This is a genomic window from Pseudomonas sp. Irchel s3h14, from assembly GCF_900187425.1.
Classification (GTDB): Bacteria; Pseudomonadota; Gammaproteobacteria; order Pseudomonadales; family Pseudomonadaceae; genus Aquipseudomonas.
In genome coordinates this window covers 115344-173014 of sequence record NZ_FYDJ01000011.1, presented here as the reverse complement: position 1 = coordinate 173014, position 57671 = coordinate 115344, and the positions used below count along the sequence as shown (strand labels likewise).

Sequence of the window (57671 nt, the reverse complement as noted above, 5' to 3'; positions counted from 1 at the left end):
CAGGAAGTGCAACGCTCTGCCGTCATGGAGAAATGCAGGCAGGCATCAGGAAATAACAATAAAGGCGGTCAAGCCATGTTCAAACAATCGAAAGTACGTCAAGCCGGGCTCATTCTTTTCGCCACTACGCTGTTGTTGATTTTGCCGAACCTGACCAAGGTGATCGGCTAGTCGGTCAATAAAAAATACGGCGCCAGGTTTTATATCGCCCTCTAAAAATGTGACTGGTTCGCTACCCGGGCCAGCGTGGGTGTGCCAACCTTTGCGGCACTTCCACGACATGGACGGCGATCATTTGAAAACGCTCATTCTGTTCGGGGCCTTGCTGCTCAGCACGCCTCTGTCTGCCGCACAGCTGAACCTTGAGCTCGGCGCGAGCAGTCGCACCTGGCAAACCGAGGAGTTGCTCAAGCATCCTCAGGTTCAGACCATCACCATTAGCAACGACGTTTCCTACAAACGGGACATGAGCTATCGCGCTGTTCCGGTGGCTGCGTTGTTGACGGGCATCAAGCCTGAAGACCATTTACAGGCAGTAGCCCTGGATGGTTTTGCCGCAGAACTGTCGGCTGCGCCATTGCTTAATACCCAGGGCGCGCGCGCGTGGCTGGCGATTGAAGAACCCGCCAAGTCGTGGCCACCGCTGTCGGAAGGCAAACCCGGCGCCGGGCCGTTCTATCTGGTCTGGACCGATCCGCAGGCGGGCGACATCAGCCCCGAGCAATGGCCCTTTCAAGTGGCGAGCATCAAGCGCATGGCACCGGTGGCCGAGCGCTTCCCTGCCCTGTTGCCCGATCCGGCGTTGAAGGCTGACGATCCGGTGAACAAGGGCTTTGCGCTGTTTCAGAAGAATTGCCTGGCGTGCCATCGATTGAACGGCGCCGGGGATGCGCAGTTTGGACCGGACCTGAATATTCCGTTTAACCCGACCGAGTATTTCGGTGCGGATTTCCTCAAGCGCTACATTCGTGATCCGCAGAGCTTGCGCCAGTGGCCTCAGGCGAAGATGCCCGGGTTCTCGGCGACGGTGCTGCCGGACGGGGATCTGGAGAGGTTGGTGGGGTATTTGAAGCACATGGCTGGGCGAAAAGTTAAACCGTAACCGATCGTTCCCACGCTCTGCGTGGGAATGCAGCCCGGGACGCTCTGCGTCCCAATCAAGAGCCGAACGCGGAGCGTCCGTTGAGGCATTCCCACGCAGAGCGTGGGAACGATCAGCGTGCAGGTTTATTGCTGTTGCACTGAGATCACTGGCATCGGCGTTGGCGAAACAAACACCTTCGCATGCATCTGCTCGCACCCACCACCACGCCGCATGCCACGCACCGGGCAGGCATCCAGGTAATCCAGGCCCACCGCCAGTTTCAGATGACGCTCAGGCCGCGCCAATTCATTGGTCACGTCAAAGCTGTACCAGGCGTCATCGAGCCAGGCTTCCGCCCAGGCGTGACTGGCCAGGTGTTCGCTGTTCTCGCTGTACAAATAGCCCGACACATAACGCGACGGAATGCCCAGGCTGCGAGCGCAGGCGAGAAACGCATGAGTGTGGTCCTGACAGACGCCCGAACGCCCGGCGAAAGCTTGAGCGGCGCTGGTGTCCACTTCGGTGGAGCCCGGCGTGTAGGTCATGTGCTGGTTCAGGCCATGCATCAAGTCGATCAGCGCCGTGCGATCCCGGCGTTGCTTGCATTCCTTCTCGGCGAACGCACGCAGGGCTTCGTCGGCTTCGGTCAGGCGCGTGAAACGCAAGAACGGCAGCGCCGACTGGCTTTCATGCTCCGCCTCGCGCAATTCGTCGATGTCCACCTGGCCCCGGGCGCCGATGATGATCGCCTCGTGAGGCTCGTCCATGGTCAGCACGTGCAGGATATTGCCGAACGGATCGAGTTGCGCACGCACCGGGCGCGGCAAGTCGAGCTGCCAGCTGAGCACATGCTGGCGCTCACTGTCGTGGGGGGTCAGTCGCAGGTACTGGATGCTCGCCCGCACCTGATCTTCGTAGTGATAGGTGGTCTCGTGGCTAATGGAAAGTCTCATGCAGCCTCCAGGTAGGAACTGTGTATGGCGTTACCCAACTGGCGCACCAGCGGGATGAACTCGGTCAGCCAGGCGTGCAGGCCTTCGTCGAGAATTTCGGTGATGCCGGTGTAGCGCAGGCGTGCGTCCATTTCCGCTGCAAGACGTTGCGCGGGACGGCCGTTGGCCCCCGGCAGCTGGGCAAGGATCTGGTCGATTTCTTCAGTGCAGGCGCGCAATGAACGCGGCACGTCAGCACGCAGCAACAGCAACTCCGCCACATGCCGGGCGCCGGGCGCATCGCGGTAGATCTCGGTGTAGGCCTCGAACGAGGACAACGCCCGCAGCAAAGCACTCCACTGGTAATACGCGTGGGCGGTGCCATCGCTGACCGCCTCTGCCTGATCGCCAGCCATTTCGTAGCGGGCGTCAAGCAGGCGCAACGTGTTGTCGGCCCTTTCGATAAACGTCCCCAGACGAATGAAGCGGAACGCGTCGTTACGCATGATCGTGCCGTAGGACGCGCCGCGGAACAGGTGGGAACGTTCCTTGATCCATTCGCAGAAACGGCTCATGCCGTAGCGACTCAAGCCCTGATCGGCAATCCCGCGGATTTCCAGCCAGGTGGCATTGATGTTTTCCCACATGTCGGCGGTGATTCGCCCACGCACCGCATGGGCACTGGCCCGCGCAGCGCCGAGGCAGCTGTAGATGCTCGCCGGATTGGCCGCGTCCAGGGCGAAGAAATGCAGCAGCCGTTCGGCGTGCAATTCGCCGTGGCGCTCCAGGTAATCGTCCAGGGTGCCGGTGATCAACAACGGCATGGCGAGTTCATGCAGGCCGTCACCACGGCCATCCTGTGGCATCAGCGACAGCGAATAACTGATGTCGAGCATCCGTGCGAGGTTTTCCGCCCGCTCCAGGTAACGCGACATCCAATACAAATCCGAGGCAGTTCTACTTAACATGGCAGGCTTCCTTCAATCCTCGACCACCCAGGTGTCCTTGGTTCCGCCACCCTGGGATGAATTCACCACCAGGGAGCCTTCGCGCAGGGCAACACGGGTCAAACCGCCGGGCACAACCCGGGTTTCGCGGCCAGACAATACAAACGGACGCAGGTCGATGTGGCGTGGAGCAATGCCGTTTTCGACAAAGGTCGGACAGGTCGACAGGGACAACGTCGGTTGTGCGATGTACGCATGGGGCTTGGCTTTGATCCGCGCGCGGAAAGACTCGATTTCCGCCGCCGTCGCCGCCGGCCCCACCAGCATTCCGTAACCGCCGGAGCCCTGGGTTTCCTTGACCACCAGTTCCGGAAGATTGGCCAGTACGTGGGACAGTTCGGAGGGATTACGACACTGCCACGTCGGCACATTCTTCAGAATCGGCTCTTCATCCAGGTAGAAACGGATCATGTCCGTGACGAATGGATACACCGACTTGTCGTCCGCGACCCCGGTACCGATGGCATTTGCCAGCACCACGTTGCCGGAGCGATAGGACGACAGCAGCCCTGGAACGCCGAGCATCGAGTCCGGGTTGAACGCCAGCGGATCAAGGAACGCATCGTCGAGGCGACGGTAGATCACGTCGACGGCTTTCGGCCCGTCCGTGGTGCGCATGAACACCTTGTCATCCCGCACGAACAAGTCCGCGCCTTCCACCAGTTCAACGCCCATTTCCCGCGCCAGAAACGCATGTTCAAAGAACGCGCTGTTGAAACGGCCCGGCGTCAGCACCACCACGCTCGGGTTATCAATCGGGCTGGAGCTTTTCAGGGTGTCGAGCAACAGGTTGGGATAGTGGTCGATAGGGGCAATGCGCTGGGCCGCGAACAACTCGGGGAACAACCGCATCATCATCTTGCGGTCTTCGAGCATGTAGCTGACGCCGCTCGGTGTACGAAGGTTGTCTTCAAGCACGTAGTACGTGCCGTCGCCATCGCGTACCAGATCGACACCGGAGATGTGGGAATAGATATCGCGGTGCAGATTCAGCCCTTGCATCGCCAACTGGTATTGCTCGTTGGCCAGCACTTGCTCGGCCGGGATGATGCCAGCCTTGATAATGCGTTGCTCGTGATAGAGGTCGGCGAGGAACATGTTCAACGCCTTGACCCGCTGAATGCAGCCGCGCTCGACGACTCGCCATTCACTGGCGGGGATGCTGCGGGGGATGGTGTCGAAGGGAATCAGGCGCTCTGTCCCTTGCTCATCACCATAGAGCGTGAATGTTATCCCGGCGCGATGAAATAACAGATCGGCCTCGCGTCGCCGTTGTGCCAAAAGCTCGTCAGGCGTTTCGGCCAGCCAACGGGCAAACTCCCGATAATGCGGGCGGACCTGGCCGCCGGCATCGTACATCTCATCAAAATAGGTGCGGATCATGCCGTACTCCTTGTCACCCGGACATCAGGGCTTCGCAAAGCCCGTGCCATCGGCATAAACGCTTTGATATCAATCAGTTGGATAATCGCACTGCACGCACCGCACCAATCCTGTGCGGTAAATGCCCCCACCTGATCGCCCCCGCTTCATTGCGAAGCAATGTTGTCGCCTATCACCAGCATAGCCAGAGTTGATTTCACTGCCCGGGAGTCGATGCGGATAATCCGCGCATTCGCTGAAAATCTTGATGAACTTCCCTTTAGCCGCCTGTTTAGGCGGCTTTTTTTTGCGTTTTTGAAACGTTATGAATCAAAAACACGAATTCCAAACCCCACAAACGAAAACGGCCAACCCTGAGGTCAGCCGTTACTGAGTGTTGTCACTGTTCATAAGTTATGCGAGTCGCCCTCGTACCTCCTGCTTAACGCCCCATCCTTCGATGATGCCGCCCAAAGGCTCGACCACTGCCTCGAAATCTTGCTCAAAATCGCCGATGCCGTCATAAGTGGCGTACATCACCTTGCTCAGCTCCAGGTACCACGCGCCGTCATCGCGCACGCTGATTTGTGCATTCAAGGATTCACCACAGTAATGCCTTGCCGCCCTGCGCGCCCGCTCCTCGTCCGGGAAAATGGCGTAGAACTCGATGGGATGGAATCGTGAAAAGTCGAAACCGCCTTCTTTCATGCGGCGCAACACGCTGGTGCTGATGTCTTCTTGATAGGCTGTGCTCATGAAACGTCCCCCTCAGACTGATGGATAGACTTTCCGTATTCCCGGCACTCGCAACCGAATGGGGCGAGCGATGCGGCAACAACGTTGCCGGTGGGAAGCAAGCATGTAGCTGACAAGACCAGACCTTAGCGATCCGTTCGCTGATCTCGATTGCAGAGTAGCCTCAAGATTGAGCCGCTGCCAAGGCCTGGTTAGGAATGTGACAGGAGATGTTCAGATTGGCGTGATGCTGAGGATTTCAATGCTGTTCTGGGTTTTCAGACTTTTGACAGTCGGATCATCGGCGCGCCCTTCCAGATCGTTGAGGTCCAGTTCGGCAGCCACAGGCAGACACCGGGCGCGAATGAGCTTCGCAGCTTGCTCGTTGTTCGGGCATTCATCGCTCTCGAACACCTCGTCAACTTGTTCACCGTGATCATCAACGAAAGTGACTTTCCACTTTTGCATCAGGTGCCTCCTCGATAAAACCCATGGATGGGCTTACATGTATCTCGACATTCTTCCCCGGCCAATCGTTCAACCGGACCTTCTACATCTATAAGTGAAGCATAAGTGAAGCATGAAAAAAGGGCCGTCTCCGGTGTGTTTTCACACAACCTGAGAGGGCCCTTTCTGGCTTGCTCGATATCAGTCGTTGCTAGGCTTGTTCACAGCCTGCAGGACGTATTGCGGCAAGGCGAACGCGCCGATGTGGATTTCCGGGTTGTAGTAGCGGGTGATGATGCCGCTGCCGGCGAAGCGCTGCTGCAGGGTTTCGCGGGACAATTTGCGATAGGCGGTATTGGTCGCGCCCCAGGCGAAGGTCATGGCGCCGCCGATGTAGGTCGGCACGGCCGCCTGATAGAAGTGCCAGTCCGGGAACAGGCTGCGCAGACGCCCGGCGGTGGTTTTGACTTCTTCGATTTGCATGAACGGCGTGCCGTTCTGGGTCACCAGGATGCCGCCTTCGTTCAGGCAGCGACGGCAGGCCTGGTAGAAGTTTTCCGAGAACAGCACTTCGCCCGGGCCGATCGGGTCGGTGGAATCGGAAATGATCACGTCGAATTTTTCGGTGGTGGTGGCGACGAAACGCATGCCGTCGTCGATCACCAGGTTCAGGCGTGGATCATTGAACGCACCCTTGGAGTGGTTCGGCAGGAATTCCTTGCACATGTCGACCACAGTGCCGTCGATCTCGACCATGGTGATGTGCTCGATGCTGCGGTGCTTGGCCACTTCACGCAGCATGCCGCCGTCGCCGCCACCGATGATCAGCACGCGCTGGGCGGTGCCATGCGCCAGGATCGGCACGTGGGTCAACATCTCGTGGTAGATGAATTCGTCGGCTTCGGTGGTCTGGATCACGCCGTCCAGCGCCATGACGCGGCCCATGCGCGGGTTCTCGAAAATCACCAGGTGTTGATGTTCGGTACGCACTTCGTGCAGCAGTTTTTCCATGCGAAAACGCTGGCCGTAGCCTTCGTAGAGGGTTTCCAGGTACTCGCTGGTCGGGGTGTTGCTCATGGGAAGTGCTCCGATGGATGCGGGTGGCAACGGACGGTTACCCGCCCATGATGGCCAATCGATCAGCTCGATTGCCCCGGGAAAGGCGAGAATTCTACGTTGCGGAACATGACAGGTCGAACGTCACTTGATGACTAGACACAATCCCCTTGTGGGAGCGGGCTTGCTCGCGAAAGCGTCGTGTCAGTTGACATTAACTTTGACTGACACACCGCTTTCGCGAGCAAGTCGGATCGCCGCACCGCCGCTCCCACAGGGGAAATGTGTCGTTCTTGAGTGCGTATCAGATTCGCACGTTGCCCCGTGGCCCGGCGATGGCCCAGATGATCAGGCCCAGCACCGGCAGCAGCAGGATCAGCAGCACCCAGATGATTTTCATCCCTGTGTCGGCACCACTTTTGAGCACGTTGATGATTGCCCAGATATCCAGGGCAAGAATAATCAGGCCAATCAGACCGTTGAACGTGGAACCCATGGTGTTGCTCCCTAAGAGTGGTATGCACTCTTAGGATAGCCGGGCCTTGGGAGGGTTCCGCTTTTTAAACGTGGACGGCAATTTTGAGGGCTTCCAGCGAGGGTGCGGCAGCGATGCCGACTTTGGCGCACAACTCGAGTACGCGCGGCACGTCGTTGCCGTAGACCAGCACCACTTGCAGTTCGTCGTCGAGCAACTGACTGAAGTTCATCAGCGTGTAACCGCCGTTTTCCTTGTTCATGCTGCCCATCTGCACCTGAATGCGATTGAGCGCGGTCAGGGCTTCAGTCTTGGCCAATTGCTTGGGTTTGATATTGAAATCAACGCCGGGACCGAACGAGGAAACGATCTGGGCGAACAGGTCCACATAGGTGTCGGCCTGGAACAGCACGGTCTCCGGAAGACTGCCGACGACGACCCACTCGCCCAGCGGAATCGGGAACGTTTCGTCGTAGTTGATATCCGGATTCGCCGTCAGAAAAGCCTCGGGATCGGCGTAGGCCTGGGCCGCTTCATCAGCAACTTTCAGGATTTCGTCATCGCTCATGCACCCGGAGCTGATTTTACTGATGAGTTCGACGAGTGCGGCTTTCATGGGGCGGAATCCTGTAGCGAGGGAATTTTGAAGGCGCGAAGGATAGCGCATTACGCCCCGCAATTCCTGTGCGCGAGCCTGGCCGGGATTGTTGACCCACATCAAGATCCAGCCCCCTGAGTAGCGGCACAATAATGGCACCTTGCCGAAACTGTTTCCGCTATCAGAGAAGACCTCCATGGGTGCCTGGCTTAGCAATATCTCGCTGAAATACAAATTCTGGGCGGTCAACGCCGTCGCCTTCGTCACCACTTTGTTGCTGGTGTTGTACGCCGTACAGCTCGAACAACAGGTCCGCAGCCATGCTTATCAGGCATCGGCACAAGCCCAGGCGCGACTGCTCAACGCCTGGCCCGCCGGGCAACCGCTCCCCAAAGCCGATAACGTGCTGACCTTCAGTCGCGGGCAGGCACCGCTGCTGAACGGGCAGCCGGTACTGGAACTGGCCGATACCAACGGCTGGGTCGGAATCAATGCCATGCCACTGTTCGGCAACAACCCGTTGATGGGCGCTGAAGTGTTTACACGCACGGATGGCAACCAGGTCGCGGTAATTGCTCATGGTCCGAGCCTGACCCAGGTCTTTGGCGAGCGCTTTCCCAACTATGCCGTGGCGGTGGCGATCCTGATGCTGGCGATGCTCGGCGCTTCGCAGTTGTTGATCCGCTTCCTGCTCAGCCAGCTCAATACGCTGAAGGACGTGATGCTTCACGTCGAGAAAACCGGTGACCTGTCAGCCCGTGTGCCGCTGGCCTGCACTGACGAAGTCGGGCAGATGGCCAATGCCTTCAACGCCATGCAAGCCGGTTACCAGCGGGTGGTCAACACCGTCGCCAGCACCGCCCGACAACTGGATGTCGGCGCGGCACAGTTGGCGTCGAGCATGAACGAGGTGCGTCACGGCATGCTTGGCCAGCAAAGCGAAACCGATCAGGCCGCCACGGCGATCAACGAAATGACCGCCACGGTCTATCACATTGCCCAGCACGCCGGCGCCACCCGCGATCTCTCGCAAACCGCCGACACCCTGGCCGGCAGCGGGCAGGAAGTGGTCAGTCGGGTGCAGAAGTCGATTGCCGGCCTGTCCAGCGGGGTGCAACAGACTGCCGAGATGATTCAGCGTCTGGCCGAGGACAGTCAGAAGATCAATGGCGTGGTCAGTGTGATTCACAGCATCGCCGAGCAGACCAACCTGCTGGCGCTGAACGCAGCGATTGAAGCGGCCCGTGCCGGTGAAATGGGTCGCGGTTTTGCGGTGGTCGCCGATGAAGTGCGTAACCTGGCCAAGCGTGTCCAGACCTCCACTGACGAGATCACGATCATGGTTTCGGCGTTGCAGGCCGGGACCCGGGACGCGGTGGATTTCATGCAGGAAAGCTCGTTCAAGGCCGATGATTGCGTGCAGCAGGCTCAGGAGGCCGGTGCAGCCTTGGCGGAAATCACCAGCGCGGTGGCGCAGATGCGTGAAAGCAACACGCAGATCGCCGTGGCGGCCGATCAGCAGAGCCACGTGGCGGAGGAGATGAATCGGGCGGTGGTGAGCATTCGGGATGTGACCGAGAACACCGTGCAGCAGACCGTGGTTTCGGCGACTACCAGCAATGAGCTGGCGGCGTTGGCGGGGGAATTGAGCAAGGCTATCGGTCAGCTGAAGCTTTGACGACCCCTTCGCGAGCAAGCCCGCTCCCACAGTGGATCTCTTTTGTACCAAAAATTAATGGTCACTGAAGATCACATGTGGGAGCGGGCTTGCTCGCGAAGGCGTCAGCTCAATCAACATCAATTCCAAACATGACACCTATCACTCTGATAGCCAGCCTTGATTCGCCGACTGGTTTGGCCCGGCCTATTCTTTGTTCAAGAGCCTCAACGAACCAAGGATTACCATCATGGGCAAACGTCATCCCAACCTTCCCGCCTGGCAATGGCGAGCGTACCCGAACAATCACCAGCACCCGACCAATCTGGTGCTGCACCTGATTGCCGTGCCGCTGTTCATCGTGGCGTTTCTGCTGATTGCCTCGGGAGTGTTCAGTCTGAGTTTCGCGAATGTCGCGATTGGCGTCATCGGCCTGCTCGCCGCCCTCGGCTTGCAACGCCACGGTCACAGCTTGGAGGTGGAAGCCTCCGAGCCATTCAGTGATCGCAAAGATGCCGTGTCGCGCTTGCTGGTCGAGCAGTTTCTGACTTTCCCACGGTTCTTCCTGAGCGGCGGCTGGTGGCGCGCCTGGCGTGAGCGCCACCGCCGTCACTGATCAGGCGAAAATCGTCACCGTCTGCCGGCTCATGGCAATCAACTGACCGTGCGCGTTCCACAATTTCGAGGCCGCATGGCCGTAGCCGTCATCGGCATGTTCGGTTTCGACGAGGTATTTGCACCAGTCCAGCGTGCTCAGTTCCAGCAATGGCTGGACGAATTCGATGGTCCAGGTCAGCGTGCTGCCCATCGCCGGTTTATTCAGGTGCGGCATCAGGGCCGGTGGCCAGGCGTCGACCAGCGCCAAAATATGCGCTTCGCTGACCGCTTCTTCCTTCACGTCCCCACGCAAGCGCACCCAGCCGCCCATCTCGCGGGATTTGTTGCCGGTGAACGGCAGACCGCCGACACTCCAGCGCATCGCCAGATGCTGCATAAACTCCGGGAGTACCCCTTTGATGAACGGCAGTTCCTGACAATCGTCCCAGTGCTTCATCTCGGGTGCCGGTTCGGCGATCACCGCCACTTCCGACGGTCGCGAGGCGCCGAAGCTGCCCTGGATCAACGTCACCACCTGACCGTTCTGCATTGCCCGACCCAGCACTTGGCTGACAGCCTTGCCTTCGCGCAGCACATCGACTTCAAAACTGACCGGCACTTCAGGCTCGACCGGGCCGACAAAGGTGATCGCCAACGAGCGCACCGGACGATCCGCCGGGACCTTCGCGCGCATGGCTTCGTACTGCAAGGCGGCCACCAGGCCACCGAAACTGGCACGCCCCTGAGCCCATATGGCCGGGATGGACAGCTCCAGCGGCTGGCTGCGGACAGCGTCGAGCAGATCGGAAAAGCGCATGGAAACCTCGGTGCAGGAAAAGGATGAAGGGATCTTAACCAGCCAGCGGGGATGGCACAGCGCTTATACCGGCCAAAAGCACTGACAGATGAGCCGCACTCGATACGAACACTCATTCAATGTTCAACACCGATCAAATGTGGGAGCGGGCTTGCTCGCGAAAGCGGTCTGACAGTCAACATTTACGTTGAATGTTAGGCCCCCTTCGCGAGCAAGCCCGCTCCCACATTTGATCGGTGGTGGTTTCAGGATTTGAAACAGGCGGCGCTGAGTTTGTCGAGGACCCGATCGGCGCGGCCTTCTGCCTTGGCCATGGCGGTTTTCCAGGCCGCGACGCAGGGCTGCAAATCGGTTTCCTTCTCAGCTATGGCCAGCCATTGCAAGCAATCGTGCCAATCGCCCAAGGCACCTTGCGCGGCTTTCAAGCGCGGCATCGCCGCTTTCGGCAGTCGATCCAGTTCGGGATAGGCTTCGATGCCGTAACGCACACGCTTGATCAGCAGGCGCAAACGGTGGCGATCATGTGCCGGATCGTGCAGGGCTTTGTCGAGTTTTTTCCACTGCTTGGCCAAACGTTTTTCGATGCTTTGACGCAAGCCCTTGAGCAAGCCCTGACGTTGGGAGGCCCGCAGAAAACGCGGAAAGGCGTCGAGGATCATCAGCAACTGCGCCACTTCAGGACTCGCCGCGACGGCCGGGTAAGCCTCGGACATCTGTGCCATGCGCCGATGGGCCGCATCGGGTTGATCATGCTCGAGCAGGTACGCCGCCAGCACTTCGCGATCGCGCAACGGCGTGGTCAGGTCGCCGACCCGGGACGCCGCCGCTTCCAGCTGTTCGACCCCGGGCAAGCCGCGCAATGGCCGCAGCAGACTGCGCAAACGGCGAACCGTGGTGCGCAGATCATGCAGCGCTTCAGGGTCGGTGCGCGCACTCAGGCGTGCCTGACAGGCCAGCAAACGGACTTCCAAGCCCAATACATGAGCCACCAACCGGTTAATCATGGGGTTTTACTCCGTAAACAGCTGCAAGCCGCCAGCCGAAATCCGGGGCGACCGACTCATTGCTTGCAGCTTAGAGCTTAGAGCGGCTTTCAGCGCCCCGCGCGCGATTCACGAATATAAAAACGCGCCTTCTCGGCTTTCTTGGCGCAACCTTCGAACGCTTCGAATTGCTGCTGGGTCTTGGCGCCGGTCAGCAACGACAGGGCCTTGGAATAGCTGACAGTTCCGGCAAAACCTTCGGCCTTGGCCAGATCCAGTTCACGCCACGCGGCATCGATCCCGTTACCGCAACTGTCACGGTAAGCGGTTTTGCCGGCGCAACCGGCGAGTGCCAGGGCAATCAAAGGCACACAGATCCAGGCTTTCATTATTCACACCTCAAAGATAGGTAAACAGTCGTGCTGTTAAGACGGTCTGGCGCGTGAAAAGTGCCTTGGTCCCGCCGCGGAAACTCTAGCGCTCGCGAGAATACCCATCTGCCGCCAAAGAGTGTCGAAAAAACGACGCCCTCGCCTCGCGGAACGACCTTAGCGATTGAAGCGCGCCCCTCGATGGGTGCATTGTTGAACCTTGTCAGACGAGGGCGATTCATGAAAAAGCGTGTCGCACTGGTGCTGGGCTCAGGTGGGGCCCGGGGCTACGCCCATATCGGGGTCATTGAAGAGATCGAACGGCGTGGCTACGACATCGCCTGCATCGCCGGATGTTCCATGGGCGCAGTGGTCGGCGGGATCTATGCCGCCGGCAAACTCGACGATTATCGCAACTGGATCGAAAGCCTGGATTACCTCGACGTCCTGCGTCTGGTGGACGTCAGTTTTCGCCTGGGTGCGATTCGCGGAGAAAAGGTTTTCGGGCAGATCCGCAAGATCGTCGGCGAGATCAATATTGAAGACTTGCGCATCCCCTACACGGCAGTGGCCACCGACCTGACCAACCAGCAGGAAATCTGGTTCCAGGAAGGCTGCCTGCACCAGGCCATGCGCGCCTCGGCGGCGATTCCCAGCCTGTTCACCCCGGTGATGCAGGGCAACCGCATGCTGGTGGACGGCGGCATCCTCAACCCTTTACCGATCGTGCCGGTGGTGTCGAGTCATTGCGACCTGATCATCGCGGTCAACCTCAACTCCACCAACCAGCGCCACTATCAATTGCCGGTGATCCAGCGCCCGGCGGCGTTCAAGACCCGTTTCGACAGCCTGATCAACTCGCTCGGTTCAAAATTGCCCTTCCGCCGCAAACAGGCGGAACAATTGCTGCTGCTGGAAAAGGAAGCGTTGATGGCAGAAGCGGCCGATATCAACCCGTGGATCGAATCCGCCGAACCCGAAGCCCAGCAACCGGCAGCCGCCCCTGAACGCGACGGCGCGCCGAAGTCCGCCACCGGCTCGTTCATCATCGACAACGTCGGCCCGGCGTCTTTGCTGGACCTGATCAACCAGAGTTTCGAGGTGATGCAGACGTCATTGGCGCAGTACAAGATCGCCGGTTATCCGCCGGATATTTTGATCAACGTGCCGAAACGGGTGTGCCGGTTTTTCGAGTTCTACAAGGCACCGGAACTGATCGCGCTAGGGCGGGAGATTGCGCGGGATACGCTGGACCGGTATGAGAATGAACGGGACTCCTGAGGCCAAACGATCGTTCCCACGCTCTGCGTGGGAATGCATCCTGTGACGCTCCGCGTCACGACTTCAAAAGCGGACGCAGAGCGTCCATGGCGGCATTCCCACGCAGAGCGTGGGAACGATCAAGCATCAAGCAACCGATACCCGACCCCCGCCTCAGTCACGATAAACCGGGGCTGAGTCGGATCATCCGCCAGTTTCTGCCGCAAATGCCCGACCACAATCCGAAGGTAGTGACTGTCTTCGGTATGGGTCGGCCCCCAAATATCCTTGAGCAGTTGCTGCTGGGTGATGACCCGCCCCGGATGCCGCGCCAGTTGCGCCAGTACCGCGTATTCCTTGCGGGTCAGCGCGACTTCGGTGCCGTCGAGCAACACCCGGCGATACGCCAGATCCACGGTCAACGGGCCGAACGTCAGCGCCGCTTGTTGAGCTTCTCCCGCCGGAGCCTGACGCAACAAGGCACGCACCCGAGCAAGAAACTCCTGAATGCCAAACGGCTTGGTCACGTAGTCGTTGGCGCCGTTGTCGAGCGCTTCGACTTTCTGCCCTTCACTGGCGCGCACCGAGAGTACCAGCACCGGCACTGTCGACCACTCGCGAAACTCGCGCAGCACTTGCTGGCCGTCCATGTCCGGCAGGCCGAGGTCGAGTACCAGCAGGTCCGGTTTATTCAGTGCAGCCTGGGCCAGGCCCTCGGTGCCGGTGCCGGCCTCCAGCACTTTGTAGCCCTGGGAAACAAGGCTGATACGCAGAAATTTACGGATCTGCGGTTCGTCGTCGATGACCAAAATGGTCGCGGTCTGGCTCATGAATTCACATCAACACAAAGAAGTGGCAAGAGAGTAACGCAAGCACGATCAGGCTTCACTTTCGGCTCTTAATTTTCAAAGGCCGGCTGAGCCTGCAACGGCAGGTGCAAGGTGATGCAGGTGCCGCGCCCCTCGATGCCATCGGCGACACTGATCCGCCCGCCGTGAGCACCGACCATGCCCTGACAGATCGCCAGGCCCAGCCCGGTACCTTGCCCGCCACGATCACCGCGCGCGGCGGTGTAGAACATGTCGAAAATCTTCGCCCGCTCTTCCTGCGGAATCCCCGGTCCTTCATCGCTCACCGAAAAAAACAGCTCGCTGTCATCGGCCCCTGCGCGCAGTTGCAGACGGCCGTGAGACGGTGAAAACCGCGCGGCGTTTTCCAGCACGTTGACCAGCGCCTGTTCGATCAGCGCGGCGTGCACGTAAAGCAGCGGCAACTCCGGCGGCACTTCGGTGGTCACTTGCAACGGCGCCAGCACCGCCCGCAGACGATTGAGCGAACTGCCGACGATGTCGGCCGGCGATACCCAGTCCCGCGCCAGCTTCAGCGCGCCGTGACCGAGACGGGTCATGTCCAGCAGGTTCTGGATGTAGCGATCGAGGCGCTCGGCTTCATCGCGCGTGCCTTCGAGCAGTTCGCGGCGATCCTCCAGCGGGATCGCCTCACCGAGGGCCAACAGGCTGTCGATGCTGCCGCGCATGGAGGTCAGCGGCGTGCGCAAATCATGGGACACCGAGGCCAGCAAGGCACTGCGCAGTTGCTCGGTTTCGCCGTGCAGTCGGGCGGCTTCCAGGTCTTCGGCCAATTGCGCACGCGCCAGTGCCTGAGCCAGCGGTTGGCTCAGCGCGGTCAACAAACGCCGACGCTGACCACTCAAGGTCTGGCCCTCTTTGGCACACACGCCGAGCAGCGCCAGCGGCCCGTCCTCCACCGACAACGGCCACCACCACCAACGCCCGAACGGCAGCGTGCCGGTGCCTGCGCCGGCCGGTTGATCGTGTTGCCAGGCCCAATCGGCGGCAGCGCGCTCGGCTTCAGAAAATTCCAACGGGCCACCGGTTTCGACTTTCCAGCCACCCTGCCCGTCTTGATTGAGCAGGCAGAGTTGCAAGTCACTCCAGCCATTGAGGTGCTGGGCCGCTGCGCTGACCACCGCCTGGCGATCGGTGGCGGCCGTGAGTTTGCGCGACAGGTCGAGCAGTTCGGTGGTCTCTTCCTGAGTGTCGCGCAGCGCCTGCAACTGCCGCCGCTGCCGCGCCGCGAGGTTACCGGTGAGCGCCGCCATCAGCAGGAAGAACAGCAAGGTCAGCACGTCTTCTTCGCGCTGGATGCGGAAAGAAAAATTCGGCGGGATGAACAGAAAGTCATAGGTCAGAAACGACAGCGCCGCACAGGCCAGCGCCGGGCCGAGGCTGCTGCGCACCGCCACCAGCAACACCGCGGCGAGGAACACCAGCGAGATATTGGGCAGCGGCAAGACACTCGACACCGCCCAGGCCAAGGCACTGGCGAGCACCGTCGCCACCAACGCCAGCGCGTAGTCGAACCACACCAGTGACTGCGCCGAACGCTGACGCGGCTGATGCTGTTCGTGATCGCTGTCGAGGACGTTGATTTCCAGCCCGCGCGCATCGCGCAGCAAACGCGACGCCAGACCGCCGCCGAACAACCGTCGACGCAAACGCTGCCGGGACTGACCGACCAACACCAGACTCGCGCGGCGTTCGGCGGCGTGCTGGATCAGGGTTTTCGCCACCTCGCCGGCGCGCAGCAGCACCACTTCGCCGCCGAGGCGTTCGGCCAATTGCTGGGCGCTTTGCAGGCGCAGGCGCGACTGCTCGTCACGCACGCTGCCGTTGTCCACATGCACCAGGCTCCACGGCAAATGCCGACGCTGGGCGACGCGACTGGCGTGACGCACCAGACGCTCGGCCTGTGCATCGCCATCGACACCGACCAACAGGCGACCGCGTACCGCCGGCGCCGCTTGGCCGAGCTGGCGATAGCCCTGGGCCAAATCATCATCGACCTGAGCCGCGGCGGTTTGCATCGCCAGTTCCCGCAGCGCCGTGAGGTTGGTCTGGGTGAAGAAGGCATCGATAGCTGCCCTCGCCTGCTCCGGCACGTAGACCTTGCCATCGCGCAGACGCTCGAGCAGTTCGCGCGGTGGCAGGTCGATCAGCAGCAGTTCGTAGGCTTCTTGCAGCACCCAGTCCGGCAGGGTTTCACGGACTTGCACACCCGTGATGCCACGCACTTTGTCGTTAAGACTTTCCAGGTGCTGGACGTTGACCGTGGTGAACACGTCAATGCCTGCAGCGAGCAGTTCCTGAATGTCTTGCCAGCGTTTGGTGTGGCGACTGCCGGGCGCGTTGCTGTGGGCCAGTTCGTCCACCAGCACCAGTTTCGGTTTGGCGGCGAGCAGGCCGTCGAGGTCCATTTCTTCGAGCATCACGCCACGGTATTCCGAGCGCACCAACGGCTGCTGCGGCAAGCCGCCGAGCAGCGCTTCGGTCTCGGCGCGACCGTGGGTTTCGACCACGCCGGCAATGACTTTCACGCCCTGGCGCAATTGGGTGTGGGCCGCTTGCAGCATGGCGTAGGTCTTGCCGACACCGGGTGCGGCACCGAGAAAAACCTTGAGCCGGCCACGGCCGTCGCGGGGCAGGTCTGCTAACAGCGCGTCGGCGCGGCCGGAGTCACTCATGCTTGAAGTTCTCTCTATTGATCGTTCCCACGCTCCGCGTGGGAATGCAGCCCGGGACGCTCCGCGTCCCATCCAGAAGCGGACGCAGAGCGTCCATTGATGCATTCCCACGCAGAGCGTGGGAACGATCATTTGCTACAGGTTTTCCAGCGCGATGTTCAGCGCCAATACATTCACCACCGGCGGGCCAACGAGCGGTTGCTCGATGTGCGCATCCATCAATTGTTGAAGGGTCGCCACCGGCAAATTGCGCGCCGCCGCAACACGCGCCAGTTGATAGGCAATCGCGGCCGGTGGCAAGTGTGGATCGAGGCCGCTGCCGGAGGTGGTGACCATCGCCAATGGCACTGGCCCCTGTCCCGGCACCAGCAGTTTGTTGGAATCGTCGATCACCCGAGTGGCCAGGGCCGGGTTGCTCGGCGAAAGGTTGCTGGCACTGCTCGACACGGTGGCAAAGGCACCGGCCGATGGTCGTGGATGGAACCAGGCGTCGCCGACAAATTCCTGGGCGATCAGTGAGGAACCGCGGACCTTGCCGTCGGCGTCACGTACCAGACTGCCATTGGCTTGATCGGGGAATGCAACCTGGGCGACACCGGTGACGACCAGTGGATAGGCGACGCCGGTGATCAGGGTCATCAGGACGAGCAGGCTCAGGGCCGGGCGTATCATTGTGGACATTTTCAAAATCCTCGAATTCGCAGAAAGCGGTGTGCCTGGCACACCGCCCCAGGGTCAAACCAAATGCAACGCCGTCAACAGCATGTCGATCGCCTTGATCCCCACAAACGGCACCACAATCCCGCCCAATCCATAGATCAACAGATTGCGTCGCAACAACGCCGCCGCACTCGCCGCCTGCACGCGCACGCCGCGCAATGCCAATGGAATCAGCACCACGATGATCAAGGCGTTGAACACAATCGCCGAGAGAATTGCGCTCTGCGGACTGCTCAGGTGCATGACGTTCAGCACACCCAGTTGCGGATAAATTGAGGCGAACAGCGCCGGCAAAATCGCGAAGTATTTGGCCACGTCGTTGGCGATGGAAAACGTCGTCAACGCACCGCGGGTCACCAGCAACTCCTTACCGATCTGCACCACGTCCAGCAGCTTGGTCGGATCGCTGTCGAGGTCGACCATGTTCGCCGCCTCGCGCGCCGCTTGCGTCCCGTCGTTCATCGCCATGCCCACGTCCGCCTGGGCCAGGGCCGGGGCGTCGTTGGCGCCGTCGCCGCACATGGCGACCAGGCGACCGTCGTTCTGCTCGTGGCGAATGCGCGCCAGTTTTTTCTCCGGTGTGGCTTCGGCCAGCACGTCATCGACGCCCGCCTCGGCCGCAATCGCCGCAGCGGTCAGCGGGTTATCGCCGGTCACCATGACGGTACGGATGCCCAGTTTGCGCAGCTCGGCGAAACGCTCGCGAATGCCGGGTTTGACCACGTCCTTGAGGTGAATCGCGCCGAGCAATTTACCGTCGGCGCAGACCAGCAACGGGGTGCCGCCGCTCTGGGCGATCTTGTCGATTTCCCGGGACAGCGGCGCGGCCAGATCGGCACGTTTCAGGCCAACGAAGGCCAGCAACGAATCCACCGCGCCTTTGCGATACACGTGACCCCGATAATCGACACCAGACAGACGCGTCTCGGCGCTGAACGGTACGGCGGTGAGCAACTCGGTGGCCGGCTCAGGTTGTGGCTGAGTACTGCGCAAGTACTCGACGATTGATTTACCTTCAGCCGTGTCATCGGCCAGCGAGGCGAACAAGGCACCCTCGGCGAGTTCCCTGGCAGTGACGCCAGGTGCCGCGTAAACCGCGGTGCAACGACGGTTACCGAAGGTGATGGTACCGGTCTTGTCCAGCAGCAGGACGTGTACATCCCCCGCCGCTTCCACGGCACGACCGGATTTGGCGATCACATTCAGGCGCACCAGACGGTCCATCCCGGCGATACCAATGGCCGACAACAGACCGCCAATGGTGGTCGGAATCAGCGTGACCAATAACGCCACCAGGAACACCAGCGGCAGGCTGCCGTTGGCGAAGTGAGCGAACGGTTGCAGGGTGACGACCACCAACAGGAAGATCAGGGTCAGGCCGATCAGCAGGATATCGAGCGCCACTTCGTTCGGGGTTTTCTGGCGTTTGGCGCCTTCGACCAGGGCGATCATGCGATCGAGTGTCGACTCACCCGGGTTGGCGGTGATGCGCACCAACAGCCAGTCGGACACCAGTCGGGTGTTGCCGGTGACGGCCGAACGGTCGCCCCCGGACTCGCGAATCACCGGCGCGGATTCACCGGTAATCGCCGCTTCGTTGACCGCGGCGATACCTTCAATCACCTCGCCGTCACCGGGGATCATTTCCCCTGCTTCAACGCGAACCACATCGCCCTTGCGCAGGCTGGTGGCAGGCACCACTTGAAAGGCGCCGTTGCCGGTTTTGCGCCGAGCACTCAGGCCTTCGCTACCCGCCTTGAGGCTGTCGGCGCGAGCCTTGCCGCGACCTTCGGCCAGTGCTTCGGCGAAGTTGGCGAACAGCACGGTGAACCACAACCACAAGGCGATTTGCGCGGCGACAAAGGTCGGCACGCTGCTGTCGGGAATGAAGCACAGCACGGTGGTCAGGATCGCGGTCAGTTCGACCACCAGCATCACCGGCGCGCGTTGTAATTGCCGAGGGTCGAGCTTGACGAAGGCTTGCACCAGCGCCGGACGCCAGAGGGCCGAGATCGCGGTTTTCGGTTGTGCCGGCGCCTTGACGGCAGCGGCTTTAGTTGCGGGCATGTTCATCATTGATTCCTCAGAAGCCCAAGCTCAAATGTTCAGCAATAGGACCCAGCGCCAATGTCGGCAGGAAGGTCAAACCACCCACCAGCAAAATGGTCACGGTCAGCAAGGTCACGAACAGCGGGCCGTGAGTCGGGAAGCTGTTCTGGCCAATCGGGGCGGTTTTCTTCATCGCCAGGCTGCCGGCCAGGGCCAGAACCGGAAGGATGTAACCGAAGCGCCCAATCAACATGCCCAAGCCCAGCATCAGGTTGTGGAACGCGGTGTTGGCACCGAAGCCGCCGAATGCAGAACCGTTGTTGGCGCTGGCCGAGGTGTAGTTGTAGAGCAACTGGCTGAAACCGTGGGCGCCAGGGTTACTCACCGCCGCGACCGGGCCAGGCAGACTCGCGGCAATCGCGCCGAGCACCAGGACACCGACCGGCATGACCAGCAAGGTCACAACCAACAACTGGACTTCCTTCGCTTGCAGTTTCTTGCCGAGGTATTCCGGGGTGCGGCCGATCATCAAGCCGGCGAGGAACACCGCGATCAACACGTTCAGCAACATGCCGTAGAGCCCGGCACCGACGCCGCCGAAGATCACTTCGCCGACCATCATGTTGACCATCGCAACCATGCCGCTCAGCGGGTTGAGGCTGTCGTGCATGCCGTTGACCGAACCGTTGGATGCCGCGGTGGTGGTCACCGACCACAGCACCGTGGCGGTCGTGCCGAAGCGTGCTTCCTTGCCTTCCAGTGGCGCTGTCTGTTCGACGGCGACATTGTTCAGGGTCGGGTTCGGCTGGTACTCGGCCCACAGCGACGTCGCGCCGCCGATCAGGAACAGCGCCAGCATGCAGGCAATGATCGCGCGGCTCTGACGCAGGTCTTTCACGTAATGGCCAAAAGTGAACACCAGCGCGACCGGGATCAGAATGATCGAGGTCATCTCGAACAGGTTGCTCCAGGCCGTCGGGTTCTCGAACGGATGCGCCGAATTGACGCCGAAGAAGCCACCGCCGTTGGTGCCCAGTTGCTTGATCGCAATCTGGCTGGCCGCAGGGCCGAGCGGGATCACTTGATCGACGCCTTGCATCGTCACGGCATTCACGTATTGCGCGAAGGTTTGCGGCACGCCCTGCCAGACCAGATACAGCGCCAGCAGCAGGCACAGCGGCAGCAAGCCGTAGAGGGTGGCGCGGGTCATGTCGACCCAGAAGTTGCCGAGGGTCTTGGACGACTTGCGACCAATACCGCGACACAAGGCAACCAGCACGGCGAGGCCGGTGGCGGCGCTGACGAAGTTCTGCACGGTGAGGCCGACCATCTGACTCAGGTAGCTTAGGGTCGCTTCGCCGCTGTAGGACTGCCAGTTGGTATTGGTCATGAAGCTGACGGCAGTATTGAACGCTTGCGTCCACTCCTGACCCGGCAGGTTTTGCGGATTCAGCGGCAAGTAATCCTGAAACAGCAGGATCGCGAACAACAGCAAAAAGCCAGCGAGGTTGAAGGCAAGCAAGGCCAGGGTGTACTTCTGCCAGCTCTGTTCGGCCTGCGGATCGACGCCGGCCACCCGATAACACCCGCGCTCCACCGGGCCGAGGATCGGCGAAAGCCAGGTGCGTTGCCCTTCCATCACCTTGTAGTAGAAGCGCCCCAGAAACGGTGCCGGAATCAGCACCAGGGCGAAGAAGGCGAGGATCAGCCAATAGTCATAACTGTGCATAGCCGCTCCTAGTTCCGGTCCGCGCGCAACAGCGCAACCAACAGATAAATGAACAGCCCCACTGCCAGTAGCAGTGACACCCCGTCCAGAACGCTCATGGAAGTTCTCCGTGTTACGGCGTATTGCCGCGTGTGGAGCCATTGTCGGAAGGAAGGCTGTAAAGGAACGAGAGCGAGGGGGTTGGCTGTGCATAAAGAACGCGTAAAGAGTGGGTTTACGCTGGGGTTACACGGTGACCGGACGGGCCTCTTCGCGAGCAAGCCCGCTCCCACAGGGGATCAGTGTTGTTTGGGCGAACGCATTCCAAATGTGGGAGCGGGCTTGCTCGCGAAGGCGGCATTGCAGGCACCAACGCCCTCAACTGGCGCACAAAAAACGCACATCCAGCACCGAACATCCCCGATACGACGCCTTTCTGCACTTTACGACCGCCATCACCACACTGGCACGCCCACTGCAAACACTCTCCCCCGAGCTTTCCAAAACCGTTCAGGGGGCAACGCATGAACACACAACTCAAACCCACGCTAGGCACGCTGCACCTGTGGGGCATTGCGGTCGGGCTGGTGATTTCCGGTGAATACTTCGGCTGGAGTTACGGCTGGGGCGTGGCAGGCACACTCGGTTTTCTGGTGACGTCCTTTATGGTCGCCACGATGTACACGTGCTTCATCTTCAGTTTCACCGAGCTGACCACCGCGATTCCTCACGCTGGTGGTCCCTTTGCCTACAGCCGCCGCGCCTTTGGCGAGAAAGGCGGATTGATCGCAGGGTTGGCGACACTGATTGAATTTGTCTTCGCCCCGCCGGCCATCGCTCTGGCGATCGGTGCATATCTGAACGTGCAGTTTCCAGCGCTTGATCCGAAGCACGCAGCGGTCGGTGCCTACATCGTGTTCATGGGCCTGAACATCCTCGGGGTGAAACTGGCCGCAACCTTCGAATTGGTAGTCTGCGTTCTCGCAGTGGCCGAACTGTTGGTGTTCATGGGCGTGGTCGCTCCGGCGTTCAGCTTCAGTAACTTCGCGCTGAACGGCTGGGCCGGTTCTGATGTGTTTGGCGCGCCGGCGATTGCCGGGATGTTCGCGGCGATTCCGTTCGCGATCTGGTTTTTCCTGGCCATCGAAGGCGCGGCCATGGCCGCCGAAGAAGCCAAGGATCCGAAACGCACGATTCCGAAGGCCTACATCAGCGGCATTCTGACGCTGGTTTTGCTGGCGATGGGCGTGATGTTCTTTGCCGGCGGCGTCGGGGACTGGCGCACCTTGTCGAACATCAACGACCCGCTGCCGCAAGCGATGAAAACCGTGGTGGGCGAAAGTTCGGGCTGGTTGCACATGCTGGTGTGGATCGGCCTGTTCGGCCTGGTGGCGAGTTTCCACGGGATCATCCTCGGCTACTCGCGGCAGTTCTTCGCCCTCGCCCGGGCCGGTTACCTGCCGGCGTCCCTGGCCAAATTGTCACGTTTTCAGACCCCGCACCGGGCAATCATCGCCGGCGGCGTGATCGGCATTGCCGCGATTTACAGTGATGGCTTGATCAACCTGGGCGGCATGACGCTGACGGCGGCGATGATCACAATGGCGGTATTCGGGGCGATCGTGATGTACATCATGAGCATGCTCAGCCTGTTCAAACTGCGCAAAACCGAACCGAATCTGGAGCGCACCTTTCGCGCGCCGTGCTATCCGTTGGTGCCGTTCATTGCACTGGTGCTGGCGGTGGTCTGTTTGGTGGCGATGGCCTGGTTCAACACGTTGATCGGGTTGATCTTCCTGGGCTTCATGGCCGTGGGTTTCGTGTACTTCATGCTCACGGCGCAATTGCGTGCCGATGCGCCGGCGGACGCGATGCTGACCGGGCTCTAAACAGGCGAAGTGTGGCTGTCAGAACAGGCATAGAATGGAACCACTGCGAAAATTAATCGCTCAAAGTGGTATGCACGATCGGTTGGCAAAACCGCCAATCGGCCTGCCCTCAAGGAGAGCCCTATGCCCTGGTATGCCTGGTTGATTCTGATCGTTGCCATCGGCTCGATCGTTGGTGGTTTGATGATGTTGCGTGACACCGCCAACAAGGTCGAACTGACCGAGGAGCAACGCAAACGCGTCGCTGAACGCAACGCGGAAGCGGATGCCAAGGATGCGCAGGACCGCTAACTAAACAGACCCCGTCATTCTCATCAAATGACGGGGTTTTGCGTTTCTATTTCTCCCAATCGGCCTTGGCGATGTGCAGGCCATGCAGCCCTTTGTATGCCGCGCGTTCCGGCTGGCTCCAGCCCTCAAGCAACGAATCCTCCAACCGATAAATCTCCACCCCGAGAGGGCGACACACGCTTAGCGGATCCTGCGCATCCGGCCCCCACATGGCCAGTGACAGATCACCGCCCGGGCAGGTCGAGAGCGCACACAGCAGATCGATTTCGGCAAAGAATTCCAGGTAATCGCCCTTCTGCGCCGGACAGGCTTTCATGAAGTACATGTCGTCGTGATTCAGGCCTGTGCACTGGAAAATGTTCAGCACGTCATGCACGTCAAACTCGGTCAGCCCATGAGGCAGTACCGCGCGGGTCAGGTTCGAGTGGCAGTGATGATGGAAGTCTTCGCCGGTGAGCATTTTGTTCACGTAAGGGTCGCAGCGGGTGCCCAGCAAATCGTGCAAGCGACCGCCATGTTCGTCGATGCCGTAACCGGCCAGGCTGTCATCGGTGATGGTCACCAGCGGCCGCAGAAAAGGCAGGTTCGACCAGAGCCGGTCATGGGTGCTGACGTGTGCGCCCTGTAACTGCCGGGTCCGTGCCGCCCACAAACGCTCCCGTGGATCGTTGGCATTCCAGACGTTGAAATCCCCGACTTGCGGCCCGACGGGTGTGGTCACCCGGAACACATGCCCGGCCGGCACCTTCCAGGCGCGACCGGTGCGAATCGGCACCTCGAATGCCTCGATCAGCGTGCGCCCGTCCTTCGCATCGCGAATCCGCTCGTAGAAGGCTTTGTCCACCTGCAAGGCTGAGCCTTTGCTGACTTGATAGGCCGCCGGATAGTCTTTGTACATGGCACGAATCCTCGATCAGTGATGGGAAACTGGGGCAAGCATTTGCAACAGGAGGTGTTCGGAATCGTCGAGATACAGACTCATGGCGTCCTCGGCCGCGAGTTTGTCGCCCTCGGCCAACAACTCGTGAATCTGCCGGTCGCGCGCCAGCCAGGGCGCCTGAAAACGAGATTCATCGGGGGCGGTGCAGAACACCAGGCGCAATTGCGCGACGACGTTGGTGAAAAACTCATCAAACAACGGACTGCGCAGCAATCCGACGATGTGTTGATGAAAGGCCAGGCTGTGGGTGCCGACGGCGCGCCAGTCTTCGCGCTCCCGCGCAAGCTCGGTGGCTTCCAGGGCTTCGAGCATCCGGTCGGATTGATAGTCGCGCAGCGGCTGACTCGCGCTGATGGCCTGCAGCTCCAGGGTGCGCCTGACCTTGAACAGATCCCGCACGTCCTCGACGCCCAGCCTGCGCACCATCACGCCCTTGTTGCGCACATAACGGGTCAGGCCTTCCTGCCCCAGGCGATGCAGCGCCTCGCGAATGGTATTGCGGGATGCGTTGTAGGCAGACACCAGATCGTTTTCCACCAACGCCATGCCGGGCAGCAAACGGCCGCCAATGATGTCGGCGCGCAACTCAAGGGTGATGTGGTCGGCCAGGGACAGTCCGCTGTTCATACTCATTGCCTCGTGATTGTTCAACAATCGTCAGTTAATGAGTAATCACTATTCGTGCCAGTTCATTCTAGACAGCAGGACGGAGTTGGACGCATCTGCATGCTTTTTAGAAGTAGAAGTACAATCACCATCCCATTTTCATTGGTTAATATGGCGCATTGTTGCGGAGATACCCGATGCGTTACTCGCAGGACCATAAAGCCCAGACCCACCAACGCATCATCAAGGAAGCGTCAGCGCGCTTTCGCCGCGATGGCATTGGCGCGACAGGTCTGCAACCGCTGATGAAAGCACTGGGCTTGACTCACGGCGGCTTCTACTCGCATTTCAAGTCAAAAGACGAACTGGTGGAAAAGGCTTTGCAAGCCGCAGGCGAGCAGGTCGATGTGATTTGCTCCGAGCTGTTCGCTCAAGATCGTCCGCTGGAAGCGTTCATCGACGCCTATTTGTCCGAATGGCACCAGACTTCACCCGATGAAGGTTGCCCGTTGCCAACCATGTCATCGGAACTCGGCCTGCGCGGGCAGCAAAGCCCGACCACTGACGTGGTGCTCAACGCACGGCTCGAACAAGTGCAAGGCACTCTTGAAGACGAAAACGCCGCCGACCAAAGCATCGTCATCATGTCGACACTGGTCGGGGCTTTACTGCTGTCACGCAGTGTCGAGAATCCCGAGCTGGCGCAGCGGATTCTCGACGTGACTCGCGCCTATCTCAAGCAGCCCCGGGACTAGCCCTCCCAGCGCTTGAACAGCACGCTGGCATTCACCCCTCCAAACCCGAAGCCATTGGACAGCGCATATTCGATTGCCATCGGCCGCGCCTGACCGTGGACGATGTCCACGCCTTGGGCGGCGGGGTCCGGGTTATCGAAGTTGAGGGTGGCCGGCACGACCTGATCGCGAATCGCCAACAACGTGAAAATCGCCTCGATACCGCCCGCTGCACCGAGCAAATGCCCGGTGGCCGATTTGGTCGATGTCACGGCGATTTTGTTATCCGTGCCGAACAACGCCTTGATGGCCGCCAACTCTCCCAAGTCCCCGACCGGGGTCGAAGTTGCGTGAGCATTGAGATGCTGCACCTGCGCCGGCGAAATGCCTGCCTGGGCCAATGCCAGCGACATCGCCCGTCGCGCACCGCTGCCATCCTCGGGACCCGCCGTCAGGTGATAGGCATCGGCACTGGTGCCATAACCGACCAATTCTGCCAACGGTTGAGCACCACGGGCCAGGGCATGTTCCAGGGATTCGATCACCAGAAGTCCAGCACCCTCCCCCATGACGAAGCCATCCCGTCCACTGTCGAACGGACGAGAGGCACGTTCCGGAGTGTCGTTGTAACCACTGGACAAGGCGCGAGCAGCGGCAAACCCGGCGAGACTGACGCGATCGATCGCCGCTTCCGCTCCGCCACATACCGCAATGTCTGCCTCGCCACAACGAATCAGCCGCGCCGCATCACCAATCGCCTGCACCCCGGCCGCGCAAGCTGTCACCGGCGCACCCAATGGTCCCTTGAAACCGTGCTGGATCGACACATGACCCGCGGCGAGGTTGACCAGAAATGAAGGAATGGTGAACGGCGACAGGCGTCGCGGCCCACGGCTGTCCGTGGTGCGCACCGCATCCGCTATCGCACCGAAACCACCCACGCCGGAACCGATAATGGTTGCCGTACGCTCCTGGGCATTGGTGTCCGCGGCTTGCCAACCGGCCTGCTCCAGCGCCTGACGCGCCGCTTCCATGGCGAACATAATGAAGCGGTCCATCTTCTTCTGCTCTTTGGGCGCCGTCGCCCGGTCCGGGTCGAAACCCGCCTCGGGATCGTCAGCCAGCGTCGGCACTGCGCCCCCGACCTTGGCCGGCAAATCGGCAACCACCTCGTCCGGCAAATTGCGCAACCCGGAACGCCCTGCCAGCAGACGCGCCCAGACGGCTTCGACGCCAGAACCCAATGGCGACACCAGGCCCATGCCCGTTACAACCACTCGACGATCACTCATACCGCAAATACCTCAAGCCGATTCATGACGCCTCACGTGTAACGCGCGGCGGCCTTACTTTTGGAAAGATTCGGCGCCAATACATGACGCGCCGCAATGAAGGCATCCCAGTCGGCCGCATCCGGCAACGAAGGAATGGTGATCAACTCACCCTGGTCCAGACCCGACAACGCGGCATCGACCATGTCATCGGCTTCCATGACCATATCCGCCGGAATCTGGGTCGCGTCGATACCGGAGCGCTCCCAGATTTCGGTGCGTGTGACGCCTGGCAACACGGCCTGCACCTTGACCCCGGTGCCCTCCAGCTCAGCATTCAACGACTGCGTCAGACTTAACACATAAGCCTTGCTGGCGCTGTAAGTGGCGTTGAAGCGCTCGGGAAACAACGCCACCACTGACCCGATATTGATGATCGTCCCCCGACCCGCCTTGGCAAAGCTGGCGGCGGCTGCCGAGGCCAGTCGCGTGACCGTTGTCACGTTCAGTTGAATCAAACGCTCCAGTTGATCCATGTCGGCATTGGCCAACAAACCATCCGCTGCAACACCGGCGTTGTTCAGCAACAGGCTGATACTCGAATCGCTGCGAAGACGCTGTTCAAGCTTCAGCACCTCATCCTTTTGCGTCAGATCCGCCTTCAGCACCTCGACCTGAACGCGATGTTCGGCGCGCAACCTGGTAGCCGCTGCTTCCAGCCGCTCTTGATCACGGGCGACCAATAACAAATCAAAACCACGCGCCGCCAACCGCTCGGCGTAAATCGCACCGATACCGGAAGAAGCACCGGTGACGAGGGCCGTACCTTGGGACTGGACAGAGTTCATGACTGTGCTCCTGGGAGATGCCTAAGGGAAAGACAAGCGCCTGAGGCTCAGAACGCTTGGCGGAAACCAATTTATTATAGGCATAATCTTAGTTGTATATGATAGCCGTAATTTTTCTCATATCGACGAAAGGCGCACCCTCACAGCGTTCGCCAGAAAGCAAAAAGGCCGATCAATGACCGGCCCCTGGCGCTGACGTATAAGCTTAGTTCACCTCAAGCTTCTCGCGATTCTTATCCAGAATCGCTTTACCGATTCCCTTCACTTCGAGCAATTCGTCCACGGACGCAAACGGCCCATTACTCTCACGATAAACAACAATCGCCTTCGCCTTGGCCTCACCCACACCGGCCAACTCGCGCTGAAGGGTTGGCGCATCGGCCTGATTCAGATCGACCTTGCCGGACTGTGCCTTGGGAGAAACTTCCAGCACCAAGGGTGCGTTGCCAACCTCGGGTTTGGCCGTCGGCGCAGCAATGGCCGCAATAGAGGCGCTGGTGAGCAGGGCAAAAACCAGAGAGTAGAAATAGCCAGTACGCATAAATGAAGCTCCATGACATCGATTGAGAAAGCAGCTTTTCCGAAGCTGCCTCCCAAACTTAGGCGATGTCTGGAGCCTGTCAAAAATGTGTCCGTTACAGGATGTGAAACAATCAGGGTTCGAGGCGGTGTTGCTGGTAGATCCAGTCAACGATATCGCCATCAGGGGTGTAGCCGCTGACGGTTTCGCGCAGGATCTGGCGGACGCGAGCGTAATCGTCATGATCAACGGCAATCAGCAACTCCCTCAAACGGCCCTTGAGCACATCCCGGGGCAGATGATCTACGTTGGCCGTCATGATCATCGGATGTTGGGTCGCTGGCACGTTGTCGCCGATCAGCAACTCCTCATAAAGCTTCTCACCGGGACGTAGCCCGGTGAACTCGATGGAGATATCCCCCTGCAAATTCTTCTCCGAACGCACGCTCAAACCGGACAGGTGAATCATCTTCTCTGCCAGCTCGACAATCTTCACCGGTTCGCCCATGTCCAGAACAAACACATCACCGCCCTGCCCCATGGAGCCCGCCTGGATCACCAGTTGCGCGGCTTCTGGGATGGTCATGAAATAGCGAGTGATTTTCGGGTGTGTGACCGTCAACGGGCCACCGGATTTGATCTGGCTGTGGAACAGCGGGATCACTGAACCGGAAGAACCCAGCACATTGCCAAAGCGCACCATGGTAAAACGGGTCTTGTTGACCCGGGAGACATTGGCCTTGTCGCCGAACATCACTGGGGCGATTTCACGACTGAGGGCTTGAAGGGTCAACTCGGCCAAACGCTTGGTGCTGCCCATGATATTAGTGGAACGTACGGCCTTATCGGTGGAGATCAGCACAAAGTTGGACACACCCGACTGCAACGCAGCCTGAGCGGTGTTGAGCGTGCCAATGACGTTGTTCAGCACGCCTTCGGCAATGTTGCGCTCGACCATCGGGACGTGTTTATAAGCGGCAGCGTGGTAGACGGTGTCCACACCCCAGGTCTTCATCACATCCAGAAGTTTGTCCTGGTGGCGGATGAAACCGAGAATTGGCAACAATTTGACCGAAACCGACTTACGACAAGCGCGCTGCTCCAGTTCCGAGAGGATGCTGTATAGATTGAATTCGCTGTGTTCGAACAACAGAAGCGTCGTTGGGCCAAGCGAGAAGATCTGCCGGCAACGCTCTGCGCCGATCGATCCGCCAGCGCCTGTGACATCCCGGTTGGCGAACGGTACATGCTGCGCGGCGGTGAACCAGTCGCCCATGAAATATTGACGCATGCACAGGCGCAGACCGCCGATGATGACGAGGCTTAGCCACCAGTAGTTAAAGACTATTGAGCGAGGCACGACCGTTTCGTGATTGCTGTACCAATAAACCACGACCGCAGGATCAGAGATGAAAGGCTGACGGCCTTTATGATGGCAATCAATGCGTCATTACCAAAATAACGCATGACAGCTCGGTACATGCCGAAGCGGACAAAAAGTGGAATCGCAACCACAGCCGCGAAAAGGAACAACCAGAGATGCACCTTGAAAGGATTGACCATCTCGTCAACACCCAAACGCACCACGTAAGCCATCCACAGCGCAGCCCATACCAGAACCACATCCGTAACGACTTGCAGCAGTCTTTTCTATCGACGCGGTAGCGCCAACAAAAACAGTCTCATTCTGTCCATACTCCTATCAAGCACCTAAGAGAACTCCATTCAGCGGGCTACAAAAATCGTGTGGGTTCTATCGCCGAGCCCCGACACTATAAACCTGAATTACATCAATCACGCTTGGATCTATTTATGGACCAGACATTCCGGCGGTCGGGTCGCCAGCGGTCCGAACAAACACAGGCCCTTTCCCTACAGCTGATGTTCCTGAGGCACACCTGAGGAATAAAGGACTTTGCAATGAAAAATACTCACCGTCTATGGTTATGCCATAAGGTCTATCCGGGTGCGTCTCATTGGCACTGGATCCATGACGCCAAGCCCTCTCTATGGTAACGTGCCCCGCAAACTTAGTGTGGATGTTGGCTAGCCATCGGAGCAACTATATCGCCTCCGGCGGCCTCCATCGACCTAACAAACTGATTTCTCAGTCCAGCATTCAAGGACAGTTCTTGTGACCCTCCCCCTCGTGGTTGACCTCGACGGAACGTTGTTGCGTTCGGACCTATTAGTAGAAACCGGCATGGCATTTATCCGTCGCCATCCATTTCAGCTCTATAAAACGGTAGGCTGGCTGGCGCAAGGTAAAACTGTGCTGAAGTCGCAACTGGCTTCTGCAACCGATATAGATGTTAATGTTTTACCTTACAACCCAGCCGTGCTGGAGTTGATAAAAATTGCAAAAAATGAAAATCGACTCATCGTACTTGCCACCGCCAGCCATTACACTCTGGCCGAGAAAATTGCAGAGTACTTGCAACTTTTTGATCTTGTACTGGCGACCAATGAAGAACGCAATCTGACAGCAGAGTCCAAGCGGGATTTATTGATTGAACACTTTGGCGAGTCAGGGTTCGACTATGTAGGTAATTCTCATGACGACATCCCGGTATGGTCGGCAGCAAGACATGCTTATGTGGTTGAGCCTGAACGAGGCGTTTTGCGTAAAGCACAAGCGATGGGCAACGTTAAACAAACGCTTCTGTCGAGTGTAGTACCTTTAAAAAGCTGGGTTTCTGCAATCAGGATCCACCAATGGATGAAGAACGCCCTGATTTTCGTCCCACTTCTTGCGGCGCACCAAGTAATGAATCCAATGATGGTTCGGCAGGGAATACTTGCGTTCCTGTTATTCGGATTGTGTGCATCCAGCGTTTACATTCTGAATGACCTTCTGGATTTGGCGGATGATCGCCATCATCATTCAAAAAAATGTAGAGCCTTTGCCTCTGGTGACCTGTCGATCATAACCGGAATTGTGGCGTTCCCGCTCTTGTTGTGTGCTGCCTTCGCCGGCGCCGCGTTATTTCTACCCTGGCAGTTCTCGGCAGTGCTACTGGCGTATTACGCACTGACACTTGCCTACTCACTTGATCTAAAGCGCCGCATGTCTATTGACGTCATTGCCCTTGCAGCTCTGTATACATTGAGGATCATAGCCGGTGCGGCAGCGTTCCAGCTTCAGCTAACCTTTTGGATGCTGGCTTTCTCGATGTTTATGTTTTTAAGCTTGGCACTGGTCAAACGCTACGCAGAGCTGCGTGATGCCAGAGTAAAAGGGAAAAAAGAGAAAACCCGGGGGCGCGGTTATTACCCCGGTGACCTCGAAATGATTTCTTCTTTAGGGGCATCCTCCGGATACCTCGCCGTGATGGTGCTGGCGCTCTACATACATGACCAGGCGACCATCGCTCTCTACTCAAGCCCCCAGATCATCTGGCTGGCGTGTCCCCTGCTGCTATTTTGGATCACACGTGTCTGGATGCTGACACACCGGGGTCTAATCCATGAGGACCCCGTTGTATTCGCAATTCGTGACCGGGTCAGTCTAATAGTCGGCGCATTATTTTGTGTTGTTTTTTGGGCAGCAGCATGACTTCAGATCTTTACTCATGGGGCCGATATCCAAAACATGCACAGACAGCCACGCCATGCAGCTGGAGATCCGAACTACAGGGCGTTCTGACAAGCTTGCGGGACACTTACGAAGAAACCTTACCATACGGAAATGGCCGTAGTTATGGCGACAGTTGCTTGGCGACCAGTGATCAGGTGATTCAAACACGCTTGATGGATCGATTCATAAAGGCTGACTGGCAGACAGGCCGCATTATCGTTGAAGCTGGGGTAACACTGGCGCAGATTCTGGATATTGCCATCCCCAACGGCTGGTTCCTGCCCGTCACTCCCGGCACTCAATTCGTGACGGTTGGCGGTGCCATTGCCAATGATGTCCATGGTAAAAACCACCACCGACGTGGCACTTTCGGTAACCATGTCACGCGTTTCGGGCTACTGCGAAGCGATAAGGGTGCACTGGTTTGCTCCTCATATGAAAATCCCAAGTTGTATTCGGCAACCATCGGCGGGCTTGGCCTCACGGGTATCATCACGTGGGGCGAAATCAACTTGATCTCTATAAATTCCAGTGCTATCGACAGTACAAAAGTGCGTTTCAGCAACCTGAAAGAGTTCTTTTTATTGTCGGAAGAGCTTGATCATCAACACGAATACAGCGTCGCCTGGATTGATTGCCTGGCGAAAGGAAGTGATGTTGGGAGAGGCGTTTTCATTGCGGGCGACCATGCACCCTATGGCGAGCTGACGCTCACCAAAAAATCAAAACTCAACGTCCCCTTTGCGCCATTTATATCTCCGATCACCCCACACACGCTAAAGTGTTTTAACAACATATACTGGCACGCACAGCCCGCTGAAAGAACGCGTAAAAATGTTCACTACGAACCCTTCTTCTATCCCTTGGACGGAATTCTTAACTGGAACCGAATTTATGGCTCCAAAGGGTTCCAGCAATTCCAGTGCGTCATACCCGATACGCATGCAGAAGCGACAGTCCATGAACTGCTCAGCGCCATCGCGAAAGCAGGTCAAGGCTCATTTCTGGCCGTCTTGAAACGCTGCGGGGAAATGCCTTCTCCAGGATTGCTGTCTTTTCCAATGCCCGGCACTTCTTTGGCACTCGACTTCTCACAACACGCTGGACTGGAGTCAGGTTTGTTTCGCCGACTTGATACCATCGTCGCGGAGTCAGGGGGCAGGCTCTATCCAGCCAAAGACGCTCATATGAGTGGTGAACATTTTAGAAGCTTCTATCCTGCGTGGGAAAAAGTGGAAGCATTACGCGACCCAGCCCTCAAATCCCGATTTTGGAAAAGAGTAACGTCATGAAGCGAATACTAATAATTGGAGCTACGTCCGCCATCGCCGCAGCGTGCGCCCGGCTCTGGGCAAAAGACGGCGCTGAGTTTTTTCTGGTAGGACGTAATACCGAAAAACTTGAACAGGTTTCCAACGACCTGAAAGTTCATGGCGCAACAGCAGTGAGTTCTTACCGTCTGGACGCCACTGATATCGCGGCACACTCAGTGATGATGAAAAACTGTTTGACCACGCTGAAACAGATTGATATCGCACTCATTGCCCATGGCACACTGCCCGATCAAAAAGCGTGTGAAAACGACGTTAATCTAGCGCTGCAAGAGCTGTCCAACAACGCTATTTCTGTCATCGCGTTACTCACGTTGCTGGGCAATCAATTTGAAATTCAAAGACATGGCTCATTGGCGGTCATTTCTTCGGTAGCTGGCGACAGGGGGCGACCCTCCAACTATTTATATGGCACAGCAAAAGCTGCCGTTTCCACATTCTGCGAGGGTTTGCGCGCAAGACTATTCAAAGTCGGCGTTTCGGTGACTACCATCAAACCCGGTTTTGTTCAAACACCTATGACCAAGGGGCTCAACCTGCCTCCCCTGCTGATAGCACAACCCGAAAAGGTAGCACTTAGCATTGTCAAAGCGGTGCAAAATAAAACCAACACGCTGTACACCCCAACATTCTGGGCACTAATAATGCTTATTATCAAACATTTACCAAACTTTATATTCAAGCGGATAAATCTATAATCAGATTTACTGCAAGTGATAAAACTGTATACATCCAGCTTCATCGATAACAGGGCTCTTCAATGTCAGCTTTAAATACCCTAGGCAATCTGCTTCAAAGGCATTTATTACTAATTGCCCTAGTCATTGTCATTCTGTTGAACCTGTACTACCTGAAAACGTACCCTATCAATATTGCTGCCTTTGACTATCCAAATTATGCTCAGATGATTTTCTCCAGTGTATCCAATCTTATTCACGCCAGTGGATATACTTTGGCCGCACGCTACGCACTGGATTTTGCTGGCGTACCCAACGGGGTAGACATCTATAATCTTAAATGGTTGCGACACTTACAGCACATTCATTTTTACTTCCACTTGTTCGCCATCGCAATTAGCACATTCATGTGCAATAAAGTATTTGGTAAAATCTCAGCCACACTTATGTGCCTCGCGTGGGGTGGCAGTCTGTTTTTCATGGGTGGGGTCAATTCCATCGGACCGGACTGGCTACAAGGAGACTTACTTGCCATCGCACTGCTGACCGCTCTCTGGGCGTTCGATGTAAAAAATGATGCAAAAATAATTCTGTATATACTGTCCGCAGTTATTCTTACGATTGCCTACCTTGTAAAGTTCAATTCACTGGTAATCGCCCCTGTCATTGCGATGTTAGTAATTTTTGACAGCAAGGACTGGACTTGGAAAATCGCGACAGCCATCGTTACCCTATCGGCGAGCACCACAATTATATTTGTATTTGTCGAAATCTTTCACTACCCGACGACCAATTCACGACAACTGAGTTACGATCATGCTTGGGTTCTAATTGACGCAATACCAAATAACTACATCACTCAGGAACCAAACAAGCTGGGAATCAACAGTTTGAGGTGGCGGGCCCTTGGCGCAATTTTACCACCGGAATATTTCAGGGCTGCAGCCTATCAAGACGTTGATTGGGGCGCACCAAAAGAAGTAAGAGCCCCCTACCTCGCACAATATAATTATCTGATGAACGCATCGCGCTCGGAGTTGATTGATTTCACGACCAAGCATCCCCTGCCTGAAACATTTAACATTCATACTTCGGCCATTCCCGGCTATTACTATATCGGGCTTCCGCAAACAGACGCCCTAGGTATAGCCGTGTATAAAGAATCGGTGCTGGCGATACCCGCCGCTTACATCGCGAAATTGATCACGGGGTGGTTAACTTTTTTCACCGAAAAACCATTCCAACTCACACCTTTAAAATCAAATAGCCTGGGTCTGCTTATTGGTGACAATATTCAAGCAGATGGCAGCGTTAAACTGACCCCCCCTCCGGGCCGTATACCTCAACACTTGCTGTACTGGAATCCTGCCGAGAAAGCACAACACCAAGGCATGGCGTTTTTTGGTTGGATGAATTTCCTGACTCCGCCACCTTGGGTCTATGCCTTGCTGGCGCTCGTCTCATGTATCGCTATATCTAAAACACAAAACATCAGAAAAGCCTTCCAGGCAAGCTTGTTAGTCTTGTCTATAGCATTACTGGTTAGTTCTTCGTTGATGCTACTGACTGTTCGATCCAAGGAAATGCTTGCACTGTTGCCCATAGTAAGTATCTTTCTTAGTTTTGGTTTTTCTAGCTGCATCAATTACTGCCTGAAACGAAGATCCAACTTAAGTATGCTGAGCTTAAATGGAGAGCCAAAATGAAAATAATTCTTCCAGGCGGAGCAGGTTTGGTCGGGCAAAATTTGGTGGCACGTTTAAAAAGCCGCGGATACACTGACATCGTGGTGCTCGACAAACACCGAACGAACCTCGCCATATTAAAGTCTGTTCACCCAGAACTGACTATTGAGTATGCGGACCTTTCAAAAAAAGGTAGTTGGAGCGAACACTTTGTTGGCTCGGCAGTGGTCGTCATGCTACAAGCTCAAATCGGTGGCAATATCTATCAAGAATTCGTACAAAACAATGTGATTTCAACACGCCTAATACTGGACTTGATAAAGGCCAATCCGAACATGCACCTTGTTCACATTAGCTCGTCTGTACTGGAATCTAAAGCCGACGACTTCTATACGCAAACAAAGCGTGAACAAGAGGAGCTGGTATTAGCCAGCAATATTTCCTGCCCGATTCTTCGACCAACCCTTATGTATGGCTGGTTTGACCGCAAGCACCTCGGCTGGCTTGCCCGCTTCATGAAAAAAACGCCAGTGTACCCAATCCCCGGCGACGGTAAGTTTATGCGCCAGCCTCTTTACGCCGGTGATTTCTCCAACATCATTATCAGTTGTATCGAGCAGCAAAAAAAACAAGGTATTTTCAATATTTCCGGACATGAAAAAATTGATTACATTGATATCATCCGCGAAATAAAACGAGTGACTCACTCGAAAACAAAAATCGTGAAAATACCCTATACACTTTTTTATGCCTTGCTTTGGATGTGGGCACTCTTTGATAAAAACCCGCCCTTTACAACGCAACAGTTAGCGGCCCTGAGTACAAAAGATGAGTTTGAAGTCATCGACTGGCCTTCAATCTTTGGGGTACCCTACACCCCCTTTGCCATCGCCATAGACGAAACATTTAATCATCCAACTTATAGCAATATTGTGCTGGAATTTTAATGATGGGACAGCGAATCGCCGTATTAGGCGCTGGACCAATGGGATTGGCAATCGCTTATCAACTGGCCAAAGACGGGCACACTCCTATTTTGTTCGAAGCGGACGATCGTATCGGGGGGATGACTGCGTCTTTCGATTTTTTGGGTCTGACCATAGAACGCTATTATCATTTCCATTGCATCTCTGACAGCGATTTTCTGACCATTCTGGACGAACTTGACCTGGCTGAAAAAATGCGCTGGGTTGAAACAAAAATGGGTTACTGGTACCAAGACCGGCTGCAGTCCTGGGGAAATCCGGCAGCACTGCTGAAGTTTAAAGGGCTCAGTTTTCAGGCCAAATTCCGCTACGGACTGTTTGCATTCCTGTGCACCAAACGTAATGACTGGAAGCCTTTGGACTCTGTCGAAGCCACCGGTTGGATTCGAAAATGGGTGGGGGCTGAAGCTTGGGAAGTACTTTGGCGCCGCTTGTTTGATTACAAATTCTATGAGTACAGCGACAATTTATCCGCTGCCTGGATCTGGAGTCGAATCCGCCGTATCGGAAGATCGCGTTACAGCTTGTTCAAGGAAAAACTTGGTTATCTTGAGGGTGGCTCTCAGACGCTTCTTGATGCATTGAAAGCCAGTATCGAAGCACACGGCGGTGAGATTAAACTGAAATCCCCAGTCGAACGAGTCGTCATTGAAAACGGTATGATTCAGGGCTTGAACGTGGCAGGGGAGTTTTTGAAGTTCGATAAGGTAATCAGTACCGTACCGTTGCCCTACGTACCAAAATTGATACCGGACTTGCCTGAAGACGTTCAGAACCGCTTTAAATCACTGAAAAATATCGCTGTCGTTTGCGTAATCGTCAAGTTAAAAAAGCCGCTGACCGAAAATTTTTGGCTCAACACCAACGACCCGGAGATGGACATTCCCGGGTTAGTGGAATACAGCAACTTGAGACCGCTGGATCAACACATCGTTTACATTCCTTTCTACCTACCCGGCGAGCACCCTAAGTTTCAAGACTCGGACGAAACCTTTTTCGAAAAGGTTCGATATTACTTGAAGAAGATAAATCCAGAGTTACAAGATGAAGACATCGTTGAATTACACGCCAGCCGTTACCGCTATGCTCAGCCGATCTGCGACCCGAAATATCTGGACAAGCTTCCCTCTGTATCGCTGCCTGTTAAAGGGTTATGGGTTGCCGACACCTCCTACTACTATCCTGAGGATCGAGGTATTTCGGAAAGTATCGGTTTTGGCAGAAAATTAGCGAAACAGGCGAGCCAATGATCAGGTATCTATTCACTAAGCAGTTTGTAGGTTTTGCGGCAGCCGGCGGGTTCGCCGCATTCCTGAATTGGCTTTCGCGAATAGTATTCAGTCTCTGGATGCCGTTCTCATGGGCAATCGTGCTTGCCTACGTAGTGGGAATGGCAACAGCATTTGCGTTAAATCGGATGTTCATTTTCAAAAAATCGGAAAAGTCAGTCATCGAGCAAGCAAAAGGCTTTGTTTTTATGAACCTGCTGTCATTTCCGATTGTTTGGTTTTCCGCGATAAAAATAAATGAGGGCCTGCAGGCACTCGGCTACCACGCCTATACTGAATCAATTGCCCACGCAATAGCGGTTACGCTGCCGACTATCACAACTTTCCTTTTCTATAAAATATTCGCGTTTAGAGATATTCCGGAAAGTAGATAAAACGTGTGCGCGGCGGCTCAGGCCGCGCGCATTCATCCCAAGACTCACGTCCTCATCTAATATCCTTCTTTATCATGGAACGTGCTCAAGAAGCGTAACTGCTCCATGAACCCCACATTCATTGCTGCCATCTGATCACGGATGCTGTGCTCCCAATTCATTTCTGGAGCCCGCCACCAATGATGCGCCCCGACGCTAAAGTCGAAAAAGTCTACCTCTATCCCAAGCCCGTGGACTTCCGAAAATCTATCGATGGCATGGCCGCCTTGGTCGGTATCCGATCCATGAACTATACCTACCGCCAGACTACCGCCTCGTTTACCGTGGCATCTCTGGCGTAAGCACTCCATGAAGCCCACATTCCAAGTCGAAATCTGATGCTCGAAGCTGTGCTCCCGAACTCTTTCTGGAGCCAGCACCTCATGATGTGCCCCGATGCAAAAGTCGAAAAAGTGTACCTCTACCCCAAGCCCGTGGACTTCCGAAAGTCTATCGATGGCCTGGCTGCGCTGGTCGAGCTGGATATTAAAGTCGCCGTGTTCGACCCCGTGCTTTTTGTTTTTCTGAATCGCCACCGTAATCGAGTGAAAATCCTCTACTGGGAGCGCAACGGCTTTTGCCTTTGGCTGATCAGCGAAGAAACCAGCGAGCAGCTGGACATCGTGCCGATGCAAATCCGCGCCATCAAACATGTCCGCAAGGTCTATGGCTGCCGTGGTTGTGAAACGGCTCCGGTCACTGCGGACATACCGGCTCAGTTGATCGAAAAGAGCATGGCCAGCCCAAGCGTGCTGACGATGTTGCTGACCACCAAGTATGTCGACGGCCTGCCGTTGCATCGTTTCTAGACGGTGTTAAGCCGACACGGTATCGATACACCGAGGCAAACACTGGCGCGCTGGGTGATCCAGTGCAGCGAACACTTTCAACCACTGCCGAACCTGATGCGCGACCGATTACTGGAAAGCCCAATCCCGCGTCCAGGTACTTAAAGAGCCAATCCTGGCCTAGCTGAAAAGCTGGCTGGAAAAAACACAGCCGCAGGTCACTTCGCAAAGCGCACTGGGCAAGGCCGTTAATTATCTGGCCAGCAACTGGAGCCGGCTGGAGCGTTACGTGGAGGCTGGTTTTTTACCGATCGACAACAACAGAGCCGAGCGCGCAATAAAACCGTTTGTCATAGGACGCAAGGCATGGCGGTTCAGCGATACGCCCAAAGGCGCCACCGCCAGTGCTCAGATTTACAGCTTGGTCGAGACCGCCAAGGTCAACGACCAAGAGCCCTATACGTGGCAGCGCCACGTACTTGAGCGGTTGCCGCATGCATCCACGGTAGAAGACTACGAAGCGTTGTTGCCGTGGAACTGCTCACCGGAAATGCCAAGGTAAACCAAGGCCTCACCTTGCGGTAGGTGGGGTTTATGGATCAGTTACGAAGAAGCTGATCCATAAACCGGGCATTATGAAACCCTGGGGGGTTTTAGGATCGTCAGGCGTCTGCGCTGTCGCGGCAGACCCTGTAGCTCTTCATAGGTAACCTGAGTGACTGTTACATCATAAATACATACACTTACTCAAGCCCCTGAAGTGAGCTTCTCACCCACAACAGGATTGAACGCCGAATCGGCATCAACACCATTCGATACAGGCCTGACTTTATTTTTTGGCTTGAATTTGAGAACCCTTTTCTCTATCAAATGCCAAGAGCCGTATCCCAAAACCAGAGTAATGACCACTGTAACAATAAGGTAGGTTGAATAGGCAATGCCGGGGAATTTGAGCAAAACAAACTGCTGAACCGGAAAAGCATAGATATACACACCGTAAGAGCAGTCACCCACTTTATTAACCAAGCTTCCCAACCAACTTCTGGAAAGTCCGTATGCCAAGACGACATACGGCAACGTAAGCCATAGCAGGGACTTCGAAATCGATGAATACGGTGCCAGAAGAAGGGTCATCATCACCATGACAGTTACGCCGGAGAGACTGAACCACCGTTCGAGCCCCCACTTCGCATAACATGCCCCAATCATGAAATAGATGCCTATCAACGGAATGTTTCTTACATCAGTACCGTAAACCACCAACAAAGGCGCATCTCGCCAGCACCAAAAAACCACAATCAGCGCAAACAATGCTGTGGCAATTGTGTATATAAGACGACCGCCACTGAATAGAAGCCCAAGCGCCACGACTACCAAATACATGAAAAACTCGATAGGCAAACTCCATAGAGGACCATTGATCACATTGGCAACTCTGGAGTGCTCCAGCACGCCCGGCAAATAAAATACCGGACTTAAAATTATATTCTTCAAGTACATAATAAATGCCAGATCCGAGAAATACTGCTTGACTGTCAAAGTGGAAAAAACGGGACCAAGCAGAAACGAAGTTACCACGACAACAACAATCAGGGCTGGAAATATTCGCAGCGATCGCTTAACTAAAAAACTAATGACCGAAGGATCAAAACTCCAACTTTTTGCAATCAAATAACCACTAATTATAAAAAATATCGCAATCCCGAGCCCGCCATAGGAATCAAGACCAATAAAAATCTTCGGGGAGTTGCCGTACAGATCGAATGAATGAGCATATAGCACCATCAGCGCGGCAACCAACCGTAACAAGTTCAAGTTATTATCCTTGTGCAGCATGTATTTCCGCCTGATTTTAATTAAAAATGATAAGAAATTTCTATTCTTCCGCAGCTCACTGGCCGCGTAGGGCAATAGCCCGGCGCTTCGTCAGGCCTGGGCAAATGTCTCGCTGCTGGCCTGGATCACACGTACTCCCGTGCCGTCATTGATGACGCGGTGAGGATCATACAACGCCACTTGGTCCTCTTGCAGCTCAATCAGCCTATGCACCGTCCAACTGCGAGCTGGAGCGCGCTGCCACTCTGAAGGCGCTTGTGCTGCTGCCTCTGCCAAGACGTCGTTGCGATAAAGCGTGTCGGGGAGGTCAGGAGCGTAGGAGTTCCTGAGCCTTGGACCGCTCGTCGCCTGTCGTTTCGGATCCGGCAGGTCACGGTATTGCGAGTTTCGAGGAGCTCACACTATCGTGGCGTAGGTCGCGCCCGGCGCTGCTGAGAGACGCCGTCGTTTGTTCGTATGCAATCCACGAAGTACACCTACCGCCAGATGCGCTTCCCGTTTACCGTGACATGTCCGGTGAGCAGTTCCACGGCAACAACGTCTCGTAGTCGACCACCGTGCGCATGCCACAAGCCTCGAGCGTAGAAGACTTCGAGGCCTTGCTGCCGTGGAACTACACGCCGCAAATTCCAAGATAGCCATAGATCCCCACCTTTAAAATGTGGGGCTCATGGAGCGCTTACGATACGTTCAGCTCTTGTACGGTCAGCACGATCGCCTCATCAGTGACGTCGGGCGAGGTTTTGAACCGTTCAGACTCCAGGCGCTTAAGCCAAAGGCAGAAGCCGTTGCGCTCCCAGTAAAGGATTTTCACTAGATTACGAGGGCGATTCAGAAAGACGAAAAGCACGGGGTCAAATACCGCGACGTTAATGTCCAACTCGACCAGCGCAGTCAGGCCGTCGATGGATTTTCGCAAGTCGACCGGCTTGGGGTACAGATACACTTTTTTTGACTTTGGCATCGGGTCGCATCATGGTGGGCGGGCTCCAGAAAAAATTGGGAGCACTGCATCCGAGATCACCGCTAAAAACAAGTAAACGCGCCATAAACCCCACCTTCCAAGAAGCAGGGTTTATGGAGCGGCTACGCTCCGAGGAGCGGGTACTGGGGAAGACTAAATCGTCCCGGATTTTCTTGCCCCCCAAGCTCATTGCGTAATACTTTTAGAATTCTACCGATGACATCGCGTGGTAGTCCAACCGGCTAATACATGAGCCCCAGCAATCGATTTCGTATCAGGGATTCGCGTTTTTTGACATGCTGATGGATGCTCCGGGCGATATCGCACGCGGCATTGAAGGCTTGCTTGAGTATCTGTTGAGCAACGTCCTCCGGTGTTTGGCGATCCCCACAGGTCATCTTGTAGCGGTCATGCAGATGAAAGCAATGCTTGCCGAGATCGATACTTTCCAGCGTTAGATCGATCATGACGATGGCCTCCGAAAATAACTGTAGTGGTCAACTAATCCCGGACACGACGTTAAGTTTTTCTTCGGTCCGAGCGTTCGCCTTCCTGTTGTAAACCGGAGTTGCGAGCGAATGCCACTGACCTGGAACGGCGGGGCGGAAAGATCAAATTCAGCACTTGCGAGAAGCGGATCTGTGCCCGGATCGACGCCAAGGCGAGCGGAGTGGTCTACGGAGAGAACGGTGAAAAATGGATGATTCGCGGGGGTTACTGACGTGCCTCACTCTTTGTGGGGGGGATCCAATCAGGTTGACCAGGTTAGGTATGGGCCGCGTTACGACTCTGTGATCACCCGGATCACCGCATGCCCTGTCAGTCAATTTAGTAGCCACTTCCCGTGAAACCGTGTGCCATCCGTGGTACTATTGCGCGCAAATGATAGCCTGATGGCCTTTTAGTGGCCTTTGCTAAGATCTCCGTTGTTTTCCTGATCTTATTTTTTTGTTTGAGTAGCCAATATTCAGGAAAGAGTTCTTGTGACTGTCCATATTACACCTCCCACTATTCCGCTTATTGTCGATCTCGACGGTACCCTGCTGCGCTCCGATCTGCTGCTGGAAACAGGTATGGCTTTTGTTCGGCATAAGCCATTGAGCCTGTTTAAACCCTTTATTTGGTTGACCAAAGGCAAGGTGGCTTTAAAGGAAGGCCTCGCCCGTGCTACCCATATTGATGTCAGTGTCCTGCCTTTCGATCCTGCGGTCATTGAACTAATTGAAGTCGAGCGGAATAACGGTCGGACCGTAGTGCTGGCGACAGCCAGCCATTACAGCCTGGCCGAACGTATTGCTGAACATCTTCAATTGTTTGACCAAGTGCTGGCCTCTGACAGCAAGCGAAACCTGTCGGCCCATCGTAAACGCGATCTGTTGGTCGAGCACTATGGTGAGCAGGGCTTTGATTACGTGGGTAACTCTCATGACGACGTCCCAGTTTGGGCGGTTGCCCGGAAGGCTTATGTGGTCAATCCGGAATCCGGTGTTGAGCGTGGCGCTCGGGCACAAGGCAATGTCGAACAGGTGATTTACTCCAATCCTTCCAGGCTGAAGGACTGGTTGAAGGCGTTGCGGCTGCACCAGTGGATGAAGAATGCGCTGATTTTCGTACCTCTAATGGCGGCGCATCAACTGACCAACCCCATGCTCCTATGGCAGGGAGTATTTGCCTTTCTGTTTTTTGGGCTATGTGCCTCTAGCGTCTATCTACTTAATGACTTGCTGGATCTCGCCGATGACCGGCATCATCACTCCAAACGGCATCGTCCATTTGCCGCTGGACGATTGTCGATCAAATCCGGGCTACAGCTCTTTCCCATATTATTGGTTGGCGCTTTTTCAGGGGCTGCATGGCTTCTGCCTTGGGAGTTTTCCGGAACCCTCATTGCATACTACATATTAACTCTCGCCTATTCGCTGTCATTGAAACGACAGATGGCTATCGATGTGATCGCCCTGGCTGCGCTTTATACCCTGCGCATCATAGCTGGCGCGGCAGCATTCGGTTTGGAACTGACATTCTGGATTCTGGCGTTCTCGATGTTCATGTTCCTGAGCCTCGCACTAGTTAAGCGCTACGCAGAACTGCGCGAAGCAAGGCGCAAGGGCGATACCGGGAAAACCCGTGGGCGAGGCTACTATCCCGCCGACCTGGAAATGATTTCCTCGCTGGGCGCGTCTTCCGGTTATCTAGCGGTAATGGTCTTGGCTCTGTACATCCATGATCAGGCTACAACCGGGCTTTATGCCCATCCACAAGTGATCTGGCTAGCCTGCCCTCTGCTCTTGTTCTGGATCACTAGAGTGTGGATGCTCACTCATCGCGGGCAAATGCATGATGACCCTGTAGTGTTCGCCATCCGCGACCGCAGCAGTCTAGTCGTTGGCGCTTTGTTTGGGCTGGTGTTCTGGATAGCAACATGAGTCGTCAGCTTTACTCTTGGGGATGCTATCCCTATGCCCCGCAGACTGCACACGCTTGTAGTTGGCGTAGCGAAGTCGAGTCTCTGCGCGATGCTGTGGTCGCCACGCACGGAAGCACCCTGCCATATGGCAACGGACGTAGTTATGGAGACAGCTGCCTAGCCGCGAGCGATCAAGTGTTGCACATGCGAGCCCTAAATCGCTTCATCCAGGTTGATTGGCAGCAGGGAACCGTACAAGCAGAGGCAGGTGTAACCCTCGCCGAGATCCTGGCGATTTCCATCCCGCAGGGCTGGTTCCTGTCAGTCACACCTGGCACCCAGTTTGCCACCCTCGGCGGGGCCATCGCTAACGATGTCCATGGCAAGAACCATCACCTGCGCGGCACCTTTGGCAACCATGTGCGGCGCTTGGGTTTATTGCGCCATAATGAAGGAATGCTGACCTGCTCCCCTACCGAGCATCCCGAATTTTACACTTCTACTATTGGAGGTTTAGGTCTGACTGGGATTATCGTGTGGGCAGAAATTCAGCTTATCCCCATTCGCACCAGCCAGATCGACAGCACCATAGTGCGTTTCAGCAACCTGGGCGAATTCTTCAGCCTGTCCGCCGAACTTGATCACCAGCATGAATACAGTGTCGCCTGGATCGACTGCCTGGCAAAAGGCACTCAGACCGGGCGGGGCGTATTCATCGTGGGTGACCACGCACGTTATGGTTCACTGGAAGTGGACGAGCGAGCGAAGTTGAGCATGCCGCTGACACCGCCAGTGTCTCTAATCAACAATCTGTCATTGCGAGCTTTCAATGATATGTATTGGAGGGTGCATCCTGCCCAGAGCACACGCAAACGCGGTGACTACGAGCCCTTCTTTTATCCGCTGGATCGCATACTGCATTGGAACCGTATCTACGGGCGCCGAGGTTTCCAGCAATACCAGTGCGTGATACCCGACGCAGTGGCCGAGGTAGTCATGCACGAGTTGCTGGAAGCCATTGCAGACTCTGGCCAAGGCTCGTTTCTCGCCGTGCTCAAACGCTGTGGCGACATCGCCTCGCCAGGCCTGCTGTCCTTCCCTCTCCCCGGCACCTCTCTAGCCTTGGACTTTCCGCAGAAGGCTGACTTGGTGCGGCTATTTGCAAGGCTGGATGCCATCGTTCGCGAGGGTGGTGGTCGCCTGTATCCGGCCAAGGATGCCCACATGACCGGCGGCGATTTCCGCGAAGCCTACCCCGCATGGGAACGACTGGAAGCACTGCGTGATCCCTCTCTGAATTCCCACTTCTGGAAACGAGTTACTGCATGAAACGAATTCTGATTATTGGTGCAACATCGGCCATTGCCGCTGCCTGCGCACGTCTGTGGGCCGAACAAGGCAGCGAGTTTTTTCTCGTGGCCCGTAACCTCGAAAAACTAGAACAAACCGCAGCCGACCTAAAGGGTCGAGGCGCCAAATCAGTAACGCTTCACTGCATGGATGCCACCGACTTTGTTGCACACGGCGCAATGCTCGAAAGTTGCCTAGCGACCTTACAGCAAATCGATATTGCGCTCATTGCGCACGGCACATTGCCCGATCAAAAAGTCTGCGAGCAGGACGTTGGCGTAGCGCTCCAGGAATTTGCCAACAATGGCACGTCGGTGATCGCCCTGCTAACACTGCTGGCCAACCAATTTGAAACCCAGCGTTGTGGCACTTTGGCGGTAATTTCCTCGGTAGCTGGTGACCGTGGTCGCCCGTCCAACTATTTATACGGTACCGCCAAGGCTGCGGTTTCCACCTTTTGCGAAGGTCTACGAGCACGTCTGTTCAAGGTCGGTGTACATGTCATCGACATCAGGCCGGGCTTTGTCGATACACCGATGACTCTAGGTCTACCATTACCTGCTGTTCTGCTGGCCAAGCCTGCCCAGGTGGCCCTACGCATTGTAAAAGGTACTGATCGCAAAGTTGACGTCCTCTACGCCCCGGGATTTTGGGTATTAATTATGATGATAATTAAGTTAATTCCTGGCGCACTCTTCAAAAAAATGAATATTTAAAATCACTTCACTTCCAGACGGGTGAACAATCACGTGAGCAATATTAACATAGCGCAAAACAACAATAGCCATTTCCATTACTTAGCGAGTTGGCTCGTTAAGATTTTACTGCTAGTTACAATAGTCGTTATTTTTGTTCAAAAAAAATAAATCTCTGATATTCGAACTTTTGCACGGACTGGGGTGGATCCTTGAAGCTATTTAAGTTGGCAGATAATGAGCTGCTGATCGAGCGCAGTATCAAATTCATTGCCGTATTGACGGTGCTTTACGCGACCTATCTGGCGTTTCGCTTTTCGGGGCAGCCATTGCTCGAATTGTTCGGCTTTCGCCAGACCCAAACAGCGCTGACCTCCTTCTGGTTCATCAAGGAGGGTTTCAAGTTCGCCTACGAAACACCCGTCTCCGGCGCCCCCTGGTCAATCCCGTTCGAATTCCCGCTCTATCAGGCGCTGGTGGCGCTGATCAGCAAGTTCACGGGCATCGATCTGGGCAAGGTCGGCAGGATCGTTTCTTTCGTGTTCTTGGTGCTGTGCCTGCTGCCGGCTCGCTCCATTTGCCTGTCGTTGAAATTAGCCCCGCGCACCTTCTACATTTTCGCCGGCCTGCTGTTCTCCAGCCCTCTTTACCTGTTCTGGGGTCGCACCTTCATGATCGAGACGGTGGCGGTATTCTTCGCCGTTGCCGCGATTAAATATTTCCTCGATTTCCTGGCCGCAGGTCGCCACCGGGACGCGATTTATTTCACTACTCTGATTTCGCTTTCGATCCTGCAAAAAGCCACCACCGGCCTGCCGGTGCTGGCGGTGATGGCACTGGTATTCCTGGTCCACGAAACCCAGCGCAATGGGGGTCTGTTCAAGGCCATCAGTGCACGCAACATCACCTTGGGCATTCAGCTGTTCGCGCTGCCCATCGTGTTCGGGGTTGCCTGGACCCACTACACTGACGTGCTCAAGAACCAGAATGAATTCGGCAGCGCCCTGACGTCCAGCGCGCTCTCGACATGGAACTGGGGTACTTTGCCTCAACGCTTTTCCAAGCTGTTGTATGGCGAGGTCATCTGGTCACGCATCGTCAAGGGCAACCTGTCGGGCGTCTTCGGTATCGCAATCATCCTTTGCGCCCTGTTGATGGCTCGCGACACCAGAACTCGCCTGGTGGTGCTGACGAGCTGCGTCTTGGCACTGCTGCCCCTGTTCATATTCACCAATCTTCATCTAGTCCATAGCTACTACCAGTCGGCCAGCGTCATTTTCATCATCTTCGCACTGGCCGTGGCGCTGTCCGAAGGCCTCGCTCATCCGCAGTCTCGCCTGTGGATATTGGGGCTGTTCGTTGCCTTGCTGGCCAACAACTACAGTACCTTTGCACAAGGGTATGGCGAAAACCTGCGACAGAAGATTGACCTGAGCAACTCCAGAGACCTGCTGGTGGCTGACACGCTGAAGCACAACATGAAGGACGGCGAGGCGTTTACCCTGTACGGCAACGACTGGAGTTCGTCGATCGTCTACTACGCACAACACAAGTCATTCACCATTGCCAACAGCTTCAAGGATCTGGACAAGACCATCGAATCCCCCGAGACCTTCCTGGGTGGCGCCCCCCTGGGCGCGGTAGTCGCGTGCCCTCCGGTTGAGAAGCCCAGCCTTGGCCAATTGGTTAACCAGCAACACAAAGACGGTCAGTGGAAGGTCGCCGAAGTATCAGGCTGCTACATCAGCCTGCCACAGACAAACGCAGGCCTGGACCTACCGAAGGCCTCAGCGCAATGCATTGGCAGCCTCGACTTCGCGAACCCGACCACGCAGACGCTCGCAGGCGCCATTGAAGTCAAGGGCTGGACCGTCGTGGATGTGGACCGCAACCAGCTGCCGTCACAGGTCTACATCATCCTCACCGATGCCCACAAGAACGTGCGTTACTATGATGCGGCCCAGTACGCACGCCCTGATGTAAACGACTTCTTCAAAAAATCCGACCTCGGCAACGCCGGCTTCGGTCGCGTTATCGACACCCGCGACCTCAAGGGCAGCTATGCCATTGGCGTGGCCCGCGTGGTAGGCAAGGAATTGCAGTTGTGCCAATTTCGCAAAGACATCCAGGTTGACCCGCAATGACCGCTATTAATCTTGATGAACGTATCATCCTGCCCGGCGGCGCCGGGCTGGTCGGGCAGAATCTGGTGGCGCGCCTCAGGGCCAAGGGTTACAGCAATATCGTGGTCATCGACAAGCACCGCGAAAACCTGGCGATCCTCAAGCGCGTGCAGCCTGATGTGACCACCATTTTTGGTGACCTGTCCATACCCGGTGAATGGCAACAGGCCTTCGCCGGTGCCAATGTGGTCGTCATGCTGCAAGCACAGATCGGCGGTATTGACTATCAGGAATTCGTCGACAACAACGTCAATGCGACCCGCCTGATTCTTGAACAGATCAAGCTGCACAGCATCGACTATCTGGTGCACATCAGCTCTTCGGTGGTCGAATCGGTGGCCGACGACTTCTACACCAACAGCAAAATAGAACAGGAAAAGATGGTGCTTGAAAGCGGTATCCCCTGCCCGGTGCTGCGCCCGACTCTCATGTTTGGCTGGTTTGACCGCAAACACCTGGGCTGGCTGTCGCGCTTCATGAAGAAGGTTCCGGTCTTCCCGATTCCTGGTCATGGCCGCTACATGCGCCAGCCGTTGTACGTGGGCGATTTCTGCAATGTCATCATCAGCTGCATACAAAACCGTGTGCGCGACGGTATCTATAACGTATCGGGGCACGAAAAAGTCGACTACATCGATATCATTCGCGAAATCAAGCGTGCCACCGGCGCCAAGGCCATGATCGCGTGCATCCCCTACGGCCTGTTCTACAGCCTGATCTGGACGTGGAGCCTGTTCGACAAGAACCCACCCTTCACCACCCAGCAACTGGCTGCACTCAGCGCCAAGGACGAATTCGAGGTCAATGACTGGCCCGGCACCTTCGGCGTGACCTACACGCCGTTTGCCAAGGCGATACACGAAACCTTCAACGACCCCACTTACGGCAAAGTGGTTCTGGAGTTTTGACGATGGGACAAAGAGTTGCCGTGCTGGGCGCTGGCCCCATGGGCCTGGCAGTGGCCTACCAGTTGGCCAGGGACGGACATAAACCCGTGGTATTCGAGGCGGATGACCGTGTGGGTGGAATGACCGCTGCGTTCGATTTCTCGGGCACCACCATCGAGCGCTACTACCACTTCCACTGCATTTCTGACCACGCCTTCCTGAAGGTACTGGACGAGTTGGGCTTGGCGTCGAAAATGCGCTGGGTCGAAACCAAAATGGGCTATTGGTATCAAAACCGCTTGCAACCTTGGGGTAACCCCATTGCTCTGCTCAAGTTCAAGGGCCTGAGTCTGACAGCCAAGTTCCGTTATGGCCTGCACGCATTCCTGTCCACCAAGAGAAATGACTGGAAGCCCCTGGACAACGTCGAAGCCACGGGCTGGATCAAGCGCTGGGTCGGGGCCGAGGCCTGGGAAGTGCTATGGAGGCGCCTGTTCGACTACAAGTTCTACCATTACACCGATAACCTGTCGGCAGCCTGGATCTGGAGCCGCATTCGCCGCATCGGCCGCTCGCGCTATAGCCTGTTCCGCGAAAAACTCGGCTACCTGGATGGCGGTTCTGACACCCTGCTGCAGGCGCTGAAGGCCGACATCGAAAAACACGGCGGCATCGTTTGCCTGAAGTCGCCGGTCAACCGCGTGATCATCGAACACGGCAAGGTTCAGGGTGTGGTCTGCGGGGAAGAAATCCAGCGCTTTGACAAGGTCATCAGCACCGTGCCGCTGCCTTACGTGCCCTCCCTGATGCCGGACCTGCCACAGGACATTCTCGCGCGCTTCGCAGCCCTCAAGAACGTCGCGGTGGTCTGCGTGATCGCCAAGCTACGTAAGCCTCTGACCGAGAACTTCTGGCTCAATACCAACGACCCCGAGATGGATATCCCCGGACTTGTCGAATACACCAACCTGCGCCCAATGAACGAACACATTGTCTATGTGCCGTTCTACATGCCCGGTGAACATCCTAAGTTCGCCGAACCGGACCAGGCTTTCCTCGACAAGGTGCGTCGCTACTTAAAGAAGATCAACCCGACGCTGAACGATGAGGACTTCATCGATATCCGCGCCAGCCGCTATCGGCATGCCCAGCCCATTTGCGACCCGGGCTATCTGGACCGGCTGCCGCCGGTTTCGCTGCCAGTGCAAGGCTTGTGGGTAGCCGATACCTCCTACTACTATCCCGAGGATCGCGGTATTTCCGAGAGCATCGATTTCGGCAGAAACATGGCAAGGGATGCAGTTAAGTGAAACAACTGCTCAATCGACAGTTCCTTGCCTTTCTGGTGACGGGCGGTAGCGCAGCTGCCGTCAACTTCTTCTCGAGGGTCCTGTATAACCAATGGCTGAGCTTTTCAGTCTCGATCGGGCTCGCCTACCTGACCGGCATGATCACCGCCTTTGTACTGGCACGAATGTTTGTCTTTACCGAAAGCCAACAACCCATCCATCACTCGGCAATGTTCTTTGTACTGGTCAACCTGGTTGCGGTCGTACAGACATGGATCATCAGTATTGGCCTGGCATCGTACATTCTGCCTGCCATGGGCATGGAGTCCTTCAAGCATGAAATAGCGCACGCATTCGGCGTGGCTGTGCCGGTGTTTACCAGCTACATTGGCCACAAGCGCTGGTCATTTCGCTGAAATCGCGCGTAGAGGCGCCCGGTCCAAATGGCCCGGGCTCCGGCAATTAGCCGCCTTGGGCGGCGCCCACAGCACCTTCAACAATGCATGCGCATAAGCGGGCAATTTCAACGTGAATTGGTCTATGGGGCGTTAGAGGTAGCGCTTGACGCCCCACGATACCGCGCAGCTCGCTGATCGAGAACCAGTTCTGCAACAGATGAATGCGCAGCATGGTCTGCGCGGCGGGAACCTTGGCAATCAAGGCAGGCACCTGCGTGCAGTCGTTGATCTGGCCTCCCGTGATCTCAAACACGACGGGCAGCCCGCAGGCATCTACAGTTAGGTGAATCTTGCTGGTGTTGCCTGCTCGACTTTTCCCGATTGCTGATCCATACCGCTCGCAGCCCCTGCACTGTGCTGGTGGGCTTTGACATAGCTGCCATCGATTTAAACCCACTCCATGTCAGGATCAGTCACAAGCGTTTGAAACACATTGAGCCGCTTGTTTGTAGACTTTGCTCCAGCCGCCGAATGCTTCGGGCAAGTCGCTCCCGGGACAGCCTGTGCACATGCAATACAACATGCCTTCGACCGTTATCCGTAGATCACGCTTGTTGTAGATGGTCTTGTGCAGCAGAATTTCCCGCCGCTTCGACCAGTGCTCATCGCTGAGCATCAATCGGGGCATTGCAAGCTCGTACTGTGTGAGAGCTACAACGATACGATTTTACTTTTATAGATCAATGAGTTAGGACGCAACGAAGATAGACCATAGGCTTGCTATGCATCGCAAAAGCAGATGGTAGTATCAACGCTCTAATCCACCAGTACCGGCCCAAAGGCACGCACTTGTCGGTTCGCAACCGGGAGACACGAACGACATTGCCTAGCAATGAACGAGGGGGCCACTCAAACGCTTCGACTTCAAATGCCCGCTCAGGTCATGGGTGAGGTGATGCAAGGCGTCATGCCATGCAGCATAATGCCGCGTACATCCATTCAATGACCGTGTTGCACTCAGTTCCTGCATTCGCCCTGTTTACCAGCGCTGAATTTTTTCCAAGGACGATAGCCATTTGACTGCCAAGAAAACAATCATAGTTCTGAGCATGCACCGCAGCGGAACCATCACACTTGCGCGTGCACTCAGTACCATGGGCGTTGAGCTTGGTGACCCCCTCCATCCAATAGGCACGGACCATACGGCCAGTTTTTGGGAAGACAGAGACGTCATTGCTGTCAATAACAAGCTGTTAAGCCGGCTAGATTCTGACTCGGCGCTTGATCTATCAGCGCCGACCGAAGATGAGATATCGAAATACATCAATGAGTATCCAGACCCTGGCTTGCGTCACGCTCAGCACCTCAAGAGCGTACGGCTCAACAGCCAGACTGAACCAAAAATACTCGCCAATGCCAACCTGGAAAGCATTTCTTTAAAAACGCAGATCAAAGCGCTAAATACCGAGACTGAAGTGGCACACGGTGCCACAACATCCACAGTAACTTACCGTCGAAGACGACCATGAAAAATAACGAACAAGTAGATCAGGAACAATCCGCCATCGTTAAACTTTCCGATGACAATGCCCGCCTCAAATCTGAACTGGCGAATCTAAGTTCCCAGCACAAAAAACTGGAAATAAATCTGGAAGAATGGAAAGCCTCTGAAGTCCGTTTCGTGAGTCATCTCAGAAAGCTGGTAGACTCTTTAACAGAGTACAAAGTAGCGGCCGAAGCCGACTTGCAAAAGTATCGTCTTCTTGAAGAGCAGACACAACGTGAAGTCGGGCTAAAACAAGAGCTTATTCAAACACTGTCCAACTCGTGGGAGCGCTTCTTTAACTCACGATTCTGGCGCCTGATCAGTTTACCAGACATAAAAAAAAGGCTCCCGTCGATAATTCTTCCCAATGGAGAAGCGTTTGACGAAAAATACTACTTCGAAACTTATCCCGATGTGAAAGCAACCGGCACCCCTGCAGTCATACACTATCTGTGCCACGGCATCCAAGAAGGCCGCCTAGGCTCGCCAAAGTCGATATCGCAAGCCCCTCGCGCCTTCGCAGGCGAAAAGCAGGTTCTCGCTGGCGGACTGCTCCATGAACCGACGGAGCCATTCAATGCCGATTTCTACCGGGCCATGTATCCAGTTCTCGCCTCGCTCGCTGATCCGGAACGACACTTCCTGGATCACGGGCGGGCCGAAGGCCTGCTTGGCCGTATTCCGCTTATCGCTTTGAGTCGACCAATCGAGTCGCTGCCTATTGATAAGCCCACCATTCTGCTAGTCAGTCATGAAGCTTCGAGAACCGGCGCCCCTATTCTTAGCCTGAATATCGTCCAACAACTCACCTCGCAATTCAATGTAGTGACACTGCTGCTTCGTGGCGGCCCGTTGGAAGAGTCTTTTATCGAGGCTGGAGCGATAGTTGCCGGCCCTGTGGATCTTTACCACCAAGAGACATTCGCCAATTGGGTATTAGGCAAGTTCCTCGATACCTACTCATTTCAATTTGCGATTGTGAACAGTGTGGAATCCAATATAGTGCTCAAGCCCTTGGCTGATCGCTATATCCCGACAATCAGTTTAATCCACGAGTTCGCTGTATATATTCGACCGCGTACGAAAATCCAAAATGCATTGTTATGGGCAAGTCAAACCGTTTTTTCTGCCGACATTACACTCGACAGCGCAATACAGGTACTGCCAGAAGTAACTTCGTGTCAACTTCCTGTGTTGGCGCAAGGAAAAAGCATTGTCCCTGGCGAGGCACATGATCCAGCTCATATCGAAGCAGAGAAGGCGATATTGCAAAAGATTATGCGCCCAGATGGACCTGAAGATGACACGATCGTTATATTAGGCGCCGGCTGGGTACACATCCGCAAGGGTGTGGACCTGTTTATCGAGTGCGCGACCCGTGTAATCAATTCACCTATAGGTCACAAGTGCCGATTTGCATGGATCGGTAATAACTACAATCCGGAGCAAGACACTAATTACTCTATTTACCTTGAGGATCAGATTCAGCGCGCCGGAATCTCGGAGCGATTCAATATCATTTCCGAAACAGCCGCCATTGAGCATGTCTACGCTCTAAGCGACATGATGCTGTTGACCGCCCGTTTGGACCCACTGCCCAATGTTGCTATTGACGCCATGGTACTGGGCCTGCCAGTTCTATGTTTCGACAAGACAACGGGTGTTGCAGACATTCTTAAACGCAATGGCCTCCAGGAAGAGTGCGTCGCGCCCTATCTAGACACCCATAAGATGGCCGACAAAATCATTCGACTGGCTTCGTCGCAAGAAGCTCGGGATAAGGTCGGAGAGCAGGTCCGATCTCTGGCTGCACGCGAATTCAATATGTCCCGTTACGTCAAACAATTACTCGCCCTTACAGAGGGTAATGCAGCCCTGTCCCGCCAAGAGCAAGTTGATGCAGCCACGATACAACAGGCCGAGGTTGTTGATTTAGGCTACTACCCACCGGCAAGTGTGCAGTTTTCAGGGGCTACTGAAGCCATTCGTCGATACGTACGCTCGTGGACGCGCGGCGTGTTGCGACGCAAGTTGTTCCCTGGCTTTGATCCCCGCGTTTACCAGGATATGAATGCCTCGGCGATCGGAGCTCAGGATCCGTTGGCGCACTTTCTGAGTGCCGGCCGCCCCGAGGGGCCATGGAACTGGCAGAACCTTTCGTGGAAAGGTCATTCCACCACCTCGGCCAATAGTAAGTCACTGATATTTATCAGCCTGCGTTCTGCCGACTTTATCGGGCAAATCGTCAAGCTTCTCGTGAAAAAGCCAGCTCAGATTGATATTGTCATTCTTGTCCCGGACGAGCTGGCCGCTCTTACGATGAAAGAATGCCTTCAGAAAGAGCAATACTCTGTACTGAGTATACTGGTGAGTGAAGATCAGCCATTACTTGCGATCCTCAAATACCTGGCGAGCGTTCCTTACCTGGATTACACAGCGATCGCGCATATCAATCTAAGCACCGACCCGATCGACATCGATTTCAGCGACCGGGAAACCTATCAGCAGTACCTGATTGAAAACATGATAGGCGGCAAATATGATGCATTGGAAGTCATCACGGGTCGCCTGAGCGGCGATTCATCCGATATGGCTCCGGGGCTGGTTTTCCCGGAAGACCCTAACATTCATGACGCTACCGCCGACTCGGTCATCATTTCAAGCCTTTGTCAGTCTCTTGGATTCCACGCGCCCGCTTCACACCACCTCCAGTACCCGGTGAATGGATCATTCTGGGGGGCACCAACAATTTTGAGCAGGTTGCTCGCCGATGCCGACTGTTGGATGTCGACGTTAAAGAACCTGAAGCTTACCCCTGCTGAGCAGGAACGGATCCTTGCCCGTCTGTTGGTTCAAGCCTGTCGCAACGATGGCAAACACATTGTCACCACCGTGGTTCCGGGCATCACCTATTAACACAAGTGCAGGGCACCGCTAAAAAAAGTAAATGCTCCATAAACCTCACCTTCCAAGAAGCAGGGTTTATGGAGCGGCTACGCTCCGAGGAGCGGGCCTGAGAAAGGCTGAATTGTCCCGGATTTTCTTACCCACCCCCCAAGTTTATTGCGTAATACTTTTCAAACTCTACCGGTGACATCTGATTGTTGTGCGCTTACTGACAATGTCGAACGTAAGCGCTCCGTGAATTGGAACCCATCGCGAACCTCGGTATTGCCCAGGTCCTTACGGCCTTCATAGCTCGCCCGAGCCGGAGTACGCCCCCAAAGCTCGCGGATGTAGATCAGTTGGCCTGATTCATGGCCGATCTGCGCAATGAACGCGTCGACACGCTTAATGCCAACGATCTTCTTCTTTTATGTCCGGCGAGACGGGCTTTTGACCTTGGCGTTCTCGTACTGGCGGAGCTTTCACAGCGCATTCCGATATGACAGTAGTGATGGTCACCACTACACGTTCCCGTTTGCCTGCGAGCATGCAGGGCTGCAGAACCTCGATCAACTTGTTAAGCTGCACAGCTTGCGATGCAGCGCTTGTGTTGTCGCTAACGAATCTGTCGCTGCCGCCTCTCGAGATCATGACCTGGGCATGCCGGTTGTCAGCAATCGCGCCGATTAACCGATTAGCTGCTCAACGACGACATCGTAATGTTGGCAGAACCGACAATTGACGCACTGGCGAGTACGCTGGAACGGGTTTTGCTGTCGCCGGAATTGACGCAATAGCTCAAGGAGGTTGCCCTTTTGCGGCATCCGCCGCCTGGTCAGTGGAAGGGGGCAAAATGGCTCAAAGGCTTCAGGAAGTGTTATCCGGTCCCTTCCCTTCTGATTCCCGTGTGGCAGTTTCTGAGGCTCAGGGTCCAAGCCTGGAAGCCGGCAAACCGAGTGGTTCCGAGCCCCTTGGCACAGAACCCGAAAATTGAGTCAATCCGCAGACAATAACGCAAAGAGGTCATTCAGATATCGGCCAGTGTGTTGAGTCGATAGTTGATAGAATCGGGCGAGAGAAAGACCCGGAGCTTTCGTAAGAAAATGATAAAACCGTGAGACTGCTGACTGAACATGATGATCATAGAAGATAAATATATAAAGTTGTCTATCGTTGTGCCGGTATACCGAAGCGCTGCCATTTTGCCGACGCTGGTACAGCAAACACAGGACGCAATGGTTAAAGAGGGGCTTTCAGGTTCGTTCGAACTCATCCTCGTGAATGACGCAGGCCCCGATAATAGCTGGGCAGTCATTCAGTCTCTGGCCGCGACTCATGATTTCATCCGCGGTATCAACTTACGAAAAAACGCCGGGCAACACAATGCAATCATGGCAGGTCTGAATCACGTTCGCGGCCAATTTGTCGCGATCATGGATGATGATCTCCAGCACCCTCCCAGCGCGCTCGGAGAAATGGTACGAGCACTCGAAAATGGTTATGACGTCTGCTACACACGGTACCTAAATCGGCAGCATGCCTGGTGGAAAAAGGCAGGCAGTCGCTTCAACGACTATGTCGCTACGATATTACTGGACAAACCTAAAGGCCTATACCTTTCCTCATTCAAGGCCATGCGGCGAGAGATCGTCGAAGAGGTTATCAAGTACCATGGCCCCTATGCCTATATCGACGGCTTGATCCTGGATGTCACACAGTCCATTACAGCCATTGATATCATCCACCTTGCGCGGCACGAAGGTGAAAGTAACTATAACTTTCGCCGTCTGTTATCGCTTTGGCTGAAAATGGCCACAAGCTTCTCGATTTTGCCTTTGAGAATTGCCACCTACCTCGGTTTTACCCTGGCTGCACTCAGCTTGGTGACCGCTGTTTTTGTGATTGTGGCTAAAGTATTACATCCCGAATATCCTCCGGGGTGGGCATCGCTGATCGCGGTAATGTTATTTATCGGCGGCGTGC

Annotated in this window: 50 protein-coding genes and 6 pseudogenes (1 of these 56 only partly in view); 28 read left to right on the top strand and 28 right to left on the bottom strand. The window is 55.9% G+C overall.

Features of this window, described 5'->3' with window-relative positions; genetic code table 11:
* Positions 1 to 280 precede the first annotated feature (280 nt).
* Positions 281 to 1102, top strand: coding sequence for a cytochrome c (locus CKW16_RS20885; RefSeq protein ID WP_095130282.1), 822 nt, complete (start codon positions 281 to 283; stop codon positions 1100 to 1102).
* 125 nt (positions 1103 to 1227) lie between these two features.
* Here the strand turns inward: CKW16_RS20885 and CKW16_RS20880 are convergent, their stop codons facing one another.
* The 8 genes from CKW16_RS20880 to CKW16_RS20845 all read right to left on the bottom strand — a co-directional run bounded on the left by CKW16_RS20880 (position 1228) and on the right by CKW16_RS20845 (position 7714).
* Complete coding sequence (locus CKW16_RS20880; RefSeq protein ID WP_046053119.1) at positions 1228 to 2037, bottom strand: transglutaminase family protein; 810 nt, start codon at positions 2035 to 2037, stop codon at positions 1228 to 1230.
* Complete coding sequence (locus CKW16_RS20875) at positions 2034 to 2984, bottom strand: alpha-E domain-containing protein (protein ID WP_008148807.1); 951 nt, start codon at positions 2982 to 2984, stop codon at positions 2034 to 2036. Before CKW16_RS20875 ends, CKW16_RS20880 begins: the two co-directional genes overlap by 4 nt.
* 12 nt (positions 2985 to 2996) lie before the next feature.
* Positions 2997 to 4406: a circularly permuted type 2 ATP-grasp protein gene (locus CKW16_RS20870; protein ID WP_008148806.1), complete on the bottom strand. Its 1410-nt coding sequence runs from the start codon at positions 4404 to 4406 to the stop codon at positions 2997 to 2999.
* A gap of 393 nt (positions 4407 to 4799) precedes the next feature.
* Positions 4800 to 5141: a ribonuclease E inhibitor RraB gene (locus CKW16_RS20865; RefSeq protein ID WP_095130280.1), complete on the bottom strand. Its 342-nt coding sequence runs from the start codon at positions 5139 to 5141 to the stop codon at positions 4800 to 4802.
* Positions 5142 to 5354: 213 nt separating this feature from the next.
* Complete coding sequence (locus tag CKW16_RS20860) at positions 5355 to 5588, bottom strand: hypothetical protein (protein ID WP_008148802.1); 234 nt, start codon at positions 5586 to 5588, stop codon at positions 5355 to 5357.
* 180 nt (positions 5589 to 5768) lie between these two features.
* Entirely contained in the window at positions 5769 to 6644 is an 876-nt protein-coding gene (gene speE, locus CKW16_RS20855; protein ID WP_095130278.1) for a polyamine aminopropyltransferase, read from the bottom strand.
* Between the two features lie 283 nt (positions 6645 to 6927).
* Positions 6928 to 7119 carry a PLDc N-terminal domain-containing protein gene (locus tag CKW16_RS20850; protein ID WP_008148797.1) on the bottom strand — a complete coding sequence of 64 codons (192 nt, stop codon included), beginning with the start codon at positions 7117 to 7119 and terminating at the stop codon, positions 6928 to 6930.
* Between the two features lie 64 nt (positions 7120 to 7183).
* Positions 7184 to 7714, bottom strand: a complete 531-nt coding sequence (locus tag CKW16_RS20845) for a hypothetical protein (RefSeq protein WP_046047937.1) — start codon at positions 7712 to 7714, stop codon at positions 7184 to 7186.
* Between the two features lie 178 nt (positions 7715 to 7892).
* Here CKW16_RS20845 and CKW16_RS20840 point away from each other — a divergent pair, with 178 nt between their 5' ends.
* Both CKW16_RS20840 and CKW16_RS20835 read left to right on the top strand, forming a co-directional pair.
* The gene (locus tag CKW16_RS20840; protein ID WP_095130276.1) at positions 7893 to 9374 is read left to right on the top strand and encodes a methyl-accepting chemotaxis protein; all 1482 of its coding nucleotides are present in this window, start codon (positions 7893 to 7895) and stop codon (positions 9372 to 9374) included.
* Between the two features lie 229 nt (positions 9375 to 9603).
* On the top strand, positions 9604 to 9969 hold the full coding sequence (locus tag CKW16_RS20835) for an Mpo1-like protein (RefSeq protein WP_095130274.1): 366 nt from the start codon (positions 9604 to 9606) through the stop codon (positions 9967 to 9969).
* Here the strand turns inward: CKW16_RS20835 and CKW16_RS20830 are convergent, their stop codons facing one another.
* The 3 genes from CKW16_RS20830 to CKW16_RS20820 all read right to left on the bottom strand — a co-directional run bounded on the left by CKW16_RS20830 (position 9970) and on the right by CKW16_RS20820 (position 12139).
* The gene (locus tag CKW16_RS20830) at positions 9970 to 10767 is read right to left on the bottom strand and encodes an acyl-CoA thioesterase II (RefSeq protein ID WP_095130272.1); all 798 of its coding nucleotides are present in this window, start codon (positions 10765 to 10767) and stop codon (positions 9970 to 9972) included.
* Positions 10768 to 11012: 245 nt separating this feature from the next.
* A complete protein-coding gene (locus tag CKW16_RS20825) occupies positions 11013 to 11771 on the bottom strand; it encodes a CHAD domain-containing protein (RefSeq protein WP_095130270.1) in 759 nt (252 codons plus the stop codon).
* 89 nt (positions 11772 to 11860) lie between these two features.
* The gene (locus tag CKW16_RS20820) at positions 11861 to 12139 is read right to left on the bottom strand and encodes a hypothetical protein (RefSeq protein WP_095130267.1); all 279 of its coding nucleotides are present in this window, start codon (positions 12137 to 12139) and stop codon (positions 11861 to 11863) included.
* Positions 12140 to 12361: 222 nt separating this feature from the next.
* Between CKW16_RS20820 and CKW16_RS20815 the strand changes: the two genes are divergently transcribed.
* Positions 12362 to 13402 (top strand): patatin-like phospholipase family protein, encoded by a 1041-nt coding sequence (locus CKW16_RS20815; RefSeq protein WP_074874839.1) that lies wholly within the window; start codon positions 12362 to 12364, stop codon positions 13400 to 13402.
* Positions 13403 to 13521: 119 nt separating this feature from the next.
* Here the strand turns inward: CKW16_RS20815 and CKW16_RS20810 are convergent, their stop codons facing one another.
* From CKW16_RS20810 to kdpF, 6 genes and pseudogenes are all read right to left on the bottom strand, one after another.
* Entirely contained in the window at positions 13522 to 14211 is a 690-nt protein-coding gene (locus CKW16_RS20810; protein ID WP_095130265.1) for a response regulator, read from the bottom strand.
* 68 nt (positions 14212 to 14279) lie between these two features.
* Positions 14280 to 16925: a sensor histidine kinase KdpD gene (locus CKW16_RS20805; protein WP_095130263.1), complete on the bottom strand. Its 2646-nt coding sequence runs from the start codon at positions 16923 to 16925 to the stop codon at positions 14280 to 14282.
* Between the two features lie 135 nt (positions 16926 to 17060).
* A complete protein-coding gene (gene kdpC, locus CKW16_RS20800) occupies positions 17061 to 17606 on the bottom strand; it encodes a potassium-transporting ATPase subunit KdpC (RefSeq protein WP_095130261.1) in 546 nt (181 codons plus the stop codon).
* 54 nt (positions 17607 to 17660) lie between these two features.
* A pseudogene (gene kdpB, locus CKW16_RS20795) lies at positions 17661 to 19693 on the bottom strand (potassium-transporting ATPase subunit KdpB).
* Positions 19694 to 19728: 35 nt separating this feature from the next.
* A complete protein-coding gene (kdpA, locus tag CKW16_RS20790; RefSeq protein WP_095130257.1) occupies positions 19729 to 21423 on the bottom strand; it encodes a potassium-transporting ATPase subunit KdpA in 1695 nt (564 codons plus the stop codon).
* A gap of 8 nt (positions 21424 to 21431) precedes the next feature.
* A complete protein-coding gene (kdpF, locus tag CKW16_RS20785; protein WP_007899818.1) occupies positions 21432 to 21521 on the bottom strand; it encodes a K(+)-transporting ATPase subunit F in 90 nt (29 codons plus the stop codon).
* Positions 21522 to 21926: 405 nt separating this feature from the next.
* On the opposite strand from kdpF, the gene eat reads away from it, so the two are divergent.
* Positions 21927 to 23291 carry an ethanolamine permease gene (gene eat / locus CKW16_RS20780; RefSeq protein ID WP_033055766.1) on the top strand — a complete coding sequence of 455 codons (1365 nt, stop codon included), beginning with the start codon at positions 21927 to 21929 and terminating at the stop codon, positions 23289 to 23291.
* A 123-nt stretch (positions 23292 to 23414) separates the two neighbouring features.
* Positions 23415 to 23582, top strand: a complete 168-nt coding sequence (locus tag CKW16_RS20775; protein WP_008006000.1) for a DUF2897 family protein — start codon at positions 23415 to 23417, stop codon at positions 23580 to 23582.
* Positions 23583 to 23628: 46 nt separating this feature from the next.
* Here CKW16_RS20775 and CKW16_RS20770 read toward each other — a convergent pair whose 3' ends face one another.
* Both CKW16_RS20770 and CKW16_RS20765 read right to left on the bottom strand, forming a co-directional pair.
* A complete protein-coding gene (locus CKW16_RS20770) occupies positions 23629 to 24480 on the bottom strand; it encodes a DUF1989 domain-containing protein (RefSeq protein ID WP_095130255.1) in 852 nt (283 codons plus the stop codon).
* Positions 24481 to 24495: 15 nt separating this feature from the next.
* Positions 24496 to 25149, bottom strand: a complete 654-nt coding sequence (locus tag CKW16_RS20765; protein ID WP_095130253.1) for a GntR family transcriptional regulator — start codon at positions 25147 to 25149, stop codon at positions 24496 to 24498.
* Between the two features lie 176 nt (positions 25150 to 25325).
* Here CKW16_RS20765 and CKW16_RS20760 point away from each other — a divergent pair, with 176 nt between their 5' ends.
* A complete protein-coding gene (locus CKW16_RS20760; RefSeq protein WP_095130251.1) occupies positions 25326 to 25883 on the top strand; it encodes a TetR/AcrR family transcriptional regulator in 558 nt (185 codons plus the stop codon).
* On the opposite strand, the gene fabF is transcribed toward CKW16_RS20760, so the two are convergent.
* The 4 genes and pseudogenes from fabF to CKW16_RS20740 all read right to left on the bottom strand — a co-directional run bounded on the left by fabF (position 25880) and on the right by CKW16_RS20740 (position 30145).
* Complete coding sequence (gene fabF / locus CKW16_RS20755; protein WP_095130249.1) at positions 25880 to 27154, bottom strand: beta-ketoacyl-ACP synthase II; 1275 nt, start codon at positions 27152 to 27154, stop codon at positions 25880 to 25882. The two genes, CKW16_RS20760 and fabF, sit on opposite strands and share 4 nt — an antisense overlap.
* 32 nt (positions 27155 to 27186) lie before the next feature.
* Positions 27187 to 27981, bottom strand: a complete 795-nt coding sequence (locus CKW16_RS20750; protein ID WP_095130247.1) for an SDR family oxidoreductase — start codon at positions 27979 to 27981, stop codon at positions 27187 to 27189.
* Between the two features lie 205 nt (positions 27982 to 28186).
* Positions 28187 to 28522: a helix-hairpin-helix domain-containing protein gene (locus CKW16_RS20745; protein ID WP_095130245.1), complete on the bottom strand. Its 336-nt coding sequence runs from the start codon at positions 28520 to 28522 to the stop codon at positions 28187 to 28189.
* A gap of 112 nt (positions 28523 to 28634) precedes the next feature.
* Positions 28635 to 30145 (bottom strand): annotated as a pseudogene (locus CKW16_RS20740) (UDP-N-acetylglucosamine 4,6-dehydratase family protein).
* A gap of 490 nt (positions 30146 to 30635) precedes the next feature.
* Here CKW16_RS20740 and CKW16_RS20735 point away from each other — a divergent pair.
* From CKW16_RS20735 to CKW16_RS20695, 10 genes and pseudogenes are all read left to right on the top strand, one after another.
* Entirely contained in the window at positions 30636 to 32057 is a 1422-nt protein-coding gene (locus CKW16_RS20735) for a UbiA family prenyltransferase (protein ID WP_046047958.1), read from the top strand.
* Positions 32054 to 33370 (top strand): FAD-binding oxidoreductase, encoded by a 1317-nt coding sequence (locus CKW16_RS20730; protein WP_095130243.1) that lies wholly within the window; start codon positions 32054 to 32056, stop codon positions 33368 to 33370. Before CKW16_RS20735 ends, CKW16_RS20730 begins: the two co-directional genes overlap by 4 nt.
* Positions 33367 to 34107, top strand: a complete 741-nt coding sequence (locus CKW16_RS20725) for an SDR family oxidoreductase (RefSeq protein WP_046047960.1) — start codon at positions 33367 to 33369, stop codon at positions 34105 to 34107. The genes CKW16_RS20730 and CKW16_RS20725 overlap by 4 nt, the downstream gene beginning before the upstream one ends.
* A gap of 62 nt (positions 34108 to 34169) precedes the next feature.
* A complete protein-coding gene (locus CKW16_RS20720) occupies positions 34170 to 35792 on the top strand; it encodes a hypothetical protein (protein WP_095130241.1) in 1623 nt (540 codons plus the stop codon).
* A complete protein-coding gene (locus tag CKW16_RS20715; RefSeq protein WP_095130239.1) occupies positions 35789 to 36718 on the top strand; it encodes an NAD(P)-dependent oxidoreductase in 930 nt (309 codons plus the stop codon). Before CKW16_RS20720 ends, CKW16_RS20715 begins: the two co-directional genes overlap by 4 nt.
* Positions 36719 to 36720: 2 nt before the next feature.
* Complete coding sequence (locus CKW16_RS20710) at positions 36721 to 38007, top strand: NAD(P)/FAD-dependent oxidoreductase (RefSeq protein WP_095130322.1); 1287 nt, start codon at positions 36721 to 36723, stop codon at positions 38005 to 38007.
* The gene (locus CKW16_RS20705) at positions 38004 to 38420 is read left to right on the top strand and encodes a GtrA family protein (RefSeq protein WP_095130237.1); all 417 of its coding nucleotides are present in this window, start codon (positions 38004 to 38006) and stop codon (positions 38418 to 38420) included. Before CKW16_RS20710 ends, CKW16_RS20705 begins: the two co-directional genes overlap by 4 nt.
* Before the next feature lie 179 nt (positions 38421 to 38599).
* On the top strand, positions 38600 to 38761 hold the full coding sequence (locus tag CKW16_RS32665) for a hypothetical protein (protein ID WP_256580532.1): 162 nt from the start codon (positions 38600 to 38602) through the stop codon (positions 38759 to 38761).
* Positions 38762 to 38797: 36 nt separating this feature from the next.
* A pseudogene (tnpB, locus tag CKW16_RS32350) lies at positions 38798 to 38989 on the top strand (IS66 family insertion sequence element accessory protein TnpB); the annotation flags it as partial.
* A gap of 57 nt (positions 38990 to 39046) precedes the next feature.
* Positions 39047 to 39809: pseudogene (locus tag CKW16_RS20695) on the top strand (transposase); the annotation flags it as partial.
* A gap of 185 nt (positions 39810 to 39994) precedes the next feature.
* Here CKW16_RS20695 and CKW16_RS20690 read toward each other — a convergent pair.
* The 3 genes from CKW16_RS20690 to CKW16_RS20680 form a co-directional block, all read right to left on the bottom strand.
* Positions 39995 to 41083: an acyltransferase gene (locus CKW16_RS20690; protein WP_095130235.1), complete on the bottom strand. Its 1089-nt coding sequence runs from the start codon at positions 41081 to 41083 to the stop codon at positions 39995 to 39997.
* 679 nt (positions 41084 to 41762) lie between these two features.
* On the bottom strand, positions 41763 to 42047 hold the full coding sequence (gene tnpB / locus CKW16_RS20685) for an IS66 family insertion sequence element accessory protein TnpB (RefSeq protein ID WP_256580531.1): 285 nt from the start codon (positions 42045 to 42047) through the stop codon (positions 41763 to 41765).
* Positions 42048 to 42289: 242 nt separating this feature from the next.
* The gene (locus CKW16_RS20680; RefSeq protein ID WP_095130233.1) at positions 42290 to 42514 is read right to left on the bottom strand and encodes a hypothetical protein; all 225 of its coding nucleotides are present in this window, start codon (positions 42512 to 42514) and stop codon (positions 42290 to 42292) included.
* 516 nt (positions 42515 to 43030) lie between these two features.
* On the opposite strand from CKW16_RS20680, the gene CKW16_RS20675 reads away from it, so the two are divergent.
* From CKW16_RS20675 to CKW16_RS20645, 7 genes are all read left to right on the top strand, one after another.
* Complete coding sequence (locus CKW16_RS20675; RefSeq protein WP_256580530.1) at positions 43031 to 44473, top strand: UbiA family prenyltransferase; 1443 nt, start codon at positions 43031 to 43033, stop codon at positions 44471 to 44473.
* Entirely contained in the window at positions 44470 to 45783 is a 1314-nt protein-coding gene (locus tag CKW16_RS20670; RefSeq protein ID WP_095130231.1) for an FAD-binding oxidoreductase, read from the top strand. The genes CKW16_RS20675 and CKW16_RS20670 overlap by 4 nt, the downstream gene beginning before the upstream one ends.
* Complete coding sequence (locus CKW16_RS20665; protein ID WP_095130229.1) at positions 45780 to 46520, top strand: SDR family oxidoreductase; 741 nt, start codon at positions 45780 to 45782, stop codon at positions 46518 to 46520. The genes CKW16_RS20670 and CKW16_RS20665 overlap by 4 nt, the downstream gene beginning before the upstream one ends.
* Before the next feature lie 191 nt (positions 46521 to 46711).
* Positions 46712 to 48643, top strand: coding sequence for a glycosyltransferase family 39 protein (locus CKW16_RS20660; protein ID WP_141232763.1), 1932 nt, complete (start codon positions 46712 to 46714; stop codon positions 48641 to 48643).
* On the top strand, positions 48640 to 49590 hold the full coding sequence (locus CKW16_RS20655) for an NAD(P)-dependent oxidoreductase (protein WP_095130225.1): 951 nt from the start codon (positions 48640 to 48642) through the stop codon (positions 49588 to 49590). The genes CKW16_RS20660 and CKW16_RS20655 overlap by 4 nt, the downstream gene beginning before the upstream one ends.
* 2 nt (positions 49591 to 49592) lie before the next feature.
* A complete protein-coding gene (locus CKW16_RS20650) occupies positions 49593 to 50879 on the top strand; it encodes an NAD(P)/FAD-dependent oxidoreductase (protein ID WP_095130223.1) in 1287 nt (428 codons plus the stop codon).
* Positions 50876 to 51274 (top strand): GtrA family protein, encoded by a 399-nt coding sequence (locus tag CKW16_RS20645; protein WP_095130221.1) that lies wholly within the window; start codon positions 50876 to 50878, stop codon positions 51272 to 51274. The genes CKW16_RS20650 and CKW16_RS20645 overlap by 4 nt, the downstream gene beginning before the upstream one ends.
* 213 nt (positions 51275 to 51487) lie before the next feature.
* On the opposite strand, the pseudogene CKW16_RS20640 reads toward CKW16_RS20645, so the two are convergent.
* A pseudogene (locus CKW16_RS20640) lies at positions 51488 to 51944 on the bottom strand (IS5 family transposase); the annotation flags it as partial.
* 388 nt (positions 51945 to 52332) lie between these two features.
* Here CKW16_RS20640 and CKW16_RS20635 point away from each other — a divergent pair.
* Both CKW16_RS20635 and CKW16_RS20630 read left to right on the top strand, forming a co-directional pair.
* Positions 52333 to 52785, top strand: a complete 453-nt coding sequence (locus CKW16_RS20635) for a hypothetical protein (RefSeq protein WP_095130219.1) — start codon at positions 52333 to 52335, stop codon at positions 52783 to 52785.
* Entirely contained in the window at positions 52782 to 55718 is a 2937-nt protein-coding gene (locus tag CKW16_RS20630; RefSeq protein ID WP_095130217.1) for a glycosyltransferase, read from the top strand. Before CKW16_RS20635 ends, CKW16_RS20630 begins: the two co-directional genes overlap by 4 nt.
* Before the next feature lie 218 nt (positions 55719 to 55936).
* Here the strand turns inward: CKW16_RS20630 and CKW16_RS32660 are convergent.
* Positions 55937 to 56110 (bottom strand): annotated as a pseudogene (locus tag CKW16_RS32660) (glycoside hydrolase family 19 protein); the annotation flags it as partial.
* Here CKW16_RS32660 and CKW16_RS32655 point away from each other — a divergent pair.
* A complete protein-coding gene (locus CKW16_RS32655) occupies positions 56060 to 56191 on the top strand; it encodes a hypothetical protein (RefSeq protein ID WP_256580529.1) in 132 nt (43 codons plus the stop codon). The pseudogene CKW16_RS32660 and the gene CKW16_RS32655 sit on opposite strands and share 51 nt — an antisense overlap.
* Positions 56192 to 56821: 630 nt before the next feature.
* On the top strand, positions 56822 to 57671 hold the 5' portion of the coding sequence (locus CKW16_RS20615; RefSeq protein WP_095130213.1) for a glycosyltransferase family 2 protein. 131 nt of this gene lie beyond the right edge of the window; 850 of the gene's 981 nt are visible here — the first part of the coding sequence; its start codon is at positions 56822 to 56824; the stop codon falls past the right edge of the window.

What these genes read in the sequence shown, in the direction of transcription:
- CKW16_RS20885 (WP_095130282.1), top strand. Translation starts at nt 281, where the DNA reads ATGGACGGCGATCATTTGAAAACGCTCATTCTGTTCGGGGCCTTGCTG.
- CKW16_RS20880 (WP_046053119.1), bottom strand. Translation starts at nt 2,037, where the DNA reads ATGAGACTTTCCATTAGCCACGAGACCACCTATCACTACGAAGATCAG.
- CKW16_RS20875 (WP_008148807.1), bottom strand. Translation starts at nt 2,984, where the DNA reads ATGTTAAGTAGAACTGCCTCGGATTTGTATTGGATGTCGCGTTACCTG.
- CKW16_RS20870 (WP_008148806.1), bottom strand. Translation starts at nt 4,406, where the DNA reads ATGATCCGCACCTATTTTGATGAGATGTACGATGCCGGCGGCCAGGTC.
- CKW16_RS20865 (WP_095130280.1), bottom strand. Translation starts at nt 5,141, where the DNA reads ATGAGCACAGCCTATCAAGAAGACATCAGCACCAGCGTGTTGCGCCGC.
- CKW16_RS20860 (WP_008148802.1), bottom strand. Translation starts at nt 5,588, where the DNA reads ATGCAAAAGTGGAAAGTCACTTTCGTTGATGATCACGGTGAACAAGTT.
- speE (WP_095130278.1), bottom strand. Translation starts at nt 6,644, where the DNA reads ATGAGCAACACCCCGACCAGCGAGTACCTGGAAACCCTCTACGAAGGC.
- CKW16_RS20850 (WP_008148797.1), bottom strand. Translation starts at nt 7,119, where the DNA reads ATGGGTTCCACGTTCAACGGTCTGATTGGCCTGATTATTCTTGCCCTG.
- CKW16_RS20845 (WP_046047937.1), bottom strand. Translation starts at nt 7,714, where the DNA reads ATGAAAGCCGCACTCGTCGAACTCATCAGTAAAATCAGCTCCGGGTGC.
- CKW16_RS20840 (WP_095130276.1), top strand. Translation starts at nt 7,893, where the DNA reads ATGGGTGCCTGGCTTAGCAATATCTCGCTGAAATACAAATTCTGGGCG.
- CKW16_RS20835 (WP_095130274.1), top strand. Translation starts at nt 9,604, where the DNA reads ATGGGCAAACGTCATCCCAACCTTCCCGCCTGGCAATGGCGAGCGTAC.
- CKW16_RS20830 (WP_095130272.1), bottom strand. Translation starts at nt 10,767, where the DNA reads ATGCGCTTTTCCGATCTGCTCGACGCTGTCCGCAGCCAGCCGCTGGAG.
- CKW16_RS20825 (WP_095130270.1), bottom strand. Translation starts at nt 11,771, where the DNA reads ATGATTAACCGGTTGGTGGCTCATGTATTGGGCTTGGAAGTCCGTTTG.
- CKW16_RS20820 (WP_095130267.1), bottom strand. Translation starts at nt 12,139, where the DNA reads ATGAAAGCCTGGATCTGTGTGCCTTTGATTGCCCTGGCACTCGCCGGT.
- CKW16_RS20815 (WP_074874839.1), top strand. Translation starts at nt 12,362, where the DNA reads ATGAAAAAGCGTGTCGCACTGGTGCTGGGCTCAGGTGGGGCCCGGGGC.
- CKW16_RS20810 (WP_095130265.1), bottom strand. Translation starts at nt 14,211, where the DNA reads ATGAGCCAGACCGCGACCATTTTGGTCATCGACGACGAACCGCAGATC.
- CKW16_RS20805 (WP_095130263.1), bottom strand. Translation starts at nt 16,925, where the DNA reads ATGAGTGACTCCGGCCGCGCCGACGCGCTGTTAGCAGACCTGCCCCGC.
- kdpC (WP_095130261.1), bottom strand. Translation starts at nt 17,606, where the DNA reads ATGTCCACAATGATACGCCCGGCCCTGAGCCTGCTCGTCCTGATGACC.
- kdpA (WP_095130257.1), bottom strand. Translation starts at nt 21,423, where the DNA reads ATGCACAGTTATGACTATTGGCTGATCCTCGCCTTCTTCGCCCTGGTG.
- kdpF (WP_007899818.1), bottom strand. Translation starts at nt 21,521, where the DNA reads ATGAGCGTTCTGGACGGGGTGTCACTGCTACTGGCAGTGGGGCTGTTC.
- eat (WP_033055766.1), top strand. Translation starts at nt 21,927, where the DNA reads ATGAACACACAACTCAAACCCACGCTAGGCACGCTGCACCTGTGGGGC.
- CKW16_RS20775 (WP_008006000.1), top strand. Translation starts at nt 23,415, where the DNA reads ATGCCCTGGTATGCCTGGTTGATTCTGATCGTTGCCATCGGCTCGATC.
- CKW16_RS20770 (WP_095130255.1), bottom strand. Translation starts at nt 24,480, where the DNA reads ATGTACAAAGACTATCCGGCGGCCTATCAAGTCAGCAAAGGCTCAGCC.
- CKW16_RS20765 (WP_095130253.1), bottom strand. Translation starts at nt 25,149, where the DNA reads ATGAACAGCGGACTGTCCCTGGCCGACCACATCACCCTTGAGTTGCGC.
- CKW16_RS20760 (WP_095130251.1), top strand. Translation starts at nt 25,326, where the DNA reads ATGCGTTACTCGCAGGACCATAAAGCCCAGACCCACCAACGCATCATC.
- fabF (WP_095130249.1), bottom strand. Translation starts at nt 27,154, where the DNA reads ATGAGTGATCGTCGAGTGGTTGTAACGGGCATGGGCCTGGTGTCGCCA.
- CKW16_RS20750 (WP_095130247.1), bottom strand. Translation starts at nt 27,981, where the DNA reads ATGAACTCTGTCCAGTCCCAAGGTACGGCCCTCGTCACCGGTGCTTCT.
- CKW16_RS20745 (WP_095130245.1), bottom strand. Translation starts at nt 28,522, where the DNA reads ATGCGTACTGGCTATTTCTACTCTCTGGTTTTTGCCCTGCTCACCAGC.
- CKW16_RS20730 (WP_095130243.1), top strand. Translation starts at nt 32,054, where the DNA reads ATGACTTCAGATCTTTACTCATGGGGCCGATATCCAAAACATGCACAG.
- CKW16_RS20725 (WP_046047960.1), top strand. Translation starts at nt 33,367, where the DNA reads ATGAAGCGAATACTAATAATTGGAGCTACGTCCGCCATCGCCGCAGCG.
- CKW16_RS20720 (WP_095130241.1), top strand. Translation starts at nt 34,170, where the DNA reads ATGTCAGCTTTAAATACCCTAGGCAATCTGCTTCAAAGGCATTTATTA.
- CKW16_RS20715 (WP_095130239.1), top strand. Translation starts at nt 35,789, where the DNA reads ATGAAAATAATTCTTCCAGGCGGAGCAGGTTTGGTCGGGCAAAATTTG.
- CKW16_RS20710 (WP_095130322.1), top strand. Translation starts at nt 36,721, where the DNA reads ATGGGACAGCGAATCGCCGTATTAGGCGCTGGACCAATGGGATTGGCA.
- CKW16_RS20705 (WP_095130237.1), top strand. Translation starts at nt 38,004, where the DNA reads ATGATCAGGTATCTATTCACTAAGCAGTTTGTAGGTTTTGCGGCAGCC.
- CKW16_RS32665 (WP_256580532.1), top strand. Translation starts at nt 38,600, where the DNA reads ATGATGCGCCCCGACGCTAAAGTCGAAAAAGTCTACCTCTATCCCAAG.
- CKW16_RS20690 (WP_095130235.1), bottom strand. Translation starts at nt 41,083, where the DNA reads ATGCTGCACAAGGATAATAACTTGAACTTGTTACGGTTGGTTGCCGCG.
- tnpB (WP_256580531.1), bottom strand. Translation starts at nt 42,047, where the DNA reads ATGCCAAAGTCAAAAAAAGTGTATCTGTACCCCAAGCCGGTCGACTTG.
- CKW16_RS20680 (WP_095130233.1), bottom strand. Translation starts at nt 42,514, where the DNA reads ATGATCGATCTAACGCTGGAAAGTATCGATCTCGGCAAGCATTGCTTT.
- CKW16_RS20670 (WP_095130231.1), top strand. Translation starts at nt 44,470, where the DNA reads ATGAGTCGTCAGCTTTACTCTTGGGGATGCTATCCCTATGCCCCGCAG.
- CKW16_RS20665 (WP_095130229.1), top strand. Translation starts at nt 45,780, where the DNA reads ATGAAACGAATTCTGATTATTGGTGCAACATCGGCCATTGCCGCTGCC.
- CKW16_RS20655 (WP_095130225.1), top strand. Translation starts at nt 48,640, where the DNA reads ATGACCGCTATTAATCTTGATGAACGTATCATCCTGCCCGGCGGCGCC.
- CKW16_RS20650 (WP_095130223.1), top strand. Translation starts at nt 49,593, where the DNA reads ATGGGACAAAGAGTTGCCGTGCTGGGCGCTGGCCCCATGGGCCTGGCA.
- CKW16_RS20630 (WP_095130217.1), top strand. Translation starts at nt 52,782, where the DNA reads ATGAAAAATAACGAACAAGTAGATCAGGAACAATCCGCCATCGTTAAA.
- CKW16_RS32655 (WP_256580529.1), top strand. Translation starts at nt 56,060, where the DNA reads ATGGCCGATCTGCGCAATGAACGCGTCGACACGCTTAATGCCAACGAT.